Here is a 57,671-nt window from a genome sequence, read left to right as displayed (position 1 = left end):
ATTAAAAGGTACGGGAGATCCTTCCGTGGGACGTAGCTTATTCTGGAACTGCCCGAATATATGGGGTAATGACGGGCCGGGAATCGGTCCGACTTGCTCGGTCCGTAATGGAGACTGGAAACTGATCTATTATTACGAGACGGGGAAGAAGGAATTGTTTAATATCCCGGAGGATATAGGGGAACATAATGACGTGGCAAGGCAGCATCCCGATATCGTAAAGCGTCTGTCCGGGGAATTGGGTACGTATTTACGGAAAGTGGACGGGCAACGTCCGTCGTTTAAGGCGACAGGCAAACCGGTTCCTTGGCCGGATGAGATATAATAATTAAAAAAAGAAAGAGCATATGGAGTTTTACAAAGCGGAAGAGAATCGCTATGCGGATATGATATATCGGCGGTGCGGACGGAGCGGTATCTTATTGCCGGCCGTTTCCTTGGGATTGTGGCACAACTTTGGTAGTGTGGACGTGTTCGGTAATTTTATCCAGATCGCTCACGCCGCATTCGATCATGGCGTGACTCATTTCGACTTGGCGAATAATTATGGCCCGGCCTACGGATCGGCGGAGGAGAATTTTGGCCGGATATTGAAGAAGGGCTTGGGCGTTTATCGGGATGAGCTGATCATCTCTACGAAGGCGGGCTACGATATGTGGCCGGGACCGTATGGGAACTGGGGAAGCCGTAAATATTTAATGGCTAGCTTGGATCAGAGCTTGAAACGGATGGGACTGGAATATGTGGATATCTTTTACTCCCATCGTCCGGACCCGGAGACTCCGATCGAGGAGACGATGGGGGCCTTGGCTGATATCGTCCGGCAAGGAAAGGCTTTGTATGTAGGTATCTCCAACTATGACGCAGACCAGACCCGTAAGGCCTTGGCTGTACTGAAAGAACATAAGGTGCCTTGCTTGATTCACCAAGCCCGCTATTCGATGTTCGATCGTTGGACGGAACCGGATTTATTGCCTGTATTGAAGGAAGAGGGTGTGGGTATGATAGCGTTCTCGCCGTTGGCGCAAGGCTTGCTTACGGATAAGTATTTGCGTGGAATCCCGGAGAATTCTCGTGCGGCGAAATCGACCGGCCATTTGCAGACCTCTCAAGTTACCCCGGAGGCCGTGGAAAAGGCCCGTAAGCTAAACGAGGTAGCCGCCCGCCGTGGACAGACCTTGGCGGAGATGGCGCTCGCTTGGTTATTAAAGGACGAACGGGTAACTAGCGTATTAATTGGCGCTAGCTCTGTCGCCCAATTAATGGATAACCTGAAGGCGTTAGATAATATCTCTTTCTCCGGGGAAGAATTGCAGGAGATAGAGAACATCTTAATATAACGTGAATCGTATCCGATTGTAGAGACGGGGCGTGCCCCGTCTCTACAACCTGTACAAATTTTAGAATAAATGAAACCGTTCTTATATCAAGTAGCGTCTCTTTTTTACGAGAAATGGGAGGCGGAGGTCAGTCGTCTGGCCTTTGTTTTCCCAAACCGGCGTACGGGGCTTTTCTTCCAGAAATATCTCTCGGAGGTAGCCGATACCCCCCTTTTCTCTCCGACAATCCTTACGATCAACGATCTCTTTATCCAGTTGAGCGGAAAACAATCCGCCGACCGGATCAGTATGCTTTTTACCCTGTACGACATCTACATCCGCCAAAGCGGTTCCACCGAGACTTTCGATGAATTCCTGTATTGGGGCGAGATGTTGCTCAACGACTTCGACGATATCGATAAGTACATGGCAAATGCCCGCATGCTATTCAGTAACGTGACGGACCTACGGGAGATAGAGAATGATTTCGATTTCTTAAGTGATGAGCAGATCGCCGCTATCCGTAGTTTCTGGTCCAGTTTTTATCCCCGGGGCGATACTCCGAACCAGCAACAGTTCTTGGCGGTCTGGCAAGTGCTATACGATCTCTATGAGGAATTCCGTGCGACCTTGACCGCCGAGGGAAAAGGCTACGAGGGCATGATCTTCCGGGAGGTCGTGGAAAGCATGGAACGGGGTGAGTCTCCGGATTTACCTTACGAGCAAATTGTCTTCGTCGGTTTGAACGCCTTGTCCGTATCGGAAGAACGTTTCTTAGCCCAGTTGCAGAAGCGGAAGATAGCGGATTTCTATTGGGATTATGTATCCGATAAGGTAACCGATCCGGATAATAAGGCCTCTTATTTCGTCTCCCGTAACCGGAAGAGCTTCCCTTCCTCGATGAAATTACCCCCCGAGGAGAAGGTAAAGACTGAGATCGAGGTGATCGGCATCCCTTCCGGTATCGGGCAGGCCAAGCACGTCTACACCCTGTTGAGCGATTGGTGCAAGGAAGCGGAGATGAGTTCGGAAGAAGCCCTGCGTACGGCGGTGATCTTGCCCGATGAACATCTGCTGATCCCGGTGCTGAACGCCATTCCGGAGCAAATCCGGCGTATCAACGTCACGATGGGTTATCCCTTGGCGGGAACCCCGGTCGCCTCGTTGATCGAGTATATCTTGGCGTTGCAGAAGAACGTACGCTACATAGACCGGAATCCGTTATTCTATTTCCGTGACGTGCTGCCGGTATTGAACCATCGCTATATCCTCTCCACCTCACCGGAGATTATTTCCTCCTTAGTGAAAGAGATCACGGAGAACAACAAGATCTATATCTCGCATACGGAGTTAGGGAAAACGCCTTTGCTAGAAATCCTGTTCACGCCGGTGACCGGGGTGGAGGCCTTCTCGGATTATCTGATCAAGGTGTTGGAAGAGCTGAACAAGGTTATGTCCGCCCTTTCCGATGAAGAAGAGGAGGACGCTACCCAGCGGACGAACGATTTGGAGCAAGAGTTCATCTTTCATTATTTCACCACGGTAAACCGCATGAGAGAGGTAATGAGAGACGCTTGTGTAGAGATGAAAATAGATACCTTCTTCCGTCTATTGAAGCGGGTAACCGATACGATCACGATCCCTTTCCACGGCGAGCCGCTTTCCGGCCTCCAGATTATGGGTGTGCTCGAGACCCGTGCCTTGGATTTCGACCGTCTGATTATCTTATCCATGAACGAGGGTATTTTCCCGCAGCGGAAAGCGGCGAACTCCTTTATCCCTTATAACCTACGCAGAGGTTTCGGGTTGCCTACCTACGAGCATCAAGATAGCGTATGGGCCTACCATTTCTATCGTTTGATAGAGCGTGCCAGCCACGTGAGCCTTTTATACGATACCCGCAGCAACGGATTGCAGACGGGAGAGGTAAGTCGCTTTGTCCACCAGCTGCATTATCATTATGAGGTTCTGATGCGAGATAAATTGGTGGTCTATAACGTATCTTCCTCCAAGACCCCGCCATTGGCCGTGCCGAAAAGGGAGGATATCATGCGCCGTTTAGACGCTTACCGGAAAGGGGGGAGCAAGGCGATCTCGGCGAGCGCTATCAATACGTATCTGGATTGCCCGTTGAAATTCTATTTTTCCGTCGTGGAAGGCATTCGAGAGGAAGAGGAGGTGAGCGAGACGATCGAGAGCGATGTATTCGGAAGTATCTTACATAAAGTGATGGAGGAGCTTTACAAGCCGTTCCAAGGGAAGATGGTTACCGTGGATTTGCTGAAAGCGATCCGTAAGGATACGGCCTTGCTTACCGGAGCTATCGCCCGGGCTTTCGCCAGCGAGTTTTTCAAGACAGAGGTGGTTCGCTCCCTTACCGGACAAAACTACCTGATCGGCGAGATGATCCGCAAATACGTGGAGAAAATCTTGGAGCGTGACGGCAAGCTGACCCCTTTCGTTTACATCGAGTCCGAGCGTAAGATAAACGGCTTGATCAGCCTTTCCGACCATTCCGAGATCCGGTTGAAAGGCTTTATCGACCGTGTGGATGAGGTTCGCGACGCCATCCGTATCATCGATTACAAGAGCGGTAGCGGAACTACGACTTTCAGTAGTATCGAGAGCCTATTCAACAAGGAGGAGAAAGATCGTGCGAAAGCCGTGATGCAGGTATTCATGTATTGCTGGATGTACGCCCATCTCACCGAGAACAAAGGAAAGACGATACAACCGGGCATTTATTACGTCCGTTCCCTCTTCGCCGATCCGTTCGACCCATCTGTCTACCATCGTATCGAACGGGGGAAGTCGGAGAAGGTAGAGGATTTCTCCGGTTATGCCCAAGCGTTCGAGGAGGGGTTGTGGGGCTGCTTGGACGAGATCTTCAATCCAGAAATTCCCTTTACGCAAACCCCTACGGGGAAGGCTTGCTCTTATTGTCCGTTCAAGGGTATTTGCGGTAAGTAGCATTTGTCCCGGTACTTCTGGGAGAGTACCGGAGTACTCCTTGCGAAGTACTGTGGTATTTCTCCGGATAGTACTGGAGTACTCCTTACAAAGTACTGCGGTACCTCTTAGGCAGTACTACAGTACTTCTTGCGAAGTACTGAGGCGAGGCTTACTGATGAGGAAGCAATTCCACTATCTTTTCCAAAAAGATCTGATCAGTCTCATCGAAACTATCCGGTTGATCACTGTCTATATCAAGGACAGCGATTACCTTATCCGCCCATATCACGGGAACTACGATCTCAGAGCGTGACGCCGAGCTACAAGCGATATGTCCCGGGAAAGCGTCTACGTCCGGTACGATGATCGTACGGGTCTCCTTCCAGGCCGTGCCGCAGACCCCTTTTCCGTATTTGATTCGTGTACAGGCGATAGGGCCTTGAAAAGGCGCTAATACCAACTGATTGTCTATGACCCGGTAGAAACCTACCCAAAAGAAACCGAAAGTCTGCTTGAGTGCTGCGGCGATGTTCGCCATGTTCGCTACCTGATCCGTCTCGTTACCTACCAATGAGGCGATTTGCGGGAGCAATGTCTCATACATCTCCTGTTTATCACCGTTTTTAATCCGTAGTTCCTCTGCCATATTTAAACTATTATAAGGTCGCGAATATAAAGAATAAATCGAAATATCCGTATCTTTGCGGCATGACAAAACAAAATTCTCCATTGGTATTAGGGACCGAGCCTATCGGTAAATTACTTACGCAATATGCGATTCCTGCGATTATCGCAATGACAGCTTCTTCTTTATATAATATGGCCGATAGCATTTTTATTGGCCATGGAGTGGGGGCGTTAGCGATTTCCGGCCTAGCCTTGACCTTTCCGTTGATGAACTTGGCGGCCGCCTTCGGTTCGTTGGTGGGAGTCGGCGCCTCTACGTTGGTGGCCGTGAAGCTGGGGCAGAAAGATTATGAGGGGGCGAATAAGGTGTTGGGGAATGTGTTGATCTTGAATGTGGTTTTGGGCGTCGCTTTCACGATCGCTTTCTTGTTCTTGCTTGATCCCGTGCTGTACTTTTTCGGCGCTAGTGAGAACACGATCTCATATGCCCGTGATTATATGCGGATTATTCTGTATGGCAATGTGGTTACGCATATGTATCTGGGATTAAATGCGGTCTTGCGCTCCTCGGGTTTTCCGAGGATGGCGATGTATGCTACGTTGGCGTCGGTTGTTATTAATTGTGCCTTGAATCCGTTGTTTATCTTTGGGTTTGGATGGGGTATAAAAGGGTCGGCTTGGGCGACGGTGATCTCGCAGGTGATCTCGCTTACCGGGCAGTTGATTCATTTCTCGAGACCGAAACAACTCCTTCATTTTAAGAAAGGTATTTATAGGCTGCGTTCGGAGATCGTGAAAGGTATCTTGTCGATCGGTTTATCTCCGTTCTTGATGAACCTTTGTTCCTGCTTGATCGTGATCCTTATCAACCGGGGATTGAAAGAGCATGGGGGAGATATGGCGATTGGCGCTTATGGTATCGTGAACCGTATCGCTTTTCTTTTCGTGATGATTATCATGGGATTTAATCAGGGTATGCAACCGATAGCCGGTTATAATTATGGTGCCCGGCTCTATTCCCGGGTGACGGACGTGACCCGGCTGACGATGCGCTGGGCGGTAGGAGTGGCTACGCTGGGGTTCTTGCTTTGCCAGTTGGTGCCGTCGTGGATCGTCCGTATGTTTACGAGTGACGGGGAGTTGATCAGTGCCGCCTCTTATGGCCTGCACATCGTCTTCGCCGTATTCCCGATCGTGGGCTTCCAAATGGTGGCGACTAACTTCTTCCTTTCCATCGGCATGTCTAAGAAAGCGATCTTTCTCTCCTTGACCCGGCAGATGCTTTTCTTGATACCCTGTTTAATCATCCTCCCCCCGTTATTCGGAACTCTCGGTGTCTGGATCAGTATGCCTATCGCCGACACGGTGGCGGCGATCGTGACGGCGATCGTGCTTGTGAAACAATTTAAACAATTCAAATATGGAACATAACGTGATATTACCTGCGGAATGGTATCCGCAAAGTGCCGTGCAGCTTACGTGGCCGCATGAGAATACGGATTGGGCCCCGATATTGGACGAGGTGATTCCTTGCTTCGTGGCTATCGCCAAGGAAGTGATCAAGCGAGAGAAGTTATTGATTGTCTGTCCGGACGAGACCGCCGTACGTGAACAATTGGGTGAGGTTGATTACGACCGTGTCATTTTCCGTGAGATGGATACGAACGATACGTGGGCACGGGATCACGGGGGGATCTCCGTCTTCGATGAGGGAACGCCCATGCTTTATGATTTCGTGTTCAATGGCTGGGGAATGAAGTTCGCCGCCAATCATGATAATCTGATTACCCGTAACCTTTGTCATATGAAGACCTTCTCCGGTGAGGTGGTGCCCGCTAATATGCAACCTTTCGTGCTGGAAGGCGGTAGTATCGAATCGGATGGGAAAGGTACGTTGATGACTACCGTTGAGTGTCTGGCATCCGTAAACCGTAATGAGTATTTGCAACAAGAGGAATTGGAACGTTATTTGAAAGACATATTTGGCTTGGATCGTATCCTTTGGATTACCAGCGGTTATTTAGCCGGGGACGATACGGATAGCCACGTGGATACGCTCGCCCGTTTTTGTAGCGAGGATACGATCGCTTATGTCCGCTGCGAGGATGAGGAAGACGAGCATTATGAGGAACTGAAGGCGATGGAGGAGGAGATCAAGGAGTTTACTAGGGCGAATGGTGAGCCTTATCGTCTGATTCCACTTCCGATGGCCGATAAGGTGGAATGGGAAGGGGAGCGCTTGCCCGCTACCTACGCTAATTTCTTGATCATGAATGGGGCCGTATTGGTTCCGTTCTATGACTCACCGAAGGATGAGATCGCTAAAGCGGCTTTGCGGGAGGCGTTCCCGGACCGTGAGATCATAGGCATCAACTGCCTTCCGCTTATCAAGCAACACGGTTCCCTGCATTGTGTAACGATGCAGTATCCAGAAGGCTTTATCGAATAACAACTACAACCAATTAAATATGAAAGTAGGATTAATACAACAAAAGAATACCGCTGATAGAGCGGCGAATATAGAGAAGCTAAAGGTAAATATCCGTAAAGCTGCCCGGGAGGGAGCGGAATTGGTCGTCTTGCAAGAACTGCATAACGGCCTGTATTTCTGCCAGACGGAAGATACGAGTATGTTCGACTTGGCAGAGACGATCCCCGGCCCATCGACGGAAATCTTCGGTGCCTTGGCGAAAGAATTGGGTATTGTCTTGGTGCTTTCCCTTTTCGAGAAGCGTGCCCCGGGCCTGTACCATAACACGGCCGTCGTCTTGGAGAAAGACGGTACGATCGCCGGAAAATACCGCAAGATGCATATCCCGGATGACCCCGCTTATTACGAGAAATTCTATTTTACCCCCGGTGATTTAGGCTTTGAGCCTATCGATACCTCTGTAGGGCGTCTTGGTGTGTTGGTTTGCTGGGATCAATGGTATCCGGAAGCAGCCCGTTTGATGGCTATGCGTGGTGCCGAGATGTTGATCTATCCGACTGCTATCGGCTGGGAAAGTAGCGATACGCAGGAAGAGAAGGACCGTCAGTTGGGTGCGTGGGTGACCATACAGCGGGGACATGCCGTGGCGAACGGACTCCCGGTCATTTCCGTAAATCGTACCGGGCATGAGCCGGACCCTTCGGGACAAACGGGCGGTATCCGGTTTTGGGGAAACAGTTTTGTGGCCGGTCCCCAAGGTGAGCTATTAACCGTATTCCCGAATGACGAGGAGGAGGTACGTGTGATAGAGATCGACAAGACTCGCGGTGAGAACGTGCGTCGTTGGTGGCCTTTCTTCCGGGATCGCCGTATCGATGCGTTTGGTGGTTTGACAGAACGATTTTTAGTATAATGACTGAATACACGCAAGAAGAGGCCGTCTTCCGCATGAACGAAATGGGGAAAGCGGGACGGCCTTTCCTTTTTATCATTGATTATAAACGAGAGCGGATCTACGTGGAGAGTCCGGAAGAGATCGCTCCCTCCGAGTTATTGTACGATTTGAACGGCTTTACGAATATAAATCACGAATGTAACTTGCGGGATTCCTCTCATCTTATATCCGGAGAACCTGTTGAATGGCAACCCTCGTGTGTTTCTTTCGAGGAGTATGCCCATTCATTCGAGACGGTTTCCCGGCATATCCATGCGGGTAATTCTTATTTGGTAAACTTGACATGCGCTACTCCGGTATATACGAACCTCTCCTTGAAAGATATCTTTTACCATTCCAAGGCGATGTATAAGCTTTGGATGCGGGATCGTTTCGTGGTATTCTCGCCCGAGATATTCGTGCGGACGCGGGATGGTCTCATCTATTCGTATCCCATGAAAGGTACGATCGACGCTACGCTGCCCGATGCCCGGAGACGTATCCTCGATGATCCCAAGGAAGCGGCGGAGCATGCCACGATCGTGGATTTGATCCGGAATGACTTGAGTATCGTAGCCTCCGAGGTTTGTGTTCCCCGGTATCGTTATATCGATGAACTGCGTACGCATAACGGAAGTTTGTTGCAGGTCAGCTCTGAGATAAGAGGCCGGTTGCCGGAAGGATGGAACGGCCATGTCGGGGAGATTTTGTTCAGCCTCTTGCCTGCCGGCTCCATCACGGGCGCTCCCAAGAAAAAGACCTTGGAGATCATCGCCGAGGCGGAAACCTATGAGCGGGGCTTCTATACGGGGGTGATGGGGTATTTTGACGGCCAAGATTTAGACAGCGCCGTGATGATCCGTTTTATGGAACAAGTCTCTCCCCGTTCGTTTATTTTCAAGAGCGGTGGGGGAATCACCTCTAAAAGTGAGGTGAGATCGGAGTATAACGAGATGAAACAAAAAGTATATGTGCCCATCTATTGAGACCTTATCTGGGAGTCCGTTTGTGGAGACGATCCGTATCGAGAAGGGACGGATACATAACCTTCCGTACCATAATGCCCGGATGAACCGTACCCGCAGGGAGCTATTCGGAGCGAGAGAAGAAATTGATCTCGCGGGTTATATTCATCCGGGGCCTCATCAAGAACGTACCAAATGCCGGGTGGAATATACCCGCGAGGTCTTAAAGGTAGAATACGTTCCTTACCGTATGCGTCCGGTTCATTCCTTGCGATTGGTTACATGCGATGAGATCGATTATTCCTATAAGAGTACGGATCGTCAATGCCTAAATGATTTATTCGCCCAACGAGCGGGACATGACGATATCTTGATAATCCGTGACGGTTTGCTGACCGATACTTCCATTTGTAATGTCGCCCTTTGGAATGGCACCTCTTGGATCACTCCCGCACGCCCTTTGTTATGTGGTACGATGCGTGCTTACTTATTGGATAAAGGCTTGGTACAGGCCGAGGATATCCCGGTAGAGGATCTGCCTAAGTATACCCGGATCCGTCTGTTTAACGCCTTGATCGAGTTCGGTGAAATCGATGAGATCACACGAATATACGTATGACCCTACGCGAGTATCGGCGTGGCCCTGTGCCTATATAGGTAAGGGGTTACGCCGATATCCGTGTGGCCTCTTACCTATATAGGCATGAATCAAGGTGTTTCCTAGAACAATATATCCACCTCCATATTGCTGATCCATTCTACCGGATGGCCGGCCACCTTATTGCAAGTGACGGCGAATTTCAAGGGGAGGATAATTCCCAATGGGATGCGTAACCATCCCGGCATATTGAAATTATGGACACCGATCAGGGAACCTAGCTGGATACCGACCGAGGGAGCTACCAAGAAACGGGTCTCGTCATTACGGCGGTCTATACCCATCTCGAAATAACTATACAGGCCGAGGAAACGTTTCGGGGAAACGAATATATCCATGTTATAATTGGCGCCCGCCTTCACGTTCCAGTTCTTGATCGTGTAGGAGGAGGAAGGGGCGTGCATATAATAACCGGAGATTGTAGGGGATACCCAATGAGCGATGTCGCCCGGCTCCATGATCATGCCTTTCCCTTTCCCGAACTTATGCCAATTGATCATGCTGACGTTCAAGCGACCGCCATACGTCATGACACCGTCCCGGTTGCTATGGATCGGCGTACCGATCAGGAACATGAAAGAGTTGGCTACCCTCGACCGGATAAAGTTGCGGGTAAAAGGCTCTTGTACGATCAGCTGTAGCTCATCCTTGCGGTCGGCGACGGAAGCTTCCAAGGGGACGTCATCCAGATCCGTCCCGAAGGGGATCGGGAAATCCTTGATTACCGGGAAACGATCGTAGACGAACTGGGGCAGGTCGTCTCGTTCGGAAGGGATCTCGTTCAAGATATTCTCGTCTGATCCTTCCAAGGCATTCTGGTAGGCTTTCCAGACTTCTATGATAGACTCGCAGGTGGCGGTCACAACTTGGTAGAATACCTTCGTCTCCCGCTCGTAGCTATCGCCTTTCTCCAAGGAATAAGGATGTTTCTCCGTTACCCGGATATGCCGGTAATCATCGGCCTCGTTGTACTCCATCGTGTTTTGGTTCAGACGTTTATCGCCGTAAGCGCTCCAAGTCTCACCCTTTAGGTTGGCAGTCTGTACGGGGATGGTATTGTAGAAATCGTGCAAGCTCTTATTATTGGATACGGCGGAGGCGGAGAAGCCCCTACGTACCATTTGGTGTCCGGAGGCGAAGGAGTCTTGTAGGAAATGCTCGGCGAAAGCCTCGTACATCGTGGCGTAGAACATAAGGTTACTGGCCATTTGCGTATCTCCTTTACGCATCTCCTTACCTGCCTCTTGCGCTAGGTAGATAGCGAAGATGTGGATGCAGAAATACTTGCTCATGGAGGGCAACTGATTCAATTTATTGAAGACCTTGTTTACTTCCGAGGGGCGTTGAAGGCGGCGGATCAGCTCGGGGTCGATCATCTTCAAATGCTCGTTCAATCCCTTGCCATAGGCGTAGAAGTGGGAGAGGTCCTTGATCGCTAGGATACCGTAAGCCAGATTGATGTCGAGTAGCTCCTTGCTGTTGGCTCCGGTGAGGAACTCGTTCATGGCTTGTGTCTCCAAAGCCAGCGTACGGTTCGTCTTGGAGAAATGGGTCTGCAGGCCTGTCTCCAAGAGCATGGGATTTTCCACATGGTCGCCGGCCAATCCGCAAAGCGTACCGTAGGTCACGATATTCGGCAACTGCGTCAGCTCATTCATGGCGTAGGCGTTCGAGCCGGGCATATGCGACATGTTGAGGATTTGCAGCAAGGCGCTATCGGCGACGGCCTCGTTGGGGAAGATCCCGTTTTCCACCAGATAACGTGGGAGAAGGCTCATGGCACGGTCGCCGATCTTACGATGCTCGGCGAAATCCCATGCGAAGGCCGAACTTGTTATTGCGCTGATACCCATAAGTAGGCATCTGCGGTGAAGAAGTCGTTTAATAGTGTTTCTCTTGTTCATATCTATACTTGTTTATAATTATCTGAATAACTCAAGTGCGAACTTCAACCCGACGCTTTGATACTTGAACTCCTCGAAGCCTAGGAAAAGCGCTATATGAAAAAGGTCGCTACCGATACCATACCCGAGCTCGCTGTAATTCGGCAATACGGGAGTCCATAGCTGGCTGAGGTAGAAACGTTCGGACACGAGGTATTTATGCGCCTTGGGATTGGGCTTGAGGAATCGCAATAGAATGAATGGGCTCTCGTACATGAGGTGCCCTTGAATATATTTGTCGGAGGCATTGCACCAATCCCCACCCAGATTATGAAAGATCCCGCCAAACCGATCGCCCCAAGGCTCGGGGAAATAACGTTTGGCGAAATAGCTGAAATCGGCGAAGTACATGTTATGCTGGTTAAAAAAGAGTCCACCGCTTAGATTGTAACTCAGTCGTTCGGATAAGCCCAGCCGTACGGTCTGGTTCATGCCGGCCTCCATCCGCCAATAATTTCCCGTACAGCCGAGCAGGTCCGGTATACTTCGTGCCAGCTCGATCCGGAAGGTCGGGTAATGGGAATGTAGGTACTCTTTCCGGTAACCGTCCATCCAGTAATATTGCCGGGGCGTGTAGGTAAGGCCGATAACCGGGGTGAACTCATTATGATCCTTTAGATCCAATCCGGTATCCTTATTCTTTTTCACGGGCGTACGATAGTGGTATGCGAGTCCGGCCGAGAGCCGGAAGCCGTTCATCAGTTCTATCTGGTTCATCAGCTTGGCATAGTAGTGCTGGAAATACTTCAAGTTGAGATCTTCGAAACGGATTGGGGTATCTTTTAGGATCTCGTTGATCTGGTGGATCACTTCGGAGGAATAGCTTTGGTTGTCATTGGCTATCGTGAGGTTGAGGATGCCTTGACGCTCGGGGTGATACTCCCAGTCGGTTGTTAGCCGTAGGCGTAGCTCTTTCTCCTTGAATAGGAAACCGATCTCGGGGTGGAAGCGTAGCTGACGGTCATGCTCGAATGTCTTACTGATACGTGCTTCTTGCTTATAGGTGATCCCGTTGCTTCCGAAAGATAGCTGGAACGGGTTGAGAAGGCCGGAATACTTCACACGAGTACTCTTGTAATCCCTGTTGACCGTGCTGGTGAGCCGCTCGCCGAGTTGGAGGTAGCGAGTGAGAGCGCTGCTGTCCGCTTCCGTCCTCACCACGTTCGTTCCGGTGGTGTACAAGGCTTTCTCGTCGGTAGTGAGCGGCTTGTCCCTCCGGCTGTTCCAATAAGTGCTGTCTTGGGTAAAGGAGAGTGTGTCGGAGGTGATCGTATAGTATTGGGTTTGATCGAGCGAGTATAATTTCCTGCTCTCATGGTCTTCCTCTACCCAAGAGATCGATTTATAGCGGAAAGCGGCGTGGATGTCGCTCTCTATCCGGTTGCCTAGGGCATGGTAGCAGACTTGCAGGTCAGCCTCTTCCGGGAGGATGAAATGCTTCTCGTCACGGTTGAAACGTATGCTTAGGTTGAACTCGGAGAAAGAGGAGTGCCCTTGTATCTCGATACGGTCGATGGTCCAGAGTTCGTCGGTTACGTACAGGTTTCCGGATAGTAGTTTCTGGCTCCATTGGCGAGGGGTGAAACGGATGTTATACACAGGGATGCCGGAGATCGTGTCCGTGCCTTCCTGCCGAAACGTGTAATATTTGAAAGCATCGGGCGAGAGTGGCATGATCATTCCCTTATTGTAGATCGTGGGGGAGTAGACGTTCAAGTTGACGAACGAGGCTATCTCCTTGTAATGCCTTCCGGCGGCGAGATGGCTGCTGTTGATGGCTACAATCTCGTTGCGATAATGGTTGGGAGCGTCGTAGTGGGTGAGGCCACTCATCTCGAAGAAGGCATCGCGGGGATGACGCTCTATCGGGAAGACCAGATAGGCGTATCGTAGCAGCTTGTTCTTCCGGGGAACGTGCGTACGGCCTTTCACGTAGGTCTCCGCTTCATAGCTCTCGAGGACGTGCTCGTAGATGGGGGCTTGATGGATTACCTGCCGCATGATGGAGTCGGCTCGTGTGACGGGTGTCTTCTCTTGTGCCCGCAGGTCTGAATGGACTAGCGGGCACAGAAGAAGTATGGATAGTAGAATAAGGTGTCCCGTCTCGATCCTCATCCTGTCAATGTATGGCGAAGGTTGGGCATACTAATGCGCAAAGATGGCAGCCGACACATTTTTGCTCGTCTATCACCGGTTTGCGCATAGAGGTGAAACGGATAGCTTGATGTCCACCGTCGTTACAGGAAACGAAACAGCGTCCGCAGCCGAGGCATAGGCTGTTATCTACTGTCGGGCGGTGTATCTGCGTACGTTCCAGTTTCTCGGGGGGTACGATGTTCGGTAAAGCGATACCTATGAGGTCGGATAGGGTTTTATATCCGTTCTCTTGCATGAACAGTCGTAACCCTTCGCATAGATCGTCGATGATCCGGAAGCCGTATTGCATCACGGCGGTACATATCTGTAGGTTCGTGCAGCCTAGTAGCAGGAAATCGAGGGCATCCCGCCAAGTCTCTATACCGCCTATCCCGCTGATAGGCATCTTGCCGGCAGAAGGATCGCTCACCAGCTCATGTATGAACCGGAGAGCGATAGGGCGCACGGCTTTCCCCGAATAGCCGGACACGCTGCTCAGTCCGCAGACAACGGGCCGGGCCGTAAGTGCTTTCTCATCGATACGGGTGATACATTTGATGGTGTTGATGGCGGCTATCCCGGTGGCTCCTCCTTCGTGGGCGGCGAGCGCCACGGGTGTCATCTGCCCGATATTCGGTGTCATCTTCGCTAGTATCGGCAGATGGGTACCCCGGCGTGTGGCGGCGGTGAACCGGCGTACCAGTTCCGGGCTTTGTCCTACGTCGCTGCCCATCCCTTCTTGCGTCATTTGTGGGCAAGAGAAGTTGCACTCAATGATATCGGCCCCAGCCTGCGTGGAATATTGGGCAAGCCGTGTCCACTCATCGTCTGTCCGTCCCATAATGGAGGAGATGATTAATTTGTCAGGATAGCGTTGCTTGAGGCGATAGAGAGTATCGAAATTCTCTTCGACAGAGGCTTCCGACAATTGTTCCATGTTCTTGAATCCGATGAAAGGCACGCCATCCACCTCCATTTGGTCGAAGCGGGGGGATACCTCATGGCTTGGATAGAATGATATCGTCTTGAAGCAGATACCGGCCCAACCGGCTTCGAGGGCCCGGACGCACATCTCGTAATTATGGGCTACGGGCGAGGAGGCCAGTATAAAGGGGTTGGCGCAGCGGACACCACAAAAGTCGATCGCCAAGTCCGGAGACGAAGTGAGGGGAGAGCTATCCGTCGGGTTTGGCATATCTTGTAATTGCCGTACGATCTGGGTGATGGATATCGCCCGGTCGGTTCGTCCGCGGAGGCAGGCCTTCTCGCAAGGATGCCCGTCGCAATCCTTGCAGGCTTCCATCCGGTAGGCCCGGAGGATAGCTCCCGCTAGGTTGTCCATTTTACAGGCCCGCAGCAAGCGGCCCGGATCTAGTCCGGGCTTGCATGCCTTCGTGCAGACAGGGTCATCGCACAGATAACAGCGATTCGATTCTTCCGTTAGGAGGCGTTTTCTCTGGAGGAGGTTTGTCTTCATGGCTTCTAACTGTATTATCTCACTACTTTCTGTACTTTCCGGTAACGTTCGGTCACTACCTCTACGGTATATAGGTGTCCGGGCAGGCTGAAGATTGCTTTTCCGGATACCGCTTGCTGGTGACCAGCCAACGTGCCGTTCATGCTGTAGACGTTGACGGTGGCTCCCGGCAGGCAATCTACCGTAAGCATGCCGTCGAGGAAGCGGATAGACAGGGGTTCATCGGCCGTTACCACCTCATTTCCGGTGATGCTCACGTCACCTCGTACATAGGTGATGTTGTTGATGTCCCACGCCAATACGAAGGGTTTGTCGCTGTTTACCATGAAGGGAAAGGTGTCGGTGCCGAAGCTAATCTTCCGTTCGAGTAGCTTGGGGTAGTACTGGTCACGGAGCGTGTTCGACTTCTCGGCAGTGAGCAGATAGAGGGTGGATGAGAAGGACTCGGCTGTCTCTTCCGGCCTGACGTGCTTGTCCGTGCGTCGTATCTTCGAATAGGATGCGCTGATACCCTGCGAGGTTGTCGCCGTGGTCTGGTCTGTCCATTCCCAAGAACTTTGGTTCTCCAGTTGGAAGAAGGGGAATTTCAAATCCATAAGGCTGATGGCACCTTTGGTCTGACTGTCGGAGATTGTGCCGCTGGTTTCCAGCGTCATGTCGATCCGTTCGGAGTTGAGGCTGAAGTTGACGGACTTGCTGACATTTGGCTCGCTGGCGGTCATGGTGAGGATCTCACGGGCCTCCCAGTCTCCAAGTTTGCTTGGATTGTCTATGCGGAAAGGCTCTAGGTCGAGAGGCACTTCTACTTGTTTGATACTCTGCCGTGTCATGTAAGTATAGCTGAATATGGGCATTCGTACACTCTGTCTCCGGGTGGGGGAGAGGTATTCTAGGTCGCAACGGGTCAGAATGGGTACAGAGTAGAGGGCGATGGCCCGGTAGTCTGCTGTGTCGTTTGCTTCGAAGGTAACGGTGATGGACTCGGACTGGCTTGTTACTTCCTCGTGTTGTTTCTGGAAGGAGTATCCGCCGCCGAATGCTGCCGTGAGTTTGTCCGTATGCGGCCCGAAGGAGCATTTGAGATCGCTCTTGTAGAGCCGACTCACGGAGTTGCTGGTGCCCGATCCCATGGTGAAGGAGAGGCTGGAGGCTACGCCGAGATCCTTGAACCAGTCGTTATTATCCACTATCGTTGGAGGTGGTCCTTCGATGATGCCGATGAGACGCACGAGGTTACGTAGCTCGCTGTTGCCGAACAGGGCCTTCTCGTCGTTGAAGGAACTGCGTCTCTCTACGATCTCGTTGGAGCGGATGGAGGCGATGTAGGCGTGCTTGTACCAATGGTATGGAGTCTGGTTACCTCGCAGCAGGTAGATATATTGCTTGTAGTAGAGCCCTCCGCCGGGAGCTGTCTCGGTGGTAGGATCTGCTGCGGTGGCTACGACCGTGTAGCCGTAGGGCAGGTCGGTGTAGATGGGTGCGTCGGTGGCGAAGCTGTTGCTGCCGGGGTAGAATTTCTTTAGGAAGTGTTCGCCCGTTCCCTTGCCATCATAGGTACAGTAGCTGAAGATCAGGGGATTTGAGGAAGCTTTGTAGCCGCTGGTATTGTCGGCTGCGTAGCCTTCTATATCGGCTTGGATGAGCTTGAGCGAGAAGGTCTTCGAGCGTCCTATGTCGTGATGCGCGTATTCTTCCCAGTTGGAGGGCCATATGTTATCCTTGCCATACTCGCCGCTGTAGCTGAATGCCTCGAAGGTACCGCTCTTGAGTCGGCCTATGATGAGTTTCTCCACGTTCTTTTTCTCGGTGTCGTCGTAGCCGTACCACGAGGTGGCGTCCCAGTGGTCGTCGGGATCGTATTCCATTGATATGCCTGTTGAGCCTTTTAGCTCGATATTATCGTGTCCGGCGTTGCGCACGGTGCCGCACCAGTCCCAGCCGCTGTTCAGCTCGGGGTCGCCGTATTGGTAGACTTGCAGTTTCTTGTTGGTGCGGCGGTGTAGGATGACGCAGATCTTGTCACGGTAGATGGTGGCGGCGAAGTTGGCGTAAGTTTTCCCGTCATCGAGCATACGAGTTTTCTTGTATTCTCCCTTTTTCATATCCACCTCGCCGATCCATATCTGGCCATTGGTATTATTCTTCCAGAGCACGTAGAAGCGATTGCGGTATACGATGATCTCGGCATCTTGGTATACGCCGAAATCATTGAGAAAGATCATTTTCTTACCGGTGTCGCCAACGGTGGATTGTTCCATTGTCCGGGTCTCGCCGTTCACCTCGAAAGCGATGAGGCGTATGGATGAGGGGCCGTTATTATCTATGTAGACCCCGTAGAGCTTCCCTTGGTAGTATTGTGCGTCGGTGAAGCAGTAATAGGCCCCTCCGTCTTTATCGATATTGTGGAATTCTTTCACCTTATACAGTTCGGGATGTTGGCTGATCTGTGCCTTGACGGTGGTGGTAGAGGCACAGATAAGCAAAAATATGGCGATCAGCCGTATCGCTTGTGCTTTGAGTGTCGTTCTCATGTATATATCTGTTTAAGAGGTTTAGAAACTGATATTGAATTGTAACTGTACGGACTGCCTCTTGCCGAAGCTTCCGTTTACTCCGAGCGAGATGTTGTCAGCGAGGAAATAGTTCACCCCGGCCAAAGCGTACAGCTTGTGACGGGCGTGGAAGGTCTCGTCGATACGAACGGTATAGTCCTCGCCGGCATATGTCTTGGTGAACTCGTACCGGTCTTTCATCGTGTAGTCCTTGTAGAGGATGCCGGCGTAGGGCACGAAATTGCCCAGTGCGTATCCGGCTACTACGGGCACGGCCCACTCTAGGTAACGGCGGTTGAGGCTGAGGTCTCGCAAGGGGATGGTCTTGCCTTGGTAATACACCTCGGTGGTCATGTTATCGCTGTTGGCATAGCGCACGCCGGGTTGGGTAGACATGAAAAAGCGGTCGGTGAAGGCATGGCCGTAACCTAGCCCTCCGCTGTAGATGGGTATCATGTTCTTGCTGAAGATGGTACTGCTTAGGTCGTCATCATCTCGGAAAGTCTCCTCGTGGGTGAAGTTGGTGGTACCGATGCCTGCCCACAGGCTGAGATTGTCCCATACACGATAGGAGAGGCGCAGGGAAATACTGTTCATGATGAGTCGGTGACTTACCGAGTGATTGTCCTCGTCGATTTGTTCGGATGTCCAATTCTCCGGGTTTCCCATCTGCCCATCTTCATCCACGCCAAATGACGTGGTGGAGAGCCAAGGGGTACTGGTATCGTGACTTCCGTTGATCTGTAAGTTGAAACGTTTTTCCCCCGTAGGATATTTGTCTAAGGGGATCAATATATCCGCCTTGGCTTGATAGACAGTAAAAACGGATAAGAGTAGGAGTGTAAAATGTCTCATATCGCTATTTATTTAGTTGAATCATTTACGTTGTTATAATATAGGTTGGCGAAGTACTCGATGGGAGTGTTGCCCGTCACCTCCTTGAATTGGCGGTAGAAAGAGGTACGGGAGGTAAACCCAGCCGTCTTGTATAACTCCTGCGGCTCTTGTGTGAGGCACTTGGAAAATTCCCGTATGAGGTACTCTACCCGATAGATAGCCAGCCAGCGACTGAAGTTCATACCCGTCTGATTGTTCAAGGTAGAGGATAGCCGGGTACGGTTCGTGCAAGCGAGGTTGGCCAACTGGCACAAATTGAACTGTGGATCGAGATAAGGCTTCTTATCCTCCATGATTTGTAAGATGCGGGCATATAGCCTGCGTTCGATTAGGGATGGCTTTTGCTTTTCTTCCATATTGGTACTGTCTTAAGTAACCCGCATAAGAGGGACTTGCGAGGTCAAATATAGACAGTCCCATTTGGTAAATCAAGGGATGAGAAAAGATGCGAACGTATTGAAACTTGATCCGAACGATCTGGTACACCAAAGGCCGTAAAGCCCCTGCATCAAAGGCTAGACACGTACTTTAACAGATTATTTGCCGGTCTCTTTTCGTACGTTTCTGTATTGGTTGGGCGTAAGTCCGGTGACTTGCCGGAACTGCCGGAAGAAGGAGGTTCGGGAGGTGAAGCCTGATTCGGAGGCTAGTGCGGTGATGTCGCTGTCGGGACGTAGGGCGACGAGCGAAAGGAGGTGGTGTACCCTGTATTCAGCCAGCCAACGACTGAAGTTCATTCCCGTCTGCCTATTGAGGGTGGTGGATAGTTGTGTTCGGTTAGTACCCACTAGACGGGAGAGGGTCACAAGGTCGAGATTAGGATTTAAGAAAGGCTTTTGCTCTTTCATAACTGATAGGATTCGTTGATATAGGAGATTATCAGCTTTTGTTGTGACCTCGGTGTTTGCCTCTGAATGATCTGGTAACTTTATTTGTGGCCGGGAGATTAGCGGAAGCGGATCGTGTATTAGCAACCAAGCCGCATGATGGCTTATCAATAAATCGAATAACTGGCGTAGGCGACGGCGATGATTTCTCCACCAAAGGTATCCTCCGGTTAGGATAGCCATGAGCAAAATAATGACTCCGGTAAGGATATACTGGATGAGCCGTGCCTGTTCCGCTTCCGCCTTCTGACTTTTTAAGCGGGTGGATAATAGTTCGTTTTGCAGGCTTTCGCTGATCATCTTTCTGCGTATGTTCATTTGCTCTTGGGCATAATGGGATTGTAGGGAGTCTGCCCGGTTTGCCTGTTGGATGGCTTCCGATTGATTTCCGGTCGCATAATGGCATTCGGACAACATACGTGCCACACGCACCTTATATTCCTCGATATTGTCTTTGTTCCTCAAGAGAGGCGTGGCGACATTATTGAATGAGACTCTGTCTAATTCCTCCAATACGGATAGTACCTCTTTGTTTTTTCCATGTTTCCGGAGAGAGACGGCGTATTCCATGAAGAGTTGATATTGCAGATAGCTGATCGTGTGTATTTGGTGTTTCGCCTGAAAGTGGCGGATATCGGTAATGCATCGTTGGGTCCATTCCTCCGCTTCGGCGGTCTTTCCCGTACGGCTTAATGCTATAGCTTTTACTAAGTGAGGAGAGCTTATCACTTTATATTTCAAGTTCACCAATGCTGAATCCGCATAGATGAGTGCTTGGGGATATAATCCACATTCAAGACAAGCGCTAGCCGCCGTGATATACCAGTTTTGAGGATTTATATATGCATATTTTCGTGCCTCGTTTATCCATCGCTCGCATTCTGCGGGTTGGCGTATCTGTGCGTGAAGAAATGCCATACGCAGGTGATTCATGAGAAGGTGCTTGTCTTTTATGCGGATGGCATAAGGTTTCATGCGGTCGAGTAGCATTCTCGCATGGGCCGTGTCCTGTAATCTGCAATAGCGGGTGTATATGATTTGGCGGGTTGCCAGCAAAAGCGAGTCATTCCCTATTTCTTGGGCATGGGTTTCTATCTCTTCGCATAGCTGCTCGTTCAAGGGACCGCTCAACAAAGAATAATCATTCAGTTGCGCTATTTGCTGATCCAATTGCTGCTTGGGTGGAAGAAGAGAGTGGGAGTCGCAGGCGTAAAGGACTGACAGTAGGAATATGTAAAGTATGCTTGTTTTCATGATGTCATAGTTTTATTTGTAATTCCAGACCGAAAAAAGGCTGGGTATTTTGTTGAAGGTAAGATCTCGTGCTGGCCGAATAGCGAGTGGGGCGTAAATCGGCGAGGTTGTTGGCAAAGAATGCCAGCGTGATGTGCTCTCCGAAAGCTTTGTTTACCCGAATATTCAGCATACCATATGGTTTATAAGAGTTTGGCAGGAATCGTTCCGGTGCGGTGGTGGAGAGTAAAGGCGCGAAGGCTGGATCCTCTTTCTGTGTCTCGGTGAACGGATGTATGATTCCGTCTGTTCCAAACCAATATAGGGGCCATACATTCTCGCCAGTGCTACCGTTGTAGAGCGTACGATATTTATAGAGCCATATCATTTGCCACGTAAGGGTAGTGACCAGTCCGATTCTGGGGATGCGCGTGATGAAACGGAAGTTCGTGGAGATGATCTCCGAACGACTTTCATTTCCCGGTCCGCCTTGCTTGTCGTAAAAACCTACGTAGGGGTATTCTGTTTTATCTGTGTACTGGATCGGCCAGATCCCGTTAAGGGCCGTATTCTTTTCTCGTACATATAACCAGATCCCGTCTACGATTAGGGAGGTACGCAAGGGTGAGAAAGTCCCGAGGTCCGCTACCATCTCGATCCCATGTTTCTTCCTATGGAGTGTATTGACTGGTACAGATACCGGCGTGTAACTATATTTCTCTTGATAAGGGACAGCCTTACCGTTCACCCATACCTGTCCATCTTTGTATTCAGGACGAAGTTGGGCGGTTGATAGATAATCATATTCCCGATAGCTGAACGGAATATATTGCGCCGAGGAGGAAAAGCCATCCGTTTGTTTCTCGAAAAAAGCGGTCATGTCAAGTCGGATGGCTGGAGTCTTCCCTATAAGGCCAACCTCTATCTTTCGATTTACGGTAGGTTTTAATTTCATATTTTGTTCCATTCCGGGGGCATGTGTCGTGAGAATACCAAGGGTGTTTCCACTTTCATTGCTATCATTATAATAGAAAGAGACCTTATCATTATAAATAGCTTCCGGGTAGAGTTTATCCAATGTCGGCATGAAACTGATCCATCCGAGCCCACCTTTTAAACTCAATGTATAGCCGGAGGGAGAGGAGAAGAGAGACCATAAGAGATTCAGGCGAGGTTCTGTCTGATAGATTAAGGCATAATCCCGGCTTTTCAATCCTTGATTTCTTAATCCGGCTTCTACATGGAGGTTGGAAGTCCGGTATGTGGCCTCAATGAAGCCACCGAACGTATGCAAGGACGGGATTTCCCGGAATGAGCGGGGACGGATAGATGTAGAAGGAGGCCTCTGCCGATCGAAATCCCTGCCTCGCCCTTCGTTACCCTCACTACGGTATGAGAATCCGGCTACTAAGCTGATATCCCTCCCTTGTCGTAGAGGGAATAAGGTAGACGCCAGCATCTCGGTTTCTACATAAAAAGGTCGGCTTTCATTGACTAATGTGTACATGTAGTTTGAGGATAAAACACGGGCTTCCCATTCGCCGCTCTCTTTCTGGTCTGTATAAAGCTGGCTAGAGGCATTGTTGACCTGACTCTTTGTTTGTTTGCTTTTTTGAAGGGAACCGTCTATTCTCAGAGACAGCTTCTTGAGCCAACGTCGGTCGGGTTGCCATTCCCCTTGTATGGAAAATCGCTGATCCAATCGTTGTCTTTGTGTATGATTCTGCTCGTTGACGAATTGCTTTTCCTTTCCTATGCGAGAGGTGTAAGTAAGGCTTAATTCTAGTTTTTTCCCTGCGGGCAACCAATGGTAAAGGTTTGCCAAGCGTATGCCGCCGGTATGGAAATCGCCTTGGCTGGTATAGTCCGCTAACAGGTTGAGCGTATGGCCTTGTGGGGAGATACAGAAGCCTTTTCCAAGCATATATTGTTTCAGTTTCGGATTGTAACGTATGCTGGTGGAGAGAGGCATTCTACCTTGATGAGTCTTGAGTAATAATACGCTATTTGTTAAGTTTCCGTACCGGGCAGAAGGTATTCCCCGGATGATTTCCGCCTCTTTCACTTGGTTGAGAGATAGAAAACGGGCATCATATCCTTCGTAAGGCTCGTTGATGCCGGTGTTGAAATGAAGAGGAGAGCCGTCTACCCATATTTGGGCACCCATAGCTGCGTTCTTATGAAATTGGTTTACCCCGTTCTTTAAAGAAACCTCTCGCACTGAGAAATATTGTGCGTCTGTCACCCCAGAATTATTGGTGAGACCTCCCGGTAATAATTGTGTCAGATCAGAGATCGTGATCGGTTGCGTATGTTCCAACGTTGACGCTGGAAGCAAGGAAACCGTACCCGGAGTCTTAGACTCTATGGCTGTTACCAAAATGTTGGGTAAATAGAAGGACAGAGTATCCGGTTGCTTTTGCCCGTGAAGGTAATTGCCCGGATGAAGTGATGACAATAAGAGAAATATCGTCACGATCTTTATTGGTATTTTGTACAAAGTTGAGTAACGCATAGTATTAGACCTATTTATAGCCAGATGACAATACTGAGGTTTCCGCCCCCTTCGAGGGGCGATTGAGGGCTTGTCGTTTGTTCGAGACTACCCTTTAAACGAAATCCCGCTGATAAGGCGGAATGAATGGGATGCCGATATTCCATTTCCGCACCGATACCCAGACGGGTTGCCGTGCGAGCAATAAAATCCTCGTTCACTTTTTGCATGTTCTGCTCTAGCTTGATTTCTGCAGAGCCATTCTCATCCTTCTGCGTTTCCTTCTCCCATTTGATCTCGGTGCCATAGCCCGACACGATATACACGGACGGGCGGATACTTAGCTTGTTTTCTTTAGGTAGGCGGATTTGTCGAAAAAACGCGATCTCTCCGTGGAAGAGCCCTGTATATTGTTTGACCGTAAAAGGATATATGTAGAAATCATTTTCCAAACGATTCCATCCGACAGTCATTTGCCATGTGGATACCTTTTCGCCCGAAGTATCATTCTTTGTCGCCTCGTAACTTAGTTGGGTAGATAACATCCGTTGCCTTGCTAGGCGATAGGTGGCGAATGTAGTCCATATGGCAGACGAGCTTGTGGTGGGATTCCGTTGTAATATGCGGTTGGCCGTAGTTTGGTTGAATCGGGCTGTGGGCGACCAGATATGCGTCCACGATTTATTCGTTCGGGTAAAACGACCTTGGTAACTGATTTGATGCAGCCGTTCTTCCCAGCCTCTCAAGTTGCCGGAGTTATTTGGATTGTCCGCTAATTGCTGGGTCTCGTAGAAGAGATCATGGAAAAGACTCCAATGCTCTTTTAGGGTTTCCGTTTGCAAGGAAACACCTAGGCGTTTTCCTTGGCTGCGAAACAGGAAACTTCCCGATAATTCTTGCATCGGAAGCCAATAACCCAGAGGAAATGTATAAAGTTTATCTTTACTATCCGTATCATACGTTAATTCCTCTGTTCGATGGGTATAATGGATCGAGGCTCCAAAACGTCTGCGTACTTGTTCGTAAACGATACCTCCTGATATCCGGATTAAGTGTGCCATCCCATGGTAGATATGGTAAGAGGAGCGATCTTCGTTGCTTGTAGCTGTATAGTCTCCATCTATCCCGACCTTGATTTTCGGGGATAAGACGTAAGCCGCTTGTCCGTAGATCCTGTATTTCTCGATGCGTTGTGGCTCTCCCAAGGAATCGCCGGCCGTAATCAGATAGTCCGGTTGCGATAATAAATTCCATTTTCTCCCTTCCAGTAGGCTTTGCGACCAATCGATACCACCCGCCAGCCAAAGCAGACCCAGCTTTCGGTTACCGGATACATAAGCCCTATAGGTCTGTGTTTGATCCGGCTGGTCGCTGGCAGGTAAGGCGGCTTGATGGATCAAATAACTTAAACCGGCTTCCATAGCGCTGTCCTTAGGCACATAGCTGATGCTGACAGGATTGGCGGATAAAGCCCATGCGCTCTCTTGTTGAGCCCATGACCGTGAGGCATAGACAGATAGTGATATCATATATAGAATGATAGTGATCTTCATAGAGGCTTACCGTTTTAAGGAAGGTGGACTTTTCTCGAAATCCTCGGCGGTGTTATTGGAATCTTTCCAGCGGAAGCGTTTCCCCTCTTGCTCATATTTCCGACGCATTGCCAGGCCGGAGCCGCCGGACGTGGCTATACCCGGACTCACATCCATAGAAGATGGGATACGTGTGTAAGCTACCGTAGAGGTTGAAGAGACGAAATTTGCGATATCCAGCACCCAATCAGCGGGTATATGGAGGTATTTTAGCGTATTGAAACTCTCAGGTTCTTTTTGGATGTGATCCGGATTGGCGATCCATTCTCTTAAGTCCGTTTTGGGACGGAACAAGAGGATCGTCGGGCCGTTCATGGAAAACAGATAGGAGAAACCGGTGCCACGCCATACCAAGTTTAGAGGTTTTACACCGGCGGAGATTTGGCTTCCGGTCAAGATAGGATCCCAAAAAGCCCATTCCACGCTGGATAAATCGAGCGAGGCCGGAACTCCCACTTCGCTATTGGTATGGTTTATGGCGTTAATCGCTATCGTTTGTCGCTCCCCCGGTTGAATGGGATATTCGGCTCCCGTTCCCGGAAACTCCCAGCACATCATGAATAAAGGTATTTCTTTCATATCGGTATGGAGCATCCATCCGGAAGGCTTTGTCACGCTTACGGGTCCTGCTTGTGCGATACATAGGCCATCTAGGAAAATCAAGTCATCGGAGTTATTGACCAACGTGAGGTATTGATCTTTGTTATAGACATTTTTCCCGTCAGGCCAGAGACAACCGCTGAAATAAATCTCGCTAATCAGCAGACGGCCTCGTTCGGACACTTCCAAAGGTATTTCCACGGATCGTTCTTCTCCATTGGCCTCGAACTGGATATTGGAGAGGCTACCACTCAATATATAATCCCTGTTGCCAGTCGTGGTTTCCTGATTTGCGGAGATTGCGCATATGCCAGCGGTTAGTTCAAATAGAGCTAGTCCATTTGTGTCGGTGGTCGTGGTGTAGACACAGCCTATACTTTGATTGATTAGTGTGACCGGGATATTCGCCAAGGAGATATCTGCGTATCCGGAAGGTTTCTTCAATTGGATATGGATACTCCCCGTTTTGAAATACTCATTCTCGCATCCTGCCAGAAAACACAGACAGAGCAGGTGGGTGAGGAGAGAAAGATGTTTGTCTATCATGAATATGGGGCATTGTGCTTAATAACTGTAGACAAATATATGTGATTTTTTTATATTTCCATTTAGGAGCTAAAAACATTAACATGTGTTCTTCTTATTTCGGTAGCTTCAGCACGAACCGGATCAAGGCCACGAACACCTTCCCGTACCGGTCCAGCTTGATTTGCCCCACGCCCCGGATGTCGCTGAACTGGTCCAAGGTGACCGGTTTCTTCTCCACCATGTCTTCCAAGGAATCGTCGGAGAAGATGATATAAGCCGGCGTATGCTCTCGCTCGGCAATTTGCTTGCGAAGCTGGCGGAGGGAGTCCAGCAAGGTCTCGTCCGTGGAGGCGGACCGGATCGGCCGGATCGGCTGGGCTTTGAAGGAGGATTTCCGCTCGCCTCTCCGGACGGGGCGTGTCAGCTCATCCGGTTCCCGATAGATGACGAGCTGGGCCTTTTGCTCCCCGTACAGGACACGCCTGCCTAACGGGGTCATCCGCAAGACACGCTCGGCGGCGTAGTCGATCTCCATGTACCCGAGTTGGATCATCTGGTAAATGTACTCCTTCCATTCCTTATAAGAGAGGTCCCGTCCGGCGCCGTACGTCTTTAGCTTATCGTATCCTCTCTCCAAGAGTTCCGCCCGACCGGAGGCACGTAATATGTCGATCAGCATTTGCATGCCTACATGCTCGCCGGTCCGGATGACGGCGCTCAGCGCTTTTTGTATCAAGACACTGCCATCGAAGCGTTGCGGAGGGTTCTTGCACACGTCGCAGTTGCCGCAATCATGGTCCGCTTCCTCGCCGAAGTAACTGAGCAGGACACGGCGGCGGCACATATCGGACTCGCAATACCGTCTCATCCGGTTTAGCTTCTCCAAGTTCACCTCGCTTTGGCCACTCTCCTCGGCGAAACGGCGAAGTACGATCAAGTCGCTCAAGGAATAGAACAGGAGGGTATCGCTTTTCATCCCGTCCCTTCCGGCACGGCCGATCTCTTGGTAGTAATTCTCGATACTCCCCGGCATGCTGTAATGCACGACCCAACGGACATTACTCTTGTCGATACCCATCCCGAAAGCTACCGTGGCGCACACCACGTCCACCCGGTCGTTGATGAAATCGTTCTGGGCCTGTTCCCGTTGGGCGGGCAGGAGGCCGGCGTGGTAGGCGATCGCCTTGATATTATACATCGCCAACTCATCGGCCAGCTCGGTCGTATCGTTGCGGCGCATGCAATAGATGATACCGCTCTGCTCCCGGTGCCCCCGGATGAAATGGACGATGGCGGCGATCTTCTCTTTCTTGTTAAGTCCCCGGCGTACCGTGAGGGAGATATTCGGGCGGTCGAATGACGATATGAACGTTTGGGGCGTGCGAAGCCGTAACTGCTCTAGGATATCCTTCCGGGTGATTTTATCGGCGGTAGCGGTCAGGGCCACGACCGGGACTTTCGGGAAACGTTCCTTCAAGATCGCCAGTTGCGTGTATTCCGGACGGAAGTCATGTCCCCAATGCGATACGCAATGCGCCTCGTCGATAGCGATGAGCGAGATGTCCAGCCGGGGCAGGAACCAGTCCGCCTCCATCTTGATCCGTTCCGGGGAGATATACAATAATTTGATCTTGCCCTGCACGCAAAGTTGCTTCACCTGTTGTTGCTCCTCTTCCGGCATCATACTGTTCAACGCCGCCGCCGGGATGCCGTTGGCGATCAACCCCTCTACTTGATCCTTCATCAAGGCGATCAAGGGGGACACCACCAAAGCCGTACCCGGCAGATAGATAGCCGGTAGCTGGAAACAGATCGACTTGCCTCCACCCGTGGGCATCAGCACCAACGAGTCCTCTTTCTGTAAGATACGCTGTATGATGTCCGCCTGCAAGGGACGGAAGGAGGTATATCCGAAGAACTTCTTCAGTAGTAGTAATAATTCTTTCATATCGCTTTACGGGCATAAAAAGCGCAAAGATAGTTTATATCATAAAGTTTTACTACCTTTGCCCGCATTATTTACATAACGAGCCGTGATGGCTCACCCTATTTTAGAATGACATTTGAAGATTTAGATTTGATAGAGCCGATATGTAAGGCTCTCGTGCAAGAAGGTTATACGACTCCAACACCTATACAATCAGAAGCGATTCCCATCGTTTCGCAAGGTTATGATTTATTGGGTTGCGCCCAGACAGGAACCGGTAAGACGGCGGCGTTCTCCATCCCGATTATCCAGCGGTTATATCTCCAGAAGAAGAAAGGTTACAAACGGGGTATCAAGGCATTGATCCTTACGCCTACCCGTGAGCTTGCCATCCAGATCGGAGAGAGCTTTGCCGCTTACGGCCGTTTCGCCGGATTACGCCATACGGTGATATTCGGCGGGGTGGGACAGAAGCCCCAGACGGAAGCCTTGGAAAGAGGCATCGATATATTAATCGCTACGCCGGGACGTCTGCTGGACTTGATCGGACAAGGATTCATCCACTTGGATACCTTGGAGTATTTCGTCTTAGACGAGGCGGACCGTATGTTGGACATGGGCTTTATCCATGACATCAAGCGTATTTTACCGCTATTGCCCAAGAAACGCCAGTCCTTGTTCTTCTCCGCTACCATGCCCCCTGAGATCGAGCGCTTGGCAGGTACGATCTTGAGCGAGCCGCAAAAGGTGGAAGTAACCCCGGCCTCATCGACCGTGGATGCGATCGACCAATCCGTTTATTTCGTCGAGAAGGCCGAGAAGATCAACTTGCTGAAAAGCTTGTTGGAGAACCCGGAACTGGAATCCGTATTGATCTTTACCCGTACGAAACACGGGGCGGACAAGGTGGCCCGTGTCTTGTCGAAAGCGGAGATAGGGGCGGAGGCGATCCATGGCAACAAGAGCCAGACCGCCCGCCAGCGTGCCTTGACGAATTTCAAGGATCATACGACCCGTGTGCTGATCGCTACGGATATCGCCGCCCGTGGAATCGACGTGGATCATCTGACGCACGTCATTAACTATGAGCTTCCTAACGTACCCGAGACTTATGTACATCGGATCGGGCGTACGGGTCGTGCGGGCCGTGAAGGTGTGGCTTTCTCTTTCTGCGACGCCGAGGAGGTACCTTTGTTAAAAGATATCCAGAAACTGATCGGCAAGGAAGTCCCCGTAGCTGGTGGCCATATGTATGAGACCAAGGAGGTGAAAGCCGCCGTAGCCGAGAAGAAAGAAGCGATCAAGCAAGAGTCGAAACGCCGTAATATGTTCGGAAGCAAACGTGACGGCAGTTACTGGCGTAACAAGAAGCGTGCCGCCAATTCCTCTAAGTGATCTAAGTTATTGTATTGCAACGACGTATAGTGCCAGTTCTTTCTATGGCATTGGCACAGTCGTGCCACGCTGGTGGCATAGCCGTGCCACAACGATGGCAAGGGCGTGCCATAAGGATGGCACAGCTATGCCACCCGGTTCGTCACCTAAGTATCCAAACAGTCCGCTTTAGCGAGCTGTTTGGCGCTATTACCCTATACTTTCTTTTAAAATGAGGTAATCTCTGGAATATTTCATTATTTTTGTGATTCAATTGTGAGTGAAACTTAAGGGTTGACGTTTGTGCTGATTGTAAAGGAGGACATAATATCTCGGATCAATAATGGCGATGCCAAAGCATTTGAACAATTATATACGACCTTCTACGTGTACTTGTGCGCCGTAGCGACTAAATATGTCTATAATTCGGAGGCGGCACGTGAGATCGTTAATGATGTTTTTATGAATGTATGGAATCACCATTCGGCGTTAATACATCCGGTAAACGCTTATTTAATTCGCTCGGTACGTAATTATTGCCTGAATTATTTAAGAGATAAACGCCAGCAAGAAGTCCCTTTATCAGATGTACAAGAAAACTTATTGTCGATACAAGAGTTGCAGATAGACGCCGATCCCCATCCGTTGGCTTATCTGGAGAATAAGGAATTCGAGGAGAAAATCTATCGTGCCGTGGATTCCTTGCCCGCTAAATGCCGGGATATCTTCGTGCAATATCTTTACCATAACAAGACCTATGAGGAAATAGCGATAATAAATCATATCAGTTCCAGTACGGTACGAGTACAGATCAAGATCGGTTTGGCGAAGTTGCGTGAACTTTTAGGCGATCTTTACCCTCTTTTCTTACTTATATTTAATTTTTTCGAAAAATAATTGGAATCTCCTTAAACGGAATCTCTAAAACATGTGTATATAATAGAAACCGGGTTGAAAACCGGCTCCTTTGTTAATATCATGGAAATAGAGAATAAACACATAGAAGATTTAATTTATAGCTACCTCATGGGAGATATATCCGAGGAGGGGCGAAATGAATTACTACAATGGTTGGAAACGGATGACGCTCATAAACAACGCCTTTCCGAGATGGCGGATTGTTGGGCGACGGCGCATGTACCTTTGTTTGCCTCTGATATGAAAGCCGATTTCCAAAAACATTTCGGGGCACTTATCGATCCCGCTATTCCTTCTGAAAAGAATCATTGGCTAAATTTTCGGTTTTTAGGAAAAGTTGCCGCCTCGGTCTTGATCGTGGTATCGGTGGGGACTGCCTCTTATTATATAGGTACGAGACATAATCAGCCGAAATCTGCCGCCTTGGCTTATTTTGAGACGACAACTCCTATGGGAGCCCAAACGAAAGTCGTTTTGCCGGATCAATCCGTGGTTTGGGTCAACGCGGGTTCCACGTTGAGATATGGCAGTGATTTCAATACGAACGGACGTAGCGTACAATTGGATGGTGAGGCTTACTTCGAGATTACCCGGGATTCCCTTAAGCCTTTTATCGTAAAATCAAAGAGATTGGATATCAAGGTTCTAGGAACTAGCTTTAACGTAAAGGCTTACGGAATGGATGAAACGACCGATGTCACTCTGGTGTCGGGAAAAGTAAACGTGAGCTTGCGGGATGAGGTTGCCCATGCGGGCGATGTGACCTTGACTCCAAACCGGAAACTAAGCTTTAATAAGCAGACCAATAAGGTAAGAGTCAGTGAGGTGGATGCCAAGGATGCTCTCTCTTGGATGGACGGTAGCCTGAAATTCTCCGAACAACCTTTCATGAGTATCGCCAAGGATTTGGAACGTAAGTTCAACGTGCGTATCCGCGTCGAGAGCGATCCTTTGAGAAAGGAAATCTTCTCCGGCAGCTTTACGAAAGATTATTCGTTGGATAAGATCCTTCGTGAGGTGGACGTGGATCATAAATATGTGTGGACTCGTTCGGGAGATGAGATTATTATAAAAGATAAATAAAAATACAAACCTTAATCCTAAGGTGTAAGTGTGGAAAATAGTATAAACGAGAAAATTATTTATTAAATCTAACTTTAATGGAAATGAACTATTTCAAGAAGACCGGTAAGATGATGGTAGCCGCATGTATGCTTGCGGGACTGCCGTTTATTCCCGGTACGGTTTCAGCGTCCGAACTTCAGACACAAATGATGTCTGTTCAAATGGAAAGTACGACATTAAAAGAACTTTTCGATTTGATCGAGGAAAAATTCAATTACACGTTCCTTATCCGTAACAATGACATCAATCTGAATGAGCGTATCTCAATCGACATGTCGAACCGTTCGGTCGAGGAGATTTTGACGACGGCGCTGAAAAATCAGCATGCTGATTTTGTTGTAAACAACAATAGGATTGTTGTTTACAAGTCATCTTCTAATCCAAATGAATTGAGAAACACGGAGAGAATGGTGGCGCAGCAGACGATTACGATTTCAGGTACCATTGTTGACGTGGTGACGGGTGAGCCGGTAATCGGCGCGAACGTGCTTGTGAAAGGCACTACGAACGGTACCAGTACCGATTTCGATGGAAAGTTTAGTTTGGAAGCTCCGGCCGGAGCTACTTTAGTCGTTTCTTACATCGGTTATGTGAACCACGAGGTTAAGGCGACTAGCGCTCCGATGACTATCCGTATCAAGGAAGACACTCAGAACCTTGAGGAGGTGGTTGTTGTTGGTTACGGTGTGCAAAAAAAGGAAAGCTTGACGGGTGCCATGCAGGTGGTGAGCAACGAGAAATTGTTGGATGCCACTAGCCCTACGGTCGAGAACTTATTGTCTGGTAAGGCTCCGGGCGTACAGGTTACTTCGGGTGGTGGTCAGCCGGGCGCTGCCGGTAAAGTGGTGATCCGTGGTAAGTCTACGGTAAACGGTAGCACGGACCCTCTTTGGATCGTGGATGGCGTAATCGTAGGTACGGATGCGGGTAGCTTGAACCCGGCTGATATCGAGTCTATGTCTATCTTGAAGGATGCCGCTTCAACCGCTATCTATGGTTCTCAAGGAGCGAACGGTGTTATCGTGGTGACTACGAAGAAAGGTAAGATCGGAAAAGCTACGATCAACGCTTCCGTAAAGATGGGTGTGAACCAGTTGCACCGTGGAAACATGAATATGATGAACGGCGAGGAATTATATGATTATTATAAATCTTTCGCAAATCAAGACGCCCTTCCGAGTTATTTTACGGAGGATTTGCGCAACCGTAACTTCGACTGGTGGAAAGAGGGTACGCATCTGGGCTTCGCTCAAGATTACAATGTTTCTGTTTCCGGAGGTTCCGAGAAGATCAAGACTTATACTTCCGTTGGTTACTACGATGAGGATGGTGCCGTGAAAGGATATGACTACAAGCGTTATAACTTACGTTTCAATGTGGATTACCAAGCGACGGATTGGTTGACTATCAAACCTAAAGTATGGGCTACCCGTAGCGACGTGATGGACCAGCAACAAGATCTAGGCGCTATCATGTACGTTAATTTCCCTTGGGACTCCCCGTATGACGAGAATGGCGACTTGATCCAGCAATACAGACCTTCAAACTGGATTAATAGTGATGCTACCAATTACTTGTATGATCTGCAATGGAATTACGACAAAAGCACCTCTTATGAGTTCATGGGTAACTTTGACTTCGATATCAAGTTTACCGATTGGTTGACTTTCTCATCCGTGAATAACTATAAATATAATAGTATCCTTTTTAAGAGCTATCAGGATCCTCGTTCTAAGGCGGGAGAGGCAGATAACGGATTATTGCAAGATAAAACCACTGCCTCCTATAGAGTATACAGTAACCAATTGCTCCGTTTCAACAAAGTATTCGATAAGCACTCTATCAACGCTATCTTGGCTTATGAGTGGAATACCTATACACAAGAGATCAAGGATCAGACAGCGGCTAGTTTCGCTCCGGGTTTCTCTGTAGCCGATGTCGCTACTACTCCTAAGACGATAAAGGGAGAGCAAAAAGAGTGGGCCGTACAATCTTATTTGTTCAATGCCAACTATGCGTATGATAATCGTTATTTGTTGTCTTTCTCATTCCGTCGGGATGGTGCCTCCAACTTTGGTACGGACGCTAAATATGGTAATTTCTTCTCCGTCAGCGGTGGTTGGAATATCCATCAGGAGGAATTCTTCAAGGCTAAGGATTGGGTACAACAGTTGAAGTTACGTGCAAGTTATGGTTCCGTAGGTAACCGTCCGACCGAATTATATTCTCAATATACGGTGTACGCCATGTCTACGGGATATAATGGTGATCCGGGTGCGGTAATCGAACAGAAGGAAAACAAGAACCTGACTTGGGAGAAGACTTATACGGCAGGTGTAGGTATCGACGCTATCTTGTTTGATCGTTTGACTATCAACTTGGATTATTATAATAAGAAAACAACCGATTTGCTTTACAAAGTGCCTCTGCCTGGTGTAACGGGTATTGTTGGTATCTATCGTAATGTGGGTGCCGTCAAGAATAATGGTTTCGAGGTCTCGATGAACGTGGACATCTTGAAAGGGGGCGATTGGAGTTGGAGCGTCGCAGCTAACTTAGGTCTGAACCGTAATAAGATCACTGAGTTATATGGTGGCAAGAGCGAGATCATCACTTCTAACGCCGGTTCAAGTTATGCCATTTCGATGGATAAGATATTGACTCCGGGACAAGACGTGGATACTTGGTATGGTACCGAATGGGCAGGCGTAGATCCGGAGACAGGTTCTCCGTTATGGTATACCACGAATGAGAATGGGGAACGTGTAACGACCTCGAATTATAGTGACGCATCTAAGCACCAGACTATAATAGGTAAGTTGAGCCCCGATTTCTACGGAGGTTTCTCTACTGACTTATCTTGGAAAAACATTGATCTCTCCGCTGTCTTCGGTTATTCCGTAGGAGGTGATATTTATAATTACGACCGTTCGATGTATGATAGTGACGGCGCTTATGTAAATTATAACCAGATGAATTTGAAGGAAGGTTGGAATCGTTGGGAAAAACCGGGCGATATCGCTACCCACCCCAAGGCGGAATATGGCAATAAGAGCCAATCCAGCAAGGGATCTTCCCGTTATCTGGAGGACGCTAGCTACTTACGCTTACGTAGCTTGACGTTAGGCTATACATTACCTTGGAAGATTCAGTATGTAGATAATATCCGTCTTTCTTTCTCGGGTGAGAACTTGTTTGTCCTTTCCGGTTTCTCCGGAGTTGACCCGGAACTTCCGGCTGAGGTTGGCAATAAATACAAGGCAGGCTCGGTTGGTGTGGCGATCTCTCCGTACCCACAAGCTCGTAAATTCATGTTTGGTCTAAATGTTACATTTTAATTAAAGGAATCATAATGAAAAAAATCGCTATAGTGGCTCTTGCGGCAGCGGCCACGTTCATAACAAGCTGTGATATCGAACGTCTACCTTACGATAAGTACACGGAAGACAAGATCATGGAGGACAAAGATGCCGCGGTGGATGTTTTGCTAAACGGTTGTTACGCAAAACTGAAAAAGGCATCCGAACACTTGCATTATTGTGGTGAGTTCCCGGGGGATAACGTTTGTAAGGATAAACCGACAACCAATCCGTTCGGTACTTATTTTACCTATCAGCATACGGTAAATAACGGTGGTCTTACTACGGTTTGGAACAGTGCCTATAATATCATCTCACAGACTAGTTCTTTGATGAAGATGATTAATGAGGGCGAGTCTGCTGAGTTGGATCAGAAGTTGGGCGAGGCTTATTATATGCGCGGCATGATGTACTTCTATCTTTGCCGTGTGTTTGGCCGTCCTTATTATCAGGAACCGGAGAAGAATCTGGGCTTGCCGATCGTAAACGGTATGCCTGAGGATATGGATAATCTGGATCTTCCGGATCGTTCGTCCGTGAAGGATACGTATGATCAAGCTCTGTCTGACTTGAAAAAGGCGGAAGAGCTGATGACAACGTTTAAATCTACCGCTTATGCCTCAAAATATGCGGCTCAAGCTTTATTGGCGAAGGTCTATATGTATATGAGTGGCACGTTTGAGAATCCGAATAAGGAATATGCCCAATTATCTTATGATTATGCGAATACGGTAATCGAGAGTGGCCAGTTCTCTATGTTGGACCGTGCTAACTTTATGCGTTATAATGAGTTCGCTCCGGATGCCGCTTCACAGACAGAGACTATTTTCGCCGTGAAGTTTATAGCCTCAGACTGGGAAGATTGGGGTGATCCGCTAGGAAGTATGTACGCTGAGATCGATGGTCAAGGCTGGGGTGAGGTTTACGCCAGCGCTAAGTATATGGATTTGTTGCATGAGACAGGAAAAGGAACCGATGCACGTGAGGCGTTTATCCATCCGCAATATAAGGAAGACGCCAATGGAAATCAGATCCCCGCTTTCCGTTTTGTAGCTAACTTATATACGGACGGCAAGATTTCCGGTTACGTATATCGTCAAGGTGAGACCAAGGAAGTAGGAGGTAAGTTAATCGCTACGGTAGATGGTGAAGAATATACATTAACTCCGGTAGATGTGGACAATAAGCGTTATTCTATTAGCTATAAGGGAGAAACGTATGAGGGAGATTATGACTACTTTATGTTGGAAAGTCAAGGTAACCCGAAATTCTATAGCTATAAGTGCTCTAAGCAAGATGGCTATCCTCACCTTTATTCTCCGGTTATCTCTCGCTTAGGTGAGTTATACCTGATTCGCGCCGAGGCTAGCGCTAAATTAGGAAACTATACAAAAGCATTAGCCGATTTGAATACCGTTCGTACCCGTTCCTTACCTAACGCCGGATATAAATCTTTGGATGCGACAAACGCTCATGAGCTTATCATGAAAGAACGTCAGTTGGAATTAGCTTATGAGGCTGACCGTGGTTTTGATGTATATCGTGTAGGCGATACGATGAAACGTCATTACCCGGGATTCCATGACGGCGTGCCTGAATATCCTGCTACCAGCCCGTTGGCTATCCAGTATATTCCGCAGTCTGAGATTAACGCTTATCCGGGTACATTAACTCAGAATCCGTAATAAGCGATGAATAAGTATTGTATAATGAGTGTGTTGGCAGGGTTTTCCTTGCCAACAACTTTAATAGCTCAATCAGCTCCCCGGCAACCTAACGTGGTGATCATCGTAGCTGATGATCTCGGGTATGGTGATCTAAGCTGTTACGGGGCTCATCGCATACAGACTCCGGGAATGGATCGTATCGCAAATGAAGGCATACGCTTTACGCAAGGTTATTGTACGGCGGCTACTTCTACCCCCAGCCGGTATTCCTTGCTTACCGGATTATATCCTTGGACAAATAGGGAAGCCAAAATACTTCCCGGCAATGCGGCTCTGATTATCAATACTCAACAGGTTACCTTGCCGAAGGTGATGAAGCAAGCGGGCTATGTCACCGGCTCGGTCGGCAAATGGCATCTGGGATTAGGTGACGGGGCGGTAGACTGGAACAAGCTGGTTTATCCCGGAGCGAAAGAGATCGGTTACGACTATTCTTTTATCCAAGCTGCTACCAATGACCGGGTTCCCTGTATCTTTATCGAGAATGGGAGAGGTGTAAACCTCGATCCGAACGATCCTCTCTATGTCAGTTATAAGGAGAATTTCCCCGGGGAACCGACTGGGAGGGATAATCCTGAATTACTGAGAATGCTCCCGAGTGTCGGGCATGCCGGCGCTATCGTAAACGGTGTACCTCGAATTGGTTTCCAGAAAGGAGGCAAGACCGCCCAATGGAAAGATGAGGATATGGCAGAGTTGTTCCTTGAGAAGGCGAAAGGTTTTATGAAAGAGAATAAGGATAAACCTTTCTTCCTGTACTATGGCTTGCATCAACCGCATGTACCTCGTGTACCGAACGAGAGATTTGCGGGTAAGTCGGGGATGGGACCTCGTGGAGATGTTATCTTGGAAGCGGATTGGTGCGTGACCGAATTCTTGAAGGAAATGGATAAGTTGGGGCTAACGGAAAATACATTAGTTATTTTCACTAGCGATAACGGACCGGTTCTGGATGACGGTTATCAAGATCAAGCCGTGGAATTGGTAGGGGATCATAAGATGGCCGGACCGCTTCGTGGAGGAAAGACGAGCTTGTATGATGGTGGGACCTGTATCCCGTTCATGCTTCGTTGGCCTGCGGAAGTTAAGCCGGGCGCTGTGTCGGATGCCTTGGTTTGCCAGATGGATTTGTTAGCCTCGCTGTCGGCGTTGATCGGACAGACCTATTCTGATAAGGTAGATAGCCAAAACACCTTGCCTGTATTTCTAGGAAAAGGTGGTAATGGGCGAAAGGAACTTGTCTTGGAAGGTTATTTCAATTATGCGCTACGTGATGGTGATTGGGTCATGATCCCACCGTATCCGGATACCTATGGCGATGCGGAGGAGGCTGCCTTTGCCGGAAATAGTAACTGTTATCAATTATATAATGTAAAGGAAGACATCGGTCAGCAAGTTAATTTGGCGGAAAAAGAACCTATAAGACTTCGACAGATGATGATGACCTTCGAGAGGCTAAAAAGGGAAACCGGAAAGATAACGAACTTTTAGTCTTGGACTCTTTATTTTTCAAAATACTCAATAACGTTTTGATTGAAAAAATATTTTTTTAATTTTGTATCCTCAAAACACAAACTAATTTATAAAATATATGGAAAACACTCGTCGTTCATTCCTTAAGAAAGTATCTGCCGCCGGTATTGGTGCCGCAGGCTTGGCAATGGCCGGAAACGCCGGAGCTACAACAACCGCCGCTGAACCCCAAAAGAAAAAAACAGCCGGTAAAGATGATGGTAAATTACGTTTCGGTTTCATCGGAACGGGTTCTAGATGCCATGAGCATATTAATAATGTATTGGCGATCCCCGGTAATAAGATCGTAGCGATTTGCGATATCCAACAGGGCCCGATCGATAGTACCTTGAAACATATCGCTAAATTTAATGTTCCTGCTCCGAAAGTTTACAAAGGGGGTGAACGTGAATTTGAGAATATGTTGAACAACGAGGAATTTGATTGCGTGATTATCGCTAGTCCTTGGGAATGGCACGTTCCGATGTCTGTCGCCGCTATGAAGGCTGGTGTTCCTTATGTAGGCGTGGAGGTTTCCGCCGCTAATACGATCGAGGAGTGCTGGGATTTGGTAAATGTTTCGGAAGCAACCGGAAGCCATTTGAATATCATGGAGAACGTATGTTATCGTCGTGACTGTATGGCTGCGTTGAATATGGTTCGCCAAGGTTTGTTCGGCGAGATATTGCATGGTACTTGTGGTTATGAGCATGACTTGCGTGAGGTGAAATTCAACGATGGAACTCATTACAACTATGTACCGGGCAGTGGTGATCTTCGTATGGGCCCGACGGCTTTCGCCGAGGCTCAATGGCGTACGAACCATTCCGTACATCGTAATGGCGATATCTATCCGACTCACGGTATCGGACCGATAGCAAATTGCATGGATATCAACCGTGGTAACCGCTTCCTTTCTTTATCCGCTATGGCTACTCAATCTCGTGGATTGCATAAGTTTATCGTGGATAATGGGGGTGAGAATCATCCGTTGGCGAAGGTCAACTTCAATTTGGGAGATATCGTGACTTCTATGATTAAGTGTTCTAATGGACAAACGATCATCGTAACCCATGATACCAATTCTCCTCGCCCTTATTCATTAGGTTTCCGTGTTCAGGGAACTGAGGGTTTATGGATGAATGATGGCGATCATGTATATGTACAGGGTAAATCCAAACCTCACCGTTGGGATGATTCGGAGGAATGGTTCAAGCAATATGACCATAAATTATGGGCACAGCATTCCGCTGAGGCGGCTGAGGCCGGACATGGTGGTATGGACTATATCATGATGTACGACTTGATCGACGCTATCCGTAATAAGAAACCGGCTCCAATGGATTGCTATGACGCTGCCGCTTGGAGCGCTATCTCCGGCTTGTCAGAGATGTCAATCGCTCGTGGCGGTGCTTTGGTAGACTTCCCGGATTTCACCCGTGGACAATGGATTCACCGTCAACCGCAATTCGCTTTGTAATAAATTTTCATAAAATACTAGGGAAGGATGTCTTTGCTAAAGGCATCCTTTTCTTTTTTATATACATTTTTCTTGTCTCTTCGAGTATTATGATTATTTTTGTCACTCAAGTTAATCTATTCTATCTAAATTTTAAATTCGTACTATGAAGACAAACAGAAGAGACTTCCTGAAGACTCTTGGAGGAATCGCGGCATTTACGATTGTACCGCGCCACGTGTTGGGTAATGGATTCATCGCTCCAAGTGATCAATTGACAAAAGGAATTATCGGTACAGGTGGTATGGGCCGTGGACATGTGGACTATGCCGGAACTCGTCTTGTCGCCGTGTGTGACGTCGATAAGAATCATCTGGAGCTAGGTAAACAGTTGGTAAAGGATAAGATTGCCGCATACCATGATTTTCGTGATTTGATTCTGGATCCTAATGTAGATATCGTTCATATAGCTACGCCTCCTCACTGGCATGGTATCATGTCTGTCGAGGCCGCTAAAGCAGGAAAAGATATTTGGTGTGAGAAGCCTATGACCCGTACGATCGGGGAGGGTAAACGGGTAATGGAAGCGATGAAGCAATACGGACGTATGTTCCGCTTGAACACTTGGTTCCGTTTCGCAGACCCGTTCTATGGATTGGGCACTCCCGTGAAACCTTTGAAGAAACTGGTTCAAAGTGGTATGTTGGGCTGGCCGCTAAAGGTAACGATCAGCAAGCATACCGGTTTCGACTGGAAGTTCTATTGGGTTGGTAAAGAATATCTGGAACCGCAATCGGTGCCTAGTGAGCTGGATTATGATTTTTGGTTGGGTCCGGCTCCTTACAAACCTTATAACCCGCATCGTGTGCATCAGACATTCCGTGGATACTGGGATTATGACGGCGGTGGTTTAGGGGATATGGGACAGCATTATATTGACCCTGTACAATATTTTCTAGGAAAAGATAATACCAGCCCGGTTAAGGTAGAGGTGGATGCTCCGCAACAACATCCGGACGCCGTGGGTACTTGGCGCTCGATTACGTATACCTATGAGGATGGTTGCCAGATCGTACTTTGGGGAGGTGATTACGGGGATCCGAACACACCTTATATTTCCGGACCGAACGGGAATGTCTATAAGAATTTCGTATGTGATATCCCGGATTGGGAGAAAAAGTTATCCGATTATCCCGAACCCGAGCCACAGGTTACCGACTTTATCGAGTGCGTAAAGACTCGTCAGCCTTTTGCCTTGAATGAGCGTAATGGCTTCCGTTCCGCTACGATCGTGAACATGGGTGCCGTAGCCCTTCGTTTGAATCGTACGCTTCACTTTGATCCCGTAAAACTGGAATTTATTAATGATGAGGCCGCTAATCGTTTGTTGGATCAGCCGATGAGAGCACCTTGGAATATTTAAACACATACACATATGAAAAAAGTATATATATCAATTGCCAGCTTATTGTTGTGCGGTAGCATGTTAATGGCTCAAAGCCCGGCTAATCGTACATCGAAGACGATCGTTGCCGATGTACTGGCACAGATGCCGGCGGAGCAACAAGCTGAATATAACAAATTAATTAATGACCTAAGCTCCACTGGCGAGGAAGGGGTCTTGATGTTGATTAATAAGATTAACGCTCCGGGAAAAGGCAGTAACTCGAACGTGGATTATGCGTTGAGCGGATTGACTCATTACGTGATGGCGAAAGGTGAGGAAAATGCCCGTCTAGCAACAGCCAACGCATATTTGAAAGCCTTGGATAAGGTGAGCGACCGGGAGACAAAGGCTTTTATTATCCGACAGCTTCAATTACTGGGAAAAGATGAGTGTGTGGATACGCTGGCTAGCTATTTGAACGATGAGAGCCTAAGCGGTCCTGCTGCCCGTGCGTTATCCGCGATCCGTACCGATAACGCTAAGAAGGTTTTGGTGGCTTCCTTGATGCGTCGATCCGGTACTCCGAAGACGCAAAAGGATATTATCCGTGCGATCGCTGACGTGCAAATCGCTGATGCGGAAAATGTATTGAAAGTGATGCTTGGTTCCAGCGATGAGAATATGCAGAAAGAGGTTCTTTATGCGTTGAGTCGTGTAGGTTCTAAAGCTTCTCTAGGCGATTTAGCCGCCGCTGCGGAGAAAGTCGGTTATAAAATGGAAAAGACCGGGGCGAATGAGGCATATATCGCTTTGATAAAACGTGTCCTTGAGCAAGGCGATACCAAAGATGCGGAGAAAGCAGCGAATGATTTATTGAAGAAGTCTACGAAAGCGGGCATGACACAGACCCGTGAGGCCGCTCTTCAGATTCTATTAGCCGCTAAGCCGGAAGCTGCTACGAAGAATTTATTATCGGCTTTGAAAGATACGGATAAGGGATACCGTAATGCGGCTTTGAACTTCGCTTCGGGTTTCGCTGATCAAAATGTTTATATCGAGGTCATGAAACACATGTTAAAGGCGAAGCCGGAAGTCAAGGTGGATATCTTGAACTGGATAGGCCGTGAAAGCAAATGCCCGTCTAAACATGACATGATCAAGAATCTGGAACTTCGTTTTGATCTACCAGCGAGACAAGTTCTTTTGGACCAATTGAAAGATAAGGATTTCTATGTGCAACAGGCCGCTGTTTGGGCTTTGGTTAAAATCGGTGATAAGAGTGTCATTCCTGTGCTGGCGGATTTGTTGAAGAGCAATGACAAGCAAGTGATATTATTGGGTCAAGATGCTTTGATGGCATTTAACGGCGATATTGATCAAGCGGTCGCTAAAGTGATCCCGTCCGCTTCCGATGCCGGGAAAATCGCTGGTTTGGAGCTGTTGGCGATACGTATGGCCGACGCGAATCTAAATACGGTACTGGATCAGATTAAATCCGGCTCATCAGAGGTGAAGAAAGCCGCTTATACCGCATTGAAAGATGTAGTATCCGAGAAAGATTTCACTTTATTGTGCGGAATGTTGGAGACTGCGGAGGCTTCAGCTGTCGCTCCGCTTCAAGATGCGATCATTGCCGCTATCTCTAAACAACCGGCGGCAACTCAAGTATCTAACGTGAATCGCCGTATGATACAAGCGGGAGACAGCAAGAGATATCTTTATTATAAGGTCTTATCAGCGACTGGCGAGAAAGAGGCTTTGGCTACGATCGTGGAAGGATTGAATAAAGGGAATGGAGCGGCCAAGGATGCGGCTCTTGACGCTTTGTTGGCGTGGAAGGGTATTGAGGCTGCCGATGAACTATTTACGGTTTGCCAATCCGCCGCTTCCGATCAAGTATTCGATAGGGCGTTAAAGCGTTATGTGCAGTTGGTATCTAATCCGGCATTTACGAGAGAGAATCGTTTGTTGAGCTTGCGGAAAGTCATGGAGATCGCCCGGACGAGCGAGCAAAAGGCTCTTATTTTACGTCAGATCCAACGGGCGGATACCTTCTTGGCATTGATGTATGCGTCGGAATTCTTGGATTCAAGCGATGCGGCTGTTCGTTCTGCGGCTGTTTATGCGGTTTGGAATATCGCTCGTAACCATCCGGAATATAAGGGTGACAATGTGAAGGCAATCTTGAAACGTGTTTTGACCATGTTCGACGGGGAAGACGCTCGTTATGATATCGATGCCTTGAAGCAACATTTGGATGCGATGCCGGACGAGGTCGGATTTGTCTCTATCTTTAATGGTAAGGATTTAACGGGTTGGAAAGGTTTGGTCGAGAATCCGATCGCCCGCGCCAAAATGAAACCGGCTCAATTGGCGAAAGCGCAGGAAAAGGCGGATGAGAATATGCGTCGTGACTGGAAAGTGGAGAATGGCCTATTAGTATTTGACGGTACTGGGTACGATAACCTATGTACTGAAAAGCAATATGGTGATTTCGAGATGTATGTTGATTGGATGTTGGATCCGAAAGGACCAGAGGCTGATGCCGGTATTTATCTGCGTGGTACTCCTCAAGTCCAGATCTGGGATACTTCTCGGGTAAATGTAGGTGCGCAAGTAGGTTCCGGTGGCTTGTACAACAATCAGGTAAACGAGAGCAAGCCTTCGAAAGTGGCCGACAATAAATTGGGTGAATGGAATTCCTTCTATATTAAGATGGTTGGCGACCGTGTGACGGTTGTCTTGAACGGAGAAAAAGTGGTAGATAACGTGATTCTGGAAAACTATTGGGATCGCAAGCTTCCGATTTTCCCGGTAGAGCAAATCGAGATGCAAGCTCATGGCAGCAAGGTCTATTACCGTAATATCTACGTAAAGGAATTGGAAAAACAAGAACCGTTCAAATTATCGCCGGAAGAGGAAAAAGAAGGCTTCAAGGTTTTGTTTGACGGAACGAATATGCATGAATGGACTGGAAACACGGTTGATTATATCTTGGAAGACGGCTGTATCTCTATGGTTCCAAGCAGTAGTTTCGGAGGTAATCTGTACACCAAGAAGGAATACGGAAACTTTATCTATCGTTTTGATTTCCAGTTAACCCCGGGAGCTAATAACGGTGTCGGTATCCGTACGCCGATGGAAGGAGACGCAGCATATGTAGGTATGGAAGTGCAGGTCTTGGATTGTGAACATCCTATTTACCAAGGAAACATCACTCCGCTGCAACATCATGGTTCCGTATACGGTATCATTCCCGCCCGTGAGGATCATCCGAAAGCGTTCAAGCCGGTTGGAGAATGGAATACGGAAGAGATCATGGCGGATGGCGATCATATCCGTGTGACGGTGAATGGAGTCGTAATCTTGGATGGAAATATTCGGGATGCCGTGAAGAATGGTACGCCGGATGGAAAGGAGCATCCGGGTTTGTTTAACAAAAAAGGTCATATAGGTTTCTTAGGACATGGTTCCCCTGTCAAATTCCGCAATATTCGTATCAAGGAATTGAAATAATTTATATCAGGCTTTGAATATATAAAGAGATTGTCTTGAGTGATTCGAGACAATCTCTTTTTTATTATAGGGGATTTATACTATTTAAATTATATCTTTGTGAAATCATAGTGTAATTTTATCGGAAGGGATATTTTTATGGAGGATATACAGACTCAATTGGATCAATGTAAATTGTTATTAGATAGAGCGGAAGTTGGCTTGTGGGAAGCCGATTTTGTTCAAAGAGGTTATATCTGTTCCGATTATTTAATGAGTATATTTGGGAAGAAGGGGAATAATCTCTCTTTTTTTGAATTTTACTATATAATCCGGGAAGACTTTAGGGATCTGATTACTACGGATTTTTTATCGATCCAATCTGTCGATACGTATGAGCAGATATTTCCGATAATAACACCGACTGGGGAAAAATGGGTACGCTCCAGATTATGTGAGCGTAAGTTGAATAATGGAGTGTGCGTAAAAGCGTTGGGCATATTACAGATTTTACCTAATTTCAAACTGAAAGAGGAAAAGATTAGTAAGATGATCGATCATAATGAGATGATCTTCCGAAAGCTATATGTAAATTTACCTGTGGGGGTCGAGCTTTATGACAGGGACGGTTACTTGATTGACCTGAACGCAAAGGATATGGAGATATTCGGTATCCGGTCAAAGAAGGACGTTTTAGGAGTCAATATTTTTAGCAACCCGATTCTGCCTAAAGATGTGATCAAGAAACTCAAGGAGAATAAATCCGTGAATTTCCGGCTGAATTATTCGTTTAAGAAGGTCGATGATTATTATAACACCTCGAAAGTAGGCGAGATGGATATCGTTACCAAGGCCAGTATTTTATATGACCAAAGAGGTGAACCTTCCAGCTATTTACTTATTAATTTGGATAATACGGAAAAGATGATCGCCTATAACCGTATTTCTGAGTTTGAGAATGTATTTACCTTGGTCAGCGTATACGCTAAAGTCGGTTATGCCCTTTATGACTTATATACCTTTGAGGGCTATGCCATTAAGCAATGGTATGAGAATATGGGAGAGAAGGATGGAACCCCCTTGTCCCCAATTATTGGGATTTATTCTTATATTCATCCGAACGACGCTGGATATATAAACTCATTCTTTGAGGAGGTGAAACAGGGTAAAGCGCATCATTTCCGTAGGGAAGTGCGTGTGAAGTCTGGTGACGGATGGAAATGGATTTGCGCCAATATCACCCGTAACCCTCAAAGCGTAGACCCGAATAAACCGGAGATGATCTGTATTAATTACGATATCACGGAGTTAAAGGACTCTCAATTGAAAAGGGAAAGGGCGGAAGAACTGGATCGTTTGAAGTCTGCCTTCCTAGCGAATATGAGTCATGAGATTCGTACGCCATTAAATGCCATTGTCGGTTTTTCTCAATTATTGGCGGAAACGGATGATCCCGAGGAGAGGCATGAGTTTGTGGAAATCATCGATAGCAATAATCGGATGTTGCTTCAATTGATCAGTGATATTCTAGACTTGGCAAAAATTGAATCCGGTACGATGGATTTCAAGTTCGCCGATATGAACGTAAAAGAGGTGATCAATGAGATCGTGACCTCATTCCGTATCAAGATGCCCGATAACGTAGCTCTGATCGCTCCCCAAGATTCACCGGAATGCCAAATCTATAGCGATCGTATGCGGCTGACGCAGGTAATATCCAATTTCCTTAACAACGCGATCAAGTATACGAGCGAAGGTTGTATCACCTTAGCTTACGAGATCATAGGTGATGAGATAAAATTCTCCGTGACTGATACGGGGGATGGCATGAGCCAAGAGATACAAGCCCATATCTTTGATCGTTTCTATAAAGGAAATACGTTTAAACAAGGTACGGGCTTGGGGCTATCTATTTGCGAGACCATCGTAAATAGGCTAGGTGGTCGGATCGGTGTAAATTCCGAGTTGGGCAAAGGCAGTACGTTTTGGTTTACACATCCCTATTCCTTCTCGCCGAATGCTAAATCTCCTGCATCGCCTAATCCGGGAACGATATAAGAATGATCGTCGAGGTCATTATCTAATGCGGCGATCCAGATTGTAGTCTTGTCATCCGGCATTTTCTTCTGCAAGTATTCCAAGGCTTGTTTGCTTGAGATGATGGAGGCTACGTGTACATGGTCGGGTACTCCTTTGGTCAGCAGGGCCTCATACGCCAATTCCATAGAGCTTCCGGTGGCCAACATCGGGTCGGATATGATCAAGGTTTTACCTGTTAAGCGAGGAGAGGCGATATATTCGATATGAATATCAAAATTCAAACGGTCTTTATATTTGCGGTAAGCGGATACGAAAGCGTTCTCCGCATTATCCAGATACCGAAGGAAACCTTGGTGGAATGGAAGCCCGGCACGCAAGATCGTACTAATCACGATTTGATCGTCCGGCGTATTCATCGGGGCTATACCTAGCGGGGACTGGATGTCTTTCGTACTGTAATGAAATTCCTTACTGATCTCGTAAGCCATGATTTCTCCGATACGCTCAACATTGCGACGGAAACGAAGGCTGTCTTTTTGTATGTCTACATCTCTAAGTTCTGCAACAAACTTGTTTAATATGGAATTTGTGTCTCCAAGATTGACGATTCTCATGAGTCTTTTTTTTGAGTCCAAAAGTAATCATTTCCGGACACTAAAAATCATAAGTATGAAATTTTTCATTCATACTTATAAATGAAAGATTTCATACTCATGATTTTTTATCCCCTTACCGGGGATATTTTTACTACGTTTTCGGTTACTTTATTATTTCAGGTGGGCATTCATCGCCTCAAGGAGGAATTTACCCGGTTTGAATTTTACGGTCGTACGAGCGGGGATCATTACCGGAGTACCTGTTTTAGGATTTCTGGCAAGACGCTGTGTTTGCGGTCTTGGGATCAGTGTTCCAAATCCGACAAGTACGATTTCCTCATTTTCGGACATACGCTCAGTTACGATCTCGATGTAAGCATCCAATACTTTCTTTGCTTCTTGCTTTTGTAACCCGGTCTTGTCTGCTAAAGCCTCTATAAGTTCTGCTTTGTTCATAAATGCAAATTTTTTAAATTGTTAAACACTACAAATGTACACTTTGAAGCTGGTTTTATAGTTACGTTTTGCAAAGATACATTTGCATTTGAGTTTCTTATTAAACAAGGCCTACAGATGTTTGTTACATTTTTAAGAACAAAAAATGTTAATAATGTGTCAGTTTGCGAATTTCGAAACATTTATTGAATCTTGATATACCCGATTCGTGTGTACTTGATAGTACGGGATTCTATATGTTTTAAGACCTTAGCGGAAGTCAAAGTCAATTTTTCCCCTACTTGGAAAGCATGAGCGCCCGGTGGCAACGTTTGCGTGGTAAGACTACGATCTTTCGCTTTTATCCTCAATAAAAAGTAATTTCCGGCGATGTCCACGGCCGTGAGCAATTGATCTACATAGAAATATTCGGTACCACGGATAATCTGTGTCTTGTAAGAATCGTCTTCAATGCGGACTTTTGTGATTGTTAACTTTAAATCGCTCAATTTTTCTCCCGGTGTTCCTACAAAGCGGCTTACAGGCATTTTATATTTCTTACGGGTCTGTAGGTCGAGATAGATTTTACTGTAGGTCACCGCTAACTCTTTAAAACGCATCTCGCTTTTTACGTGAGGCTCATATTTATCGGCTATCCAAACGACGTATCGGGGATCGATCGTATAGATGTCATGCAAATGGTATCCTCTGTATTTACCGAAAGAAATAATATCGTCTCCATTATCGGGAGAGTCTTTGATATCTGTCGTTATAAATAAAGGTAGAAAGGAGTTGCTTACCATCTTAATCGCCTTATTCACCGAGCTGATGGCATTCAAGTCGAGATTCGCCAAATAGACCGTCGGATGATAAGTGGCCGAAGGCGTAAAGAACCAAAGCGTATAATATAAGGTCTTTGAGGTAGGCAAAAGAATGTAGTACCGCCCTTTGTCTGACGTTTTTCCTCGATTGAACGTGTTTAACTTGTCGAGGATCATCTTCTGTATTTCACCGGATAGGCCGGACGTGTTCTCATCCATACGATCAACTCTATATACAAATCTACTGAAAAAATCCGGAACTACATAATTTGCGGATGAGTTATTTATGACTACTTTTGCCCTAAAAATAAAATAGACGATGAGAATAGAGCAGAATTATTCGTTGGAGAAACACAATACGTTCCATCTCCCAGTAAAGACACGTTGGTTCATGGAGTATGAGACGGAGGAGGAGTTGCAACGAATCTTACATGATGAATACTTTCAGGAATGTTTATCCTTGCATATAGGAGGCGGGAGCAATCTATTGTTCATCAACGATTATAATGGCATTATCATCCATTCCCGAATCAAGGGGATTTCTATCTCGGCGGAAACGGACGAGTATGTATCGCTTCGTGTCGGGGCTGCGGAGATCTGGGATGATGTCGTGGCATACGCCGTATTGAAAGGTTGGGGAGGTATAGAGAATCTTTCTTTAATACCCGGTGAGGCGGGCGCTGCCGCTATCCAGAACATCGGGGCTTATGGTATGGAGATCAAGGATGTGATCGAGAGCGTGGAGGCTTATAACCAGTTGACATTCGAGAAACGGACTTTTACGAATACGGATTGTGAATATGGATATCGTAATAGTTATTTCAAGAATGAGCATCATGACCCCCACATCATAACTTATATTACGCTTCGACTATCCAAGAACCCTAGCTTTTCGGTTAATTATGGGAACTTAAAGGAGGAGTTGACGAAATATCCGGAAGTTACTTTGGAAACGATCCGTGAGGCTGTCATAACAATTCGCAGGCAGAAGCTTCCCGATCCGGAAGTATTAGGCAACGCAGGCAGTTTCTTTATGAACCCGATAATTACGGCAGAGCATTTTGAGAAATTGAAAAAGCAATTCCCGGAAATCCCGTCTTATCCCGCTTCGGAAGGAAAGATCAAGGTTCCGGCCGGTTGGTTGATCGAGCAATGTGGGTTTAAGGGTAAAAACCATGGGCCGGTAGGTGTTTACGAGAAACAAGCGTTGGTATTAGTGAATTTAGGAGATGCCCGGGGGCATGAGATCGCGTTGGTCGCGGAGAGCATTCGTACCGCCGTAAAAGATCGTTTCGGTATAGAGCTTATGCCTGAGGTTAAATATGTCGGATAATGAAAATCGTTTTTTTAGGAACAGGAACGTCTACGGGCAATCCTGAGATAGGTTGCCAATGTGAGGTATGTACTAGTAAAGACCCCCGTGATTGGCGTCTACGGGCTTCGATCTTGGTAGAGACGGAAGGGAAACGGATATTGATCGATTGTGGTCCGGACTTCCGTTGGCAAATGATAACCAATAAGATTTACTATTTTGACGCCGTTTTAGTAACTCATGAGCACTACGATCATGTAGGTGGCTTAGATGATCTACGTCCTTTTGGCCGGTATAAAGATGTGGATATTTATGCGGAAGACAATGTCGTGGAGGCGATAAAGACTCGCATCCCTTATGTCTTCCGGGAGCATAAATATCCGGGAGTGCCTAATTTGGTTTTGCATACGATCGGGACGAAACCGTTTGAGGCCGCCGGTGTCATGATCACTCCGATCCGTGTAATGCACGCTAAGCTGCCGATCTTAGGTTTCCGTATCGGCAATATGGCTTACTTGACCGACCTTAAATATCTTCCGGAAGAAGAGTACGCTAAGTTGGAAAACCTTGATGTATTGGTTATTGATGCCCTTCGGAAAGGAGAGCATCAATCGCATGAGAGTCTGGAGGAAGCCTTAGCGAATATATCCCGTATCCAGCCCAAGGAGGCCTATTTAATCCATATGAGTCATCGCATAGGGTTGCATGCGGTCATTGAAAAAGAGTTGCCTCCGCATGTACATTACTCATATGATGGATTAACGGTGACTTTTTAAGTCATATATTGAAAAGATTCTTTATCTTTGCCAGCTGAAAATCTAGAGAATAGCTGCTTTTTTAAGTTAGTCGCTTATAGCAGGAGTGGTATATAATAAAAAACAATAATAGACTGTATGAATTTATCGTTTAAGAACGTACTATGCGTATGTTGCTTATTGCTGTCGGGATCTGTGTATGCACAGGTTCCGCAAGACTTGATTGACAAGGCGAAAGCCGCTGGAATGTCGGATACGCAGATCCAGCAGGAATTAGCCAAGCGTATGAAACAAGAAGGGGGATCAGTCGGATCTCAAGCTACCGCTACCGATGCGAAGGTTAGCGACCGGGTAATGCCGGTAATCGATGAAGGACAATCCTTAGAAGCCCAACGTAGAAATAATCTTCCTGCTTCAGCCATGGAGAATACCGTATTCGGGCATGAAATCTTCTCAAACAAGAACTTATCTTTTGCCCCAGATTTAAACATCCCTACACCTAAGGATTATGTGCTTTCTGCTGGTGATGAGTTATTGATTAATGTATGGGGAGATTCCGAGCTAAACTTGAAATTAAAGATCTCTCCGGATGGTACGATCCTTGTACCAAATTTAGGTCCGGTGTCGGTCAGTGGATTGACGATCGCTGGCGCTGAGACTCGTCTGCGTCAGGAGTTGAGCCAGATTATGTCTACGCTGTCTGGTTCGGGAGAGGGGAATACCTTTGTTTCCGTCAGTTTGAGCCAGATTCGTAGCATGAAGGTGAATATTGTCGGCGAGGTAGTCGCTCCCGGTACGTATACATTACCTTCATTCGCCACATTATTTAATGCGTTGTATGCCGCCGGTGGTGTGAATAAGATCGGTTCTTTGCGTAGCATCAAGGTATATCGCAATAGCAAGGAAATCGCTAATCTCGACGTATATGATTATTTATTGAACGGAAAGTACACAACGAATGTTCGTTTGGAAGAGAACGATATGATTATGGTAGGCCCGTACGACCAGTTAGCGGTGGTTCGAGGTAAGGTGAAACGTAATCGTATTTTCGAGTTGCGCAAGGGTGAGACCTTGAAGCAATTGCTGGATATGGCCGGCGGATTTACCGGCGACGCTTATACGAAGGACGTACAAGTGAAGCGTAAATCAGATAGTCGTTACCAGATCTCTACGGTTTCGGAAGATAAGTTCGCTTCTTTCGTGATGCAGGATGGCGATTCTTTGCTGGTAGATTCCGTTATTCCTTTTTATGAGAATCGTTTGATCGTGACGGGAGCAGTATGGCGTCCGGGAGAATATGAGTTAAGTCCGTCGGTTCGTACGGTAAAGCAATTGGTAAAACAGGCCGCAGGTCTTAAAGGAGACGAGTTCGCCGGCCGTGCCTTGATTACCCGTTTGAATCCGGATTTCACGACTACGATGATCGCCGTGGATATTCGTGGTATCTTGAACGGTACCGCTCCAGATGTGGAGTTGCAAGCGGAAGACCAATTAAGCATTCCTTCCCTATTCGATTTGCGCGAACCTTATACGATCAAGGTTGGCGGAGCCGTGAATTATCCGGATACGGTGCTTCCGTATCGTCATAATTTGACAATAGAGGACGCTATCATGATGGCCGGTGGCTTAAGAGAGTCCGCTTCTTCTATTAATGTAGAGGTAGCCCGTCGTGTGAAGGATCCTAGTTCCAATCAGAATGTCAACCGGATCGCTGATGTATATAACTTCTCGTTGAGTGAGGACTTCAAGTTGAATGCGGGAGATACGATCTTTACGCTGGAGCCGTTCGATGAAGTTTATGTTCGTTTCTCCCCGGGGTATCATGAGCAACAGGTCGTGAAGGTGAACGGCGAGATCACTTTTGCCGGTAGCTATGTATTGGCTACGAAGAACGCACGTTTGAGTGACATTGTCGCGAAAGCGGGAGGCGTTACCCCAGAGGCTTATGTAAAAGGTGCCAGCTTGAAACGTCAGTTGACAGAAGATGAATTGAAACGCATGGAGACCCTTCTGGCTTTAAGTGAGGCGAATAAGCAAAGCCGGGATTCCATCGGTGTAGCGTTGATGAATGTGAAGGACTATTCCGTAGGTATTGATTTAGAGAAAGCGTTGGCAAATCCGGGCAGTATCGATGATGTCGTGCTTCGTGATGGTGATGAACTTTATATTCCGCAGTTGCAAAGTACGGTGAAGATGAGTGGAGCCGTGACTTATCCGAACAGCGTGACTTACACGAAAGGTATGTCAGTTACGGATTGCTTGTCTCAAGCCGGTGGTTATAATGATATCGCACGTAAGTATCCGATCGTAATATATATGAATGGTAAGGTCGCTACGACGAAGCGTACCGCTATCTTTTTCAAGCGTTATCCGAAAGTGGAGCCGGGCTGTGAGATCGTAGTTCCGACGAAGACGCAACGTGAGCGCCGAAGCTTGGCTGAGATCATGAGTATCAGTAGCTCCGCTACCTCTATGGCCGCGATGATTACCTCTATTGTTAACATGATTAAAAACTAATCAGGCATGGATACGATAAACGAGATAAAAAGACAAGAGTTACCTGAGGAGCAGGAGATCGATTTAATCGAACTGGCGCAAAAACTGTGGAAAGAGCGTAAGTTCTTATTGAAAGGCTGTGGTATTGCGGTGGTAGTAGGTTTGATTGTAGCTTTCAGTATTCCCAAGGAATATACAACTACGGTGAAATTGGCACCAGAGACACAGGATGCGGCAAAAAAATCTAGTCTTGGCGGTTTGGCTGCTATGGCTGGGATTAATCTGAATGCCGCTGCCGGTGCGGACGCGATCTCTCCGGATTTGTATCCGGATGTGGTGCAGAGTACCCCGTTTCTGTTGGAATTGTTTCCGGTAGAGGTTACCGATAAGGAAAAGGAGTTAAGCACTACATTGTATGATTATATGAGTGAACATCAACGTAAGGCTTGGTGGGGATATATTGTCTCCGCTCCATTCAAGGCGTTGGGTGCGGTAATGAGTTTAATCTCCGGTGACGAGGAAGAGTCTGAGGGCTTGAATCCTTACCATTTGACAAAGGATCAAGAAGAGGTGGTGAAGGCCTTGCAGGAGCGGGTTTCTGTTTCCGTGGACAAGAAGACCTTGGTTATCACGGCTTCCGTACAGATGCAGGACCCGGTTATTTCCGCTCAGATGACAAAGGTCGTTTTGGAAAACCTCCAGAATTATATTACGAATTATCGTACGCAGAAAGTAAAGCAAGATTTGGAATTTACCCAGAAGGTATTTGGCGAGTCACGTGACGCTTATTATAAAGCGCAACGTGCGTACGCTGCTTTCGAGGATGCCAACCGTAATATTATCTCTTCCAGCTACCGTACGGAGCAGGAACGTTTGAAGAATGAGATGACCCTTACGTTTAATGTTTACAATACGTTGGCGCAGAAGTTGGAGCAAGATAAATTGCGTGTACAGGAAGAAACTCCGGTGTATACCGTAATCGAGCCGGCTACCGTACCTTTGAAAGCATCTTCTCCTAAGAAGGCACTTATCTTGGTCGGTTTTGTCTTCCTCGCTTTATTCGGATGTATCGGATATTTATTCGTAAAAGATATGTTTGTGTCAGCATTCAAGAAAGAAGGGACTGAAGCTTAATTCCCGCAAACCGTAAAATAGACCACGGCCTCGTCATGACTGACTTGTGCCGTGGTTTTTATTTGTGGGAATAGCCGATTGATCCGAGTAGTTATCGTATCGCATAAGTTGGGGTAAAAGTTCTCCAAGGTTTCTTCATAGGGCTGCTCATTGAAGCAGCAAAGGCTTCCTTCATTATAGAATAAATCCATTGCCAACCATTGATTTTTCATTTTCCACTCCGTCGAGTCATTCATTTGAACCTGTAAATCTAAAGAGGCGCTTTGGATGAAGAGATTCATCGCGCCACTCTTGCCTTTTTTACTAATTAGATCAGCTAATTCCGGAATGATCTGTGCGGGGTACATCTGTTGCTTTTTCGCTGTCTCTACCAATAATTTTCGATTGTAGGACACCACGAATATACCCTCGTGGTAGTAACAACCTAGAAAATGCTTATCAACATCCGGATAGTATCTAACAGGAACGGAAGCTTCCTCTCGTTGCTGGGCAGGAAAAGTGAAAGAAGCGTCCAGTTGCTTGAAAATACGCTCTGCCGTATGACTATCCATAGGGGCGTACAAGATATCCCCTTGTGGATAATAAGCGATCAAGAAAGACGATAAATCCGGATTTTGCTGTATTAAAGAGAGGAAAATAGCGGGCGTATGATCCGAGAACGCCTTGCGTATATTCTCCATGGGTAATATCATCTTCTCGAATACAGGAGGACGATTGATAGCAAAAATTGCTGTGGGGGTCGGGATGACCAAGCTATAGGGATCTACCGTGGCGACAAATTGCTCGTCGCTCATATTCTTGTAAAAGTACCTCACGCAAACGATCGTAGCCAAAAACAAGACAATGAATGCCATTATGTCTTTCTTGCCGATCCTCATGTTTGCTTTAGGAAGTATTTACACCAAGGCTTTAATCCGCATTCCTCACATTTCGGTTTCCGGGCGAGGCAAACATATCTTCCATGTAATATCAACCAGTGATGGGCGATGGGGATCAGTTCTTCCGGAATGTTCTTCACTAGCTCCTTTTCCGTTTCCAAGGGTGTCTTGCTATTATTGGTCAAGCCGATCCGGTTGGAGACACGGAATACGTGCGTATCTACCGCCATGGCTGGCTTGTCATATACAACGGATGCGATTACGTTCGCAGTTTTTCTTCCTACACCCGGAAGTTTCTGTAGCTCGTCAATATCGGAGGGAACCACGCCTTTGAAGTCCTCTATCAGCATCTTCGCCATACCTACCAGATGTTTAGCCTTATTGTTCGGGTAAGATACGCTTCGTATGTATTCAAAGACGACTTCTGGTGTGCTAGCTGCCATTACCTCGGGAGTAGGGAAAGCCTCGAACAGGGCAGGAGTGATCATATTCACTCGCTTATCCGTGCATTGTGCGGATAGGATTACCGCTATCAATAATTGATATGGATTGTCATAATGTAGTTCAGTCTCGGCTACCGGTACGTTTTCCTTAAACCAGTTTAATACGCCTTTATATCTTTCTTCTTTTCGCATTGTTTTTTCGGTTTCTATTTTTCGCATCCTAAAGGTATAACTTTTAAAAGGAATATACAAGCGGAGATGTGCCAAAAATAAGATACTCCCGAATTGTACGAATAAATAAAAAAGTACCGATCTCCTTCTTCCATCTAAGAGAGAAAGAAATCGGTACTTTTTTATTTCTTATTCCCTAACGATCTGGTGGATATGTATAGGTTCTTTTCCTATTGTGGTGATTTCTAAAGAAGAGAAATCCTCGAACATGGTTTTATTTAATTTGATGTAGCCTACGTTTCCTTGATAGACGATGTTTTTCTCGCCATCTTGGGAGAGGCCGGTGATGGATACCAGATTCTCGTTACTTCCGGAGAGGAAGAAAGATACGGCGTTGATATCATCGCATTTTATGTGAATTATTTCTCCCGGATTCAAGTTCTTATACGTATCTAGGTTCATATCGTACATCATAAGAGCCTCATTGATTTGCGGGTCTTGTTGGGTTGTCGCCGTGAATCCTAGTACATATAGCTCCATTTGCTGATCCGAGTTATTTCGCATACGGATATAACGGGCTTTCGGATCGATGGTGCGGATCGTATCCTTAGCGTTTTCCGTGGAAACATTGGGGATTAAGCTCCAGCTCTTTCCGTCGGCGGACCACTCGAATACCCGTCCGGGTTGGTTGCTTTTCGGAAGATTGAAACAGAAGGATTCCGCTTCTTTCTGGATTTCCCAGCCGATACCCAGATATTGATTAGGCTGTACCTTGACTACCTCGAATAGGGGGACGTAACCGACCGTATTGTCACCCTTGGCACAAGGCTGGCTCTTCAATTGGTCGATATTCGTGAATATGGAAGGGATGCTAACCTTCACCTCGTCCGGGGCGATACCGTCCGTAGATAGCAGGTTACGACCTGTCTGGCGGTATAAATCTACGATGAAAGGGTGTAAGACTTTCGATCCGACTTTCACGCCTTTAGGCTGCGCCTTCTGGTTCAGCGTGCGGTTTATCAGTTTCATGCTATCTAGCAAAGCGGATGTTTCCAGATAGCGTTGCCACGTATAAGACCGGTCTTTCTCATACCAAGCGTGCGCCATATGCAGAGCGCTTGTACCGGCTTTTCCTAAGAACTCGAATTGGATAAGCCATGGATTGATTTGTTCGATCAAGCGTTTATTGGGACTTTGGCTGTAGATCATGCTCGGGGAAGCCGTGATTTGAGCGAATAAGGTTCCCAGAAGATTTGCGCTTTGCTCCGGGAACGTGTTTTTCTTATATCCGGTAAGGAATGTCTGGATAGGAGCTACATAGTTAGCAGACTCTTCCCGGCGGTATTGATGTCCGTTCGGACCCGGATCGCAGTTATGCTCGCAGAAAATGCGGAAAGCCATGGAGGCCTCCGGCATAATAAAGCCGCAAGCGTCTTTCCATGCCTGTGTAGGATCGTAATTCTCGATATTCCAAGTGTACATTCCAACGCCGAATATAGCGACCTTGGAAGCCTCGGCGTATTCCATAGGATTGGATACGAATCCGGTCATGGTGCCGGCGGCTTGCGTATCTAGGCCGTAGGCGGGTCCCATCAACAAATGATCTTGGCAATAATCGCTTACGGGGAAGTTCCACCAGATATAGGCGGGACGACGGATACGGCTGTTTACCCACTCGACGCCTTCTTTCGTGATATCGGCTACGACACGGTCTCCGGTCCACATGATTTGGATAGCGGGGTCGAGTTGGGTACCGAGGATATCCAGATAATCGGTCTTAGCCCATGAACGGTTGTATTCGGTAGGGCACATGATCAGGGGTTGCACGTCATTTTTCTTGGTAATAAACTCCTTATGGATGTAATTCAATAAGCCGGCTTGCTTTTCCGGGCGGGCTCCCTCTCCGGATATATCATCGAAGAAAACGGCGAAAGAGCGTACGCCCAAATCGTACATTTTCTCGAATTTGGAAAGGATGTTCATGCTGTCTGTCTGGTTCCATTGAATGTCTTGTCCCGGGTGGATGGCCCAAACGAAGTTCACCTTGTTATGGGCGGCCTCTTTCGCTAGTTCCTTGATATG

At 47.6% G+C, this 57,671-nt stretch carries 40 protein-coding genes (2 of these 40 only partly in view); 22 read left to right on the top strand and 18 right to left on the bottom strand.

All coding sequences use genetic code 11. The annotated features are described in order from the left end of the window. The 3 genes from DW033_RS03095 to DW033_RS03085 all read left to right on the top strand — a co-directional run. Nucleotides 1-325: the 3' portion of a sulfatase gene (locus DW033_RS03095; protein WP_122382438.1), read on the top strand. It extends 1,208 nt beyond the left edge of the window; the window shows 325 of its 1,533 coding nt (coding positions 1,209-1,533); its start codon lies beyond the left edge, outside the window; the stop codon is at nt 323-325. Nucleotides 326-347: 22 nt separating this feature from the next. Next, a complete protein-coding gene (mgrA, locus tag DW033_RS03090; protein WP_122382437.1) occupies nt 348-1,340 on the top strand; it encodes an L-glyceraldehyde 3-phosphate reductase in 993 nt (330 codons plus the stop codon). Nucleotides 1,341-1,409: 69 nt separating this feature from the next. Further along, nucleotides 1,410-4,289: a PD-(D/E)XK nuclease family protein gene (locus DW033_RS03085; protein ID WP_122382436.1), complete on the top strand. Its 2,880-nt coding sequence runs from the start codon at nt 1,410-1,412 to the stop codon at nt 4,287-4,289. Between the two features lie 151 nt (nt 4,290-4,440). Here the strand turns inward: DW033_RS03085 and DW033_RS03080 are convergent, their stop codons facing one another. Beyond that, a complete protein-coding gene (locus tag DW033_RS03080) occupies nt 4,441-4,917 on the bottom strand; it encodes a GAF domain-containing protein (protein ID WP_122382435.1) in 477 nt (158 codons plus the stop codon). 62 nt (nt 4,918-4,979) lie between these two features. Between DW033_RS03080 and DW033_RS03075 the strand changes: the two genes are divergently transcribed. Genes DW033_RS03075 through DW033_RS03055 form a run of 5 tightly spaced genes read left to right on the top strand, consistent with a single transcriptional unit; the run spans nt 4,980 to nt 9,847 of the window. Next, nucleotides 4,980-6,329, top strand: a complete 1,350-nt coding sequence (locus DW033_RS03075) for an MATE family efflux transporter (RefSeq protein ID WP_009017488.1) — start codon at nt 4,980-4,982, stop codon at nt 6,327-6,329. Then, nucleotides 6,319-7,347, top strand: coding sequence for an agmatine deiminase family protein (locus DW033_RS03070; protein WP_122382434.1), 1,029 nt, complete (start codon nt 6,319-6,321; stop codon nt 7,345-7,347). The genes DW033_RS03075 and DW033_RS03070 overlap by 11 nt, the downstream gene beginning before the upstream one ends. Before the next feature lie 19 nt (nt 7,348-7,366). Continuing rightward, complete coding sequence (locus DW033_RS03065) at nt 7,367-8,242, top strand: carbon-nitrogen hydrolase (RefSeq protein WP_005862165.1); 876 nt, start codon at nt 7,367-7,369, stop codon at nt 8,240-8,242. Then, entirely contained in the window at nt 8,242-9,249 is a 1,008-nt protein-coding gene (locus tag DW033_RS03060; RefSeq protein ID WP_036617906.1) for an aminodeoxychorismate synthase component I, read from the top strand. Before DW033_RS03065 ends, DW033_RS03060 begins: the two co-directional genes overlap by 1 nt. After that, nucleotides 9,233-9,847 (top strand): aminotransferase class IV family protein, encoded by a 615-nt coding sequence (locus DW033_RS03055; RefSeq protein ID WP_005862170.1) that lies wholly within the window; start codon nt 9,233-9,235, stop codon nt 9,845-9,847. Before DW033_RS03060 ends, DW033_RS03055 begins: the two co-directional genes overlap by 17 nt. 101 nt (nt 9,848-9,948) lie before the next feature. Here the strand turns inward: DW033_RS03055 and DW033_RS03050 are convergent, their stop codons facing one another. From DW033_RS03050 to recQ, 11 genes are all read right to left on the bottom strand, one after another. Beyond that, the gene (locus tag DW033_RS03050) at nt 9,949-11,790 is read right to left on the bottom strand and encodes a hypothetical protein (protein WP_122382433.1); all 1,842 of its coding nucleotides are present in this window, start codon (nt 11,788-11,790) and stop codon (nt 9,949-9,951) included. Nucleotides 11,791-11,808: 18 nt separating this feature from the next. After that, nucleotides 11,809-13,944 (bottom strand): DUF5686 family protein, encoded by a 2,136-nt coding sequence (locus DW033_RS03045; RefSeq protein WP_122382432.1) that lies wholly within the window; start codon nt 13,942-13,944, stop codon nt 11,809-11,811. Between the two features lie 4 nt (nt 13,945-13,948). Next, the gene (gene preA, locus DW033_RS03040; RefSeq protein ID WP_122382431.1) at nt 13,949-15,442 is read right to left on the bottom strand and encodes an NAD-dependent dihydropyrimidine dehydrogenase subunit PreA; all 1,494 of its coding nucleotides are present in this window, start codon (nt 15,440-15,442) and stop codon (nt 13,949-13,951) included. A gap of 14 nt (nt 15,443-15,456) precedes the next feature. Continuing rightward, a complete protein-coding gene (locus DW033_RS03035; RefSeq protein ID WP_122382430.1) occupies nt 15,457-17,973 on the bottom strand; it encodes a hypothetical protein in 2,517 nt (838 codons plus the stop codon). Nucleotides 17,974-17,994: 21 nt separating this feature from the next. Further along, a complete protein-coding gene (locus DW033_RS03030; RefSeq protein WP_022192147.1) occupies nt 17,995-18,849 on the bottom strand; it encodes a hypothetical protein in 855 nt (284 codons plus the stop codon). An 8-nt stretch (nt 18,850-18,857) separates the two neighbouring features. After that, entirely contained in the window at nt 18,858-19,247 is a 390-nt protein-coding gene (locus tag DW033_RS03025; protein WP_005862182.1) for a helix-turn-helix domain-containing protein, read from the bottom strand. Nucleotides 19,248-19,427: 180 nt separating this feature from the next. Then, nucleotides 19,428-21,032: a helix-turn-helix domain-containing protein gene (locus DW033_RS03020; protein ID WP_122382429.1), complete on the bottom strand. Its 1,605-nt coding sequence runs from the start codon at nt 21,030-21,032 to the stop codon at nt 19,428-19,430. A gap of 4 nt (nt 21,033-21,036) precedes the next feature. Next, nucleotides 21,037-23,526 carry a TonB-dependent receptor gene (locus DW033_RS03015; protein WP_122382428.1) on the bottom strand — a complete coding sequence of 830 codons (2,490 nt, stop codon included), beginning with the start codon at nt 23,524-23,526 and terminating at the stop codon, nt 21,037-21,039. A gap of 14 nt (nt 23,527-23,540) precedes the next feature. Further along, nucleotides 23,541-25,058, bottom strand: a complete 1,518-nt coding sequence (locus DW033_RS03010; RefSeq protein ID WP_122382427.1) for a DUF6850 family outer membrane beta-barrel protein — start codon at nt 25,056-25,058, stop codon at nt 23,541-23,543. Nucleotides 25,059-25,064: 6 nt separating this feature from the next. Continuing rightward, complete coding sequence (locus tag DW033_RS03005; protein WP_005862191.1) at nt 25,065-26,243, bottom strand: DUF4876 domain-containing protein; 1,179 nt, start codon at nt 26,241-26,243, stop codon at nt 25,065-25,067. Between the two features lie 94 nt (nt 26,244-26,337). Next, entirely contained in the window at nt 26,338-28,173 is a 1,836-nt protein-coding gene (gene recQ / locus DW033_RS03000; protein ID WP_005862193.1) for a DNA helicase RecQ, read from the bottom strand. A gap of 108 nt (nt 28,174-28,281) precedes the next feature. Here recQ and DW033_RS02995 point away from each other — a divergent pair, with 108 nt between their 5' ends. The 10 genes from DW033_RS02995 to DW033_RS02950 all read left to right on the top strand — a co-directional run bounded on the left by DW033_RS02995 (nt 28,282) and on the right by DW033_RS02950 (nt 46,566). Next, complete coding sequence (locus DW033_RS02995; protein ID WP_008772118.1) at nt 28,282-29,547, top strand: DEAD/DEAH box helicase; 1,266 nt, start codon at nt 28,282-28,284, stop codon at nt 29,545-29,547. Nucleotides 29,548-29,820: 273 nt separating this feature from the next. Continuing rightward, a complete protein-coding gene (locus DW033_RS02990; protein WP_122379678.1) occupies nt 29,821-30,423 on the top strand; it encodes an RNA polymerase sigma-70 factor in 603 nt (200 codons plus the stop codon). Between the two features lie 81 nt (nt 30,424-30,504). Further along, entirely contained in the window at nt 30,505-31,527 is a 1,023-nt protein-coding gene (locus tag DW033_RS02985; RefSeq protein ID WP_008778340.1) for a FecR family protein, read from the top strand. A 77-nt stretch (nt 31,528-31,604) separates the two neighbouring features. Beyond that, entirely contained in the window at nt 31,605-34,907 is a 3,303-nt protein-coding gene (locus DW033_RS02980) for a SusC/RagA family TonB-linked outer membrane protein (protein ID WP_122382426.1), read from the top strand. A gap of 14 nt (nt 34,908-34,921) precedes the next feature. Next, a complete protein-coding gene (locus tag DW033_RS02975; protein WP_044545791.1) occupies nt 34,922-36,613 on the top strand; it encodes a RagB/SusD family nutrient uptake outer membrane protein in 1,692 nt (563 codons plus the stop codon). Nucleotides 36,614-36,619: 6 nt separating this feature from the next. After that, the gene (locus DW033_RS02970) at nt 36,620-38,146 is read left to right on the top strand and encodes an arylsulfatase (RefSeq protein WP_048927326.1); all 1,527 of its coding nucleotides are present in this window, start codon (nt 36,620-36,622) and stop codon (nt 38,144-38,146) included. 100 nt (nt 38,147-38,246) lie between these two features. Continuing rightward, on the top strand, nt 38,247-39,647 hold the full coding sequence (locus tag DW033_RS02965) for a Gfo/Idh/MocA family protein (RefSeq protein WP_048927325.1): 1,401 nt from the start codon (nt 38,247-38,249) through the stop codon (nt 39,645-39,647). Nucleotides 39,648-39,792: 145 nt separating this feature from the next. Next, nucleotides 39,793-41,049: a Gfo/Idh/MocA family oxidoreductase gene (locus DW033_RS02960; protein WP_005856828.1), complete on the top strand. Its 1,257-nt coding sequence runs from the start codon at nt 39,793-39,795 to the stop codon at nt 41,047-41,049. 12 nt (nt 41,050-41,061) lie between these two features. Continuing rightward, complete coding sequence (locus DW033_RS02955) at nt 41,062-44,529, top strand: DUF1080 domain-containing protein (protein WP_048927324.1); 3,468 nt, start codon at nt 41,062-41,064, stop codon at nt 44,527-44,529. A 138-nt stretch (nt 44,530-44,667) separates the two neighbouring features. Further along, nucleotides 44,668-46,566 (top strand): PAS domain-containing sensor histidine kinase, encoded by a 1,899-nt coding sequence (locus tag DW033_RS02950; protein WP_048927323.1) that lies wholly within the window; start codon nt 44,668-44,670, stop codon nt 46,564-46,566. Here DW033_RS02950 and upp read toward each other — a convergent pair. From upp to DW033_RS02935, 3 genes are all read right to left on the bottom strand, one after another. Continuing rightward, nucleotides 46,509-47,162 carry a uracil phosphoribosyltransferase gene (gene upp / locus DW033_RS02945; protein ID WP_005862213.1) on the bottom strand — a complete coding sequence of 218 codons (654 nt, stop codon included), beginning with the start codon at nt 47,160-47,162 and terminating at the stop codon, nt 46,509-46,511. The genes DW033_RS02950 and upp overlap by 58 nt on opposite strands. Before the next feature lie 153 nt (nt 47,163-47,315). Beyond that, nucleotides 47,316-47,600 (bottom strand): HU family DNA-binding protein, encoded by a 285-nt coding sequence (locus DW033_RS02940; protein WP_005856836.1) that lies wholly within the window; start codon nt 47,598-47,600, stop codon nt 47,316-47,318. A gap of 182 nt (nt 47,601-47,782) precedes the next feature. Continuing rightward, on the bottom strand, nt 47,783-48,619 hold the full coding sequence (locus DW033_RS02935; protein ID WP_022192159.1) for a hypothetical protein: 837 nt from the start codon (nt 48,617-48,619) through the stop codon (nt 47,783-47,785). Nucleotides 48,620-48,719: 100 nt separating this feature from the next. On the opposite strand from DW033_RS02935, the gene murB reads away from it, so the two are divergent. From murB to DW033_RS02915, 4 genes are all read left to right on the top strand, one after another. Beyond that, nucleotides 48,720-49,733: a UDP-N-acetylmuramate dehydrogenase gene (gene murB / locus DW033_RS02930; RefSeq protein ID WP_022192160.1), complete on the top strand. Its 1,014-nt coding sequence runs from the start codon at nt 48,720-48,722 to the stop codon at nt 49,731-49,733. After that, the gene (locus DW033_RS02925) at nt 49,733-50,488 is read left to right on the top strand and encodes an MBL fold metallo-hydrolase (RefSeq protein ID WP_005862219.1); all 756 of its coding nucleotides are present in this window, start codon (nt 49,733-49,735) and stop codon (nt 50,486-50,488) included. Before murB ends, DW033_RS02925 begins: the two co-directional genes overlap by 1 nt. Nucleotides 50,489-50,605: 117 nt before the next feature. Beyond that, the gene (locus DW033_RS02920) at nt 50,606-52,984 is read left to right on the top strand and encodes an SLBB domain-containing protein (RefSeq protein ID WP_048927322.1); all 2,379 of its coding nucleotides are present in this window, start codon (nt 50,606-50,608) and stop codon (nt 52,982-52,984) included. A 6-nt stretch (nt 52,985-52,990) separates the two neighbouring features. Continuing rightward, entirely contained in the window at nt 52,991-54,097 is a 1,107-nt protein-coding gene (locus DW033_RS02915) for a Wzz/FepE/Etk N-terminal domain-containing protein (protein WP_048927321.1), read from the top strand. On the opposite strand, the gene DW033_RS02910 is transcribed toward DW033_RS02915, so the two are convergent. From DW033_RS02910 to DW033_RS02900, 3 genes are all read right to left on the bottom strand, one after another. Continuing rightward, the gene (locus tag DW033_RS02910; protein WP_229040535.1) at nt 54,094-54,951 is read right to left on the bottom strand and encodes a hypothetical protein; all 858 of its coding nucleotides are present in this window, start codon (nt 54,949-54,951) and stop codon (nt 54,094-54,096) included. The two genes, DW033_RS02915 and DW033_RS02910, sit on opposite strands and share 4 nt — an antisense overlap. 20 nt (nt 54,952-54,971) lie before the next feature. Further along, nucleotides 54,972-55,610, bottom strand: a complete 639-nt coding sequence (nth, locus tag DW033_RS02905) for an endonuclease III (RefSeq protein ID WP_048927319.1) — start codon at nt 55,608-55,610, stop codon at nt 54,972-54,974. Between the two features lie 168 nt (nt 55,611-55,778). Then, nucleotides 55,779-57,671, bottom strand: the 3' portion of a protein-coding gene (locus DW033_RS02900) for a beta-N-acetylglucosaminidase domain-containing protein (RefSeq protein ID WP_048927318.1). 621 nt of this gene lie beyond the right edge of the window; only the last 1,893 of its 2,514 coding nucleotides appear in the window; the start codon falls outside the window, past its right edge; its stop codon occupies nt 55,779-55,781.

This window comes from Parabacteroides sp. AF39-10AC (assembly GCF_003635405.1).
Lineage (GTDB): Bacteria > Bacteroidota > Bacteroidia > Bacteroidales > Tannerellaceae > Parabacteroides > Parabacteroides distasonis.
This window is presented reverse-complemented; position numbering and strand designations above follow the sequence as displayed.

Coding starts and splice junctions, on each gene's coding strand:
- DW033_RS02910 (WP_229040535.1), bottom strand. CDS start 54,951: ATGGCATTCATTGTCTTGTTTTTGGCTACGATCGTTTGCGTGAGGTAC.
- DW033_RS03015 (WP_122382428.1), bottom strand. CDS start 23,526: ATGCGTTACTCAACTTTGTACAAAATACCAATAAAGATCGTGACGATA.
- DW033_RS02995 (WP_008772118.1), top strand. CDS start 28,282: ATGACATTTGAAGATTTAGATTTGATAGAGCCGATATGTAAGGCTCTC.
- DW033_RS03005 (WP_005862191.1), bottom strand. CDS start 26,243: ATGATAGACAAACATCTTTCTCTCCTCACCCACCTGCTCTGTCTGTGT.
- DW033_RS02970 (WP_048927326.1), top strand. CDS start 36,620: ATGAATAAGTATTGTATAATGAGTGTGTTGGCAGGGTTTTCCTTGCCA.
- DW033_RS02920 (WP_048927322.1), top strand. CDS start 50,606: ATGAATTTATCGTTTAAGAACGTACTATGCGTATGTTGCTTATTGCTG.
- DW033_RS02925 (WP_005862219.1), top strand. CDS start 49,733: ATGAAAATCGTTTTTTTAGGAACAGGAACGTCTACGGGCAATCCTGAG.
- DW033_RS03075 (WP_009017488.1), top strand. CDS start 4,980: ATGACAAAACAAAATTCTCCATTGGTATTAGGGACCGAGCCTATCGGT.
- DW033_RS03020 (WP_122382429.1), bottom strand. CDS start 21,032: ATGAAAACAAGCATACTTTACATATTCCTACTGTCAGTCCTTTACGCC.
- preA (WP_122382431.1), bottom strand. CDS start 15,442: ATGAAGACAAACCTCCTCCAGAGAAAACGCCTCCTAACGGAAGAATCG.
- DW033_RS03050 (WP_122382433.1), bottom strand. CDS start 11,790: ATGAACAAGAGAAACACTATTAAACGACTTCTTCACCGCAGATGCCTA.
- DW033_RS02965 (WP_048927325.1), top strand. CDS start 38,247: ATGGAAAACACTCGTCGTTCATTCCTTAAGAAAGTATCTGCCGCCGGT.
- DW033_RS02955 (WP_048927324.1), top strand. CDS start 41,062: ATGAAAAAAGTATATATATCAATTGCCAGCTTATTGTTGTGCGGTAGC.
- DW033_RS02985 (WP_008778340.1), top strand. CDS start 30,505: ATGGAAATAGAGAATAAACACATAGAAGATTTAATTTATAGCTACCTC.
- DW033_RS02935 (WP_022192159.1), bottom strand. CDS start 48,619: ATGGATGAGAACACGTCCGGCCTATCCGGTGAAATACAGAAGATGATC.
- mgrA (WP_122382437.1), top strand. CDS start 348: ATGGAGTTTTACAAAGCGGAAGAGAATCGCTATGCGGATATGATATAT.
- DW033_RS02950 (WP_048927323.1), top strand. CDS start 44,668: ATGGAGGATATACAGACTCAATTGGATCAATGTAAATTGTTATTAGAT.
- DW033_RS03080 (WP_122382435.1), bottom strand. CDS start 4,917: ATGGCAGAGGAACTACGGATTAAAAACGGTGATAAACAGGAGATGTAT.
- DW033_RS03055 (WP_005862170.1), top strand. CDS start 9,233: ATGTGCCCATCTATTGAGACCTTATCTGGGAGTCCGTTTGTGGAGACG.
- murB (WP_022192160.1), top strand. CDS start 48,720: ATGAGAATAGAGCAGAATTATTCGTTGGAGAAACACAATACGTTCCAT.
- DW033_RS03060 (WP_036617906.1), top strand. CDS start 8,242: ATGACTGAATACACGCAAGAAGAGGCCGTCTTCCGCATGAACGAAATG.
- DW033_RS03045 (WP_122382432.1), bottom strand. CDS start 13,944: ATGAGGATCGAGACGGGACACCTTATTCTACTATCCATACTTCTTCTG.
- DW033_RS03010 (WP_122382427.1), bottom strand. CDS start 25,058: ATGAAGATCACTATCATTCTATATATGATATCACTATCTGTCTATGCC.
- DW033_RS02915 (WP_048927321.1), top strand. CDS start 52,991: ATGGATACGATAAACGAGATAAAAAGACAAGAGTTACCTGAGGAGCAG.
- DW033_RS03065 (WP_005862165.1), top strand. CDS start 7,367: ATGAAAGTAGGATTAATACAACAAAAGAATACCGCTGATAGAGCGGCG.
- DW033_RS03025 (WP_005862182.1), bottom strand. CDS start 19,247: ATGGAAGAAAAGCAAAAGCCATCCCTAATCGAACGCAGGCTATATGCC.
- DW033_RS02940 (WP_005856836.1), bottom strand. CDS start 47,600: ATGAACAAAGCAGAACTTATAGAGGCTTTAGCAGACAAGACCGGGTTA.
- DW033_RS03030 (WP_022192147.1), bottom strand. CDS start 18,849: ATGAGACATTTTACACTCCTACTCTTATCCGTTTTTACTGTCTATCAA.
- recQ (WP_005862193.1), bottom strand. CDS start 28,173: ATGAAAGAATTATTACTACTACTGAAGAAGTTCTTCGGATATACCTCC.
- DW033_RS02975 (WP_044545791.1), top strand. CDS start 34,922: ATGAAAAAAATCGCTATAGTGGCTCTTGCGGCAGCGGCCACGTTCATA.
- DW033_RS03085 (WP_122382436.1), top strand. CDS start 1,410: ATGAAACCGTTCTTATATCAAGTAGCGTCTCTTTTTTACGAGAAATGG.
- DW033_RS03070 (WP_122382434.1), top strand. CDS start 6,319: ATGGAACATAACGTGATATTACCTGCGGAATGGTATCCGCAAAGTGCC.
- DW033_RS02980 (WP_122382426.1), top strand. CDS start 31,605: ATGGAAATGAACTATTTCAAGAAGACCGGTAAGATGATGGTAGCCGCA.
- DW033_RS02960 (WP_005856828.1), top strand. CDS start 39,793: ATGAAGACAAACAGAAGAGACTTCCTGAAGACTCTTGGAGGAATCGCG.
- upp (WP_005862213.1), bottom strand. CDS start 47,162: ATGAGAATCGTCAATCTTGGAGACACAAATTCCATATTAAACAAGTTT.
- DW033_RS03035 (WP_122382430.1), bottom strand. CDS start 17,973: ATGAGAACGACACTCAAAGCACAAGCGATACGGCTGATCGCCATATTT.
- nth (WP_048927319.1), bottom strand. CDS start 55,610: ATGCGAAAAGAAGAAAGATATAAAGGCGTATTAAACTGGTTTAAGGAA.